Origin of the sequence: Acidovorax sp. 69, assembly GCF_002797445.1 — a bacterium.
Lineage (GTDB): Bacteria > Pseudomonadota > Gammaproteobacteria > Burkholderiales > Burkholderiaceae_C > Acidovorax.
Map to the genome: position 1 here is coordinate 1258101 of NZ_PGEP01000001.1, position 56638 is coordinate 1314738.

Consider the following 56638-nt stretch of genomic DNA (forward strand, 5'->3'; position numbering starts at 1 on the left):
TGTACCTCTCGAAGGTGGCCGGTATCGACGCGATGGTGATGGGCCACCAGCATGGCGTGTTCCCTGACACAGCGGCCACGCCCGGCTTCAACCTGCCCGGCGTGGACCACAAGGCGGGCACCGTCAACGGCGTGCCTGCGGTGATGGCCAGCTCGTGGGGCAAGGCCCTGGGCGTGGTGCAACTGGCGCTGCAGTGGGATGGCGCCAAGTGGGCCGTCAACAAGACCGCCAGCAAGAGCGAGTTGCGCAACATCCAGAGCAAGAATGCTGCGGGTGCCACGGTGACGGTGGATGCTGACGCCGCCATCGCCCCGCTGATCGACACCCAGCACCAGGCCGCCATTCAGTACGTGAAGACGCCGATTGGCAAGACCGACTTCCGCATGAGCACGCTGTTTGCCGACGTGGGCGACCCCGGCGCGATCCAGATCGTGAACCAGGCGCAGCAGGCCTATGTGGCGGCGTACCTCAAGGCCAGCCTGCCGCAGTATGCGCAGCTGCCCGTGCTGTCGGTGAGCGCACCGTTCAAGAGCGGCTTTCAGGGCGGGGCCGACTACACCGACGTGGCGGTGGGCCCGCTGGCCATCAACAACGCGGCCGACCTGTACCTGTACCCCAACACGGTGTACGCGGTGAAGGTGAACGGCGGCGACATCAAGAACTGGCTGGAGGCTGCGGCCAAGCGCTTCAACCAGATCGACCCAGCCAAGACCGGCGAGCAGCAGCTCATCAGCACCTTCCCGGGCTACAACTTCGACATTTTCACCACGGCCGATGTGCAGTACGAGATCGACGTGACCCAGCCTGTGGGCAGCCGCATCAAGAACCTGGCCTACCTGGGCAAGCCCATCGACGTGGCGCAGGAGTTTGTGATTGCCACCAACAACTACCGCGCCACCAGCGGCAAAAGCTTCATCGACAAGCTGGACGGCTCGGGCACCATCTGGGCCTCGCCCGACGCCAACCGCGACGTGGTGATCGACTACATCCGCAAGAACCCGGCGGTGACCCGCGCGGCCAATGGCGCCGCCAAGAGCTGGCGCTTTGCCAAGGCCACAGTGGCCGGGCCGGTGGTGTTCAGCTCGGGTGCCAGCGCGCTCAGCGTGGCGCAGGCGGCCGGGCTGGCCCATGTGTCGCTATTGGCAGCCGATGATGGGTCGGGCAAGGGTACGTCGAAATACGGCGTGGACTTGTCGAAATAAGCATCAGTCTCTCGCTGCGGGGAACGTGGCGGTGCGTGCCTTCGCCGCGCCGCCGCAGCATGTTCTGCTGATCGGTTTTGAATTGCTCTGTTTTTGATAGCTTTAGGCGCTTGTGGTTCAAGCGCTTGCGGCTATTTTTATGAATTTTTGCGCAAAACGGGTTGCAGCAGCACCACCAGCGCCCCGGCGCCCCCATCCATGGGGCGGGCCTGCACAAAGGCCAGCACCTCGTTCTTTTGCACCAGCCAGCGCTGCACCCGGCCCTTGAGCACGGGGCTTTTGCCGGGCGAGCCCAGCCCCTTGCCATGCACCACACGCACGCAGCGTATGCCTATTTTGTGGGCGTGGCGGATGAAGTCGCCCAGCGCCTCGCGCGCCTCGTCCACGCGCAGGCCGTGCAGGTCGAGTTGGCGCTGGATGCTCCAGTGGCCGGACCGAAGGCGGCGCGTCACCTCCACGCCAATGCCGGGGCGGCGAAAGCTCAGTTGGTCATCGGTGTCGAGCAAGGTGCTCACATCGAAATCGTCGCTGATGGATTCGAGCAGCACCCGCTCTTCGTCCAGCCAGTGCTGCACCGGCAGCGGAGGTGGCTTGTGGCGGCGCAGGCGCGCCACGTTGGGGTTGCGCAGCGGGGTGACGGGGCCCACGCTGCGGCTGAAGAGGTGGCGCTCGGCCTCGGCCCGGGCTGTGGCCTCGCGGCGGGCTTTGGCCTCGGCCTCCTGGCGTTCCTGGTCCTCGCGCAGGCGGCGTGCCACGGTGGCCAGGTCCTGCAGCTGGGTGATGCGTTCCCCCGCCCGGCGCGGGGCAGGTGGCGCGCGGCGCCGGGGCTGTGGCGGCTTTTCTCCGGCGGCAGCAGGGGCGTGGGCATGGCGAATGGGTCGCATCGCGGCCTTGGCCGCTGTCTTTTTGTCGGCCATTCCAGCACGCCGGGCCGACCTGGGTTCGGTAGGCGCCGCAGGGTCAGCGCCAGGCTCGGTGGCGGCGATGGGGCCTTCTTTGTCGCGCGCAGCGCGTGCTAGCGCGGCCTGCAGCGCCGTTGCGGGGGGGGGGGGAGGGGGTGCGGGTGTCGGGGCAGTCACACCAGTCCCCTTTCTGCCATCGATAGCGCCTGGCCGGGCGCCACGATGACATGGTCGAGCACACGCACATCCACCAGCGCCAAGGTGGTTTTGAGGGTCTGCGTCAGCGCTTCGTCGGCACGGCTTGGCTCTACGCTGCCGCTGGGGTGGTTGTGGGCCAGCACCACCGCCGCTGCCTGGTGGTGCAGCGCACGTAGCACCACCTCGCGCGGGTACACGCTGGTCTGCGTGAGCGTGCCGCGAAACAGCTCCTCCATGGCCAGCAGGCGGTTTTGCGCATCGAGGAACAGCACGGCAAACACCTCGTGCCCCTTGGCCGCCAGGTGCAGCTGCAGGTAGTGCTGGACGGCACCGGGTGAGTCGAACACCTCGCGTTCGCGCAGCTGCTGGGCCAGGGCCCGGCGCGCGAGTTCGAGCACGGCCACCAGTTCGGCGCGTTTGGCGGGGCCCAGTCCCTTGATGCGGGTCAGGTCGGCCGCGCTGGTGTGCAGCAGCCCGGCAATGCCGCCGAAGCCGCCACTCACTTTGCCGCTGGTGGCATCCAGGCTGGGAGGGTCGAGCAGCTCTTGCGCCATCTGCAGCACGCCTTTGCCCACGATGCCGGTGCGCAGCAAGATGGCCAGCAGCTCGGCGTCGGCCAGGGCAGCGGGGCCACGCGCCAGCAGCTTCTCGCGGGGCTGGGCATCGGCAGGCAGATTTTTGATGGCCATGGCGCTTGGGAAACGAAGGTGGAGGGTGGGGCAGAGGGCTGGGAATCGACCCCCAAGCGAACGCCGCTGATAGGGCTTTGCCTGGTTTTCTACAATGCAGGCCAGTTTATCGGGACTTTCATGACCACTATCGACACTTCCCTTCCCACCGTTCAGCCCGGCTCCTTCCTCACGCTGCACTACCGCCTGGCTGGCCCAGCGGGGGATGTGATCAACACTTTCACAGACAAACCCGCCACCCTGTCGCTGGGCACGGGCGAGTTGTCGCCCGCCATGGAGCAGCGCCTGCTGGGCCTGCCCGAGGGCACGCGCACCACGTTCGAGCTGCCAGCGGGCGAGGCTTTTGGTGAGCGCAATGCCGACATGCAGCAGTGGGTGGCGCGCAAGCTGATGAACGAGCTGGGCGACCCCGACGAAAAATACAACGTGGGCGATGTGGTGCAGTTCCCTACACCCGATGGGCAAGGCAGCTATGCCGGCGCCGTGATGCAGGTGCGCGACGATGGTGCGATGCTGTTTGACTTCAACCACCCGTTGGCTGGCCAGCCGGTGACGTTTGAAGTGCAGCTCATCGGAATTCTGTGATGCAGGCGCCCCAGGAAATCCTGCTGGCCGAGCCGCGCGGCTTTTGTGCAGGCGTGGACCGTGCGATCGAGATCGTCGAGCGCGCCATTCAAAAGTTCGGTGCTCCCATCTATGTGCGCCACGAGATCGTGCACAACACCTATGTGGTGAACGACCTCAAGGCCAAGGGCGCGATCTTTATCGAAGAGCTGTCGGACGTGCCACCCGGCGCCACGCTGGTGTTCAGCGCCCACGGCGTGAGCAAGGCCGTGCAGCAAGAGGCCGTGGCGCGCGGCTTCAGCATTTTTGACGCTACCTGCCCGCTGGTGACCAAGGTGCACGTCGAAGTCGCCAAGCTCGCCAAAGAAGGCTACGAGTTCATCATGATTGGCCACAAGGGCCACCCCGAGGTGGAAGGCACCATGGGCCAGCTGGACCACGGCATCCACCTGGTGGAAGACGTGGCCGACGTGGCCCATGTGCAGCCCGCGCAGACCGCCAAACTGGCCGTGGTCACGCAGACCACGTTGAGCGTGGACGATGCCGCCGAAATCTCGGCCGCCGTGCGTGCGCGCTTCCCGAGCGTGCGGGAGCCCAAGCAGCAGGACATCTGCTACGCCACCCAGAACCGGCAGGACGCCGTCAAGGTGCTGAGCCCGCAGGTGGACGTGGTGATTGTGGTGGGCAGCCCCACCAGTTCCAACAGCAACCGCCTGCGCGAGCTGGCCGCCAAGCTGGGCACCACGGCCTACATGGTCGACAGTGCGGACGAGCTGAAGGGCGAATGGTTTGATGGCACCGCCCGCGTGGGCCTGACGGCGGGTGCCTCGGCCCCGGAAATCCTGGTGCAGCAGGTCATCGACCGCATCAAGGCGCTGGGTGCGGTGTCGGTGCGCACCATGGCGGGCATTGAGGAAACCATCAAGTTCCCGCTGCCCAAGGGGCTCAAGATGGACGCGTCCACGGGCCTGGAAATCCGCCAGCGCATGCCCGAGACCGGTCCGGCCGCGCATTGACGGCGGGGGAAAGGTGCCAGGGCATTGAAGCGTAGGGGGGTGAATGCTCCTGAATAAATAGCTGCTAGCGCTTATTCATCAAGCGCTTGAGGCTGTTTTTACTTGAATATCTGGTGGTGGCTTCTTCATAGCGGCATGGCTGGCCCGCTCCAGAGATCCAGCGGTGGGTCTGCCGCCACCGCACGCAGGATGTCGGTGCGCGAGATAAACCCCGACAACACCCCTGCGTCATCGGTGACCGGCAGGCCGGGCAGGCCAGTGTCCAGCAGCACTGCCGCTACACGGCGCAGTTCGGTGTCGGGCGCCACGGTGGGCACGGGGCTCACCATCACCTCGGCCACCGGGCGGCGCGCCAGATCGATGGCCTGTTTGACGGCGCCGGGCTCGGGCAGCAGGTCCAGCGGTGCCATGTCGGCCCGCAGCAGCAGCCCGATCACACGGCCCAGCGCATCCACCACCGGGGCCTGCGCCACCTTGTGCTCGGCCAGCGTTTGCCAGGCATCGTTGACGCGCGCATCCGGCGGCACACTGAGGGCGCCGGGTGTCATCACATCGCTGACCTTGGTGAGGGGCTGGCGGGCCACTTGGGGGCCGTGCCCGGTCTGGGCATAGGCGCTCACGGCATCCTGCATGCGCAGGTTGACGGCAGCGGGCGCTGGCGCGGTGTGGGCTGCGATGGGGTGGGGTGGGGCGTTGAAGACAGGCGTGGGCTCGCCGGACACATCCATCGCCCGGGTGTGTAGCGCCTGGGGCCGCTGCACGCGCCGCACTGGCGAGATCTGCGACAGGTTCTCCGGGCCACCCCGGTACATCTGCCCCGACGGGCCGAACACAAAGAACATGCTTTTCCTCCTGCTGGCAGGCCTGCGAAGGGCGTTCGCGTGGGGCTGCGCTGTCCATGTTATCGGCAGTTGCCCCGTGTGCATGTAGCCGCCGTTGTATCGGTGTGTTGTGGGCTGCCCCTACACTGCCTTCCTTTTGTCACACCCTGTCCTACGGAGCCCCTGCATGATCGATCGCGCCGCCATTGCCGCCGCCCGCCGCCAACTGGCCACCCAGCCCGACTTTCTGCGCGCCACGCCCCTGATGCGTGCGTCTGGCCGATCCCTGGGGGTGGACTGCGGCGAGGTCTGGCTCAAGCTGGAGCACTTGCAGGTGGGCGGCAGCTTCAAGGCGCGCGGCATGCTCTACCGCCTGCTGGCCAACCCGGTGCCCGACAGCGGCGTGATCATCGCCTCGGGCGGCAACGCCGGCATTGCTGTGGCAGCCGCCGCCAAGGCGCTGGGTGTGCGCTGCGAGGTGTTTGTGCCCGAGGTCTCTCCCGAGGCGAAACGCGCCCGGCTGCGCGCTTTGGGCGCTGAGGTGGTGGTCACGGGCGCGGCCTATTCCGAAGCGTTTGACGCCTGCGTGGCGCGCCAGCAAGCCACCGGCGCATTGCAGGCCCATGCCTACGACCAGCCCGAGGTGGTGGCCGGTGCAGGCACCCTGGCGCTGGAGCTGGAAGAGCAAGCAGGCCGCCTCCCCGACACGGTGCTGGTCAGCGTGGGCGGCGGCGGCCTCATCGGCGGCGTGGCGGCATGGGTCGAGAGCCGCGCCCATGTGGTGGCCCTGGAGCCCGAGCGCGCGCCCACGCTGCATGCTGCGCGGGCGGCGGGCCAGCCGGTGGATGTGGCGGTGGGTGGCGTGGCCGCCGATTCCCTGGGTGCCAAGCGCATCGGCGCTATTGGCTGGGAGGTGAGCCAGCGCCATGTGCACGATGCCTTGCTGCTGCCCGATGACGCCATCCGCGCCGCCCAGTTGTGGCTGTGGAAAGAGCTGAAACTGGCCGTGGAACCCGCTGCCGCCCTGGGCCTGGCAGCGCTGCAAACCGGTGCGTACCGCCCCCAGCCGCAGGAGACCGTGGGCCTGATCCTGTGTGGTGCCAATTTCGACCCGGCCAGCCTCGGTTGACTCAGAAGTAGCGTAAGCCACTGACGCAGCCCATGCCATTGCACCTGTAGAGCTGGCTTGGCCGGGCCGCCGGTTGCTTCCCTTTGGGTTGGGGGGCGCGAAGCGATTCCGTGGGACTGTGATATCCGCATCAGGGCGTGGGCTCAATACAGTGCACGCTGACATCCACTAGCTCAGCAGTCCCAGACTGCTCGTGCCTTGCGCTTGGAATCGTAACCCTGGAACTTCAGAGAGTGTTACGCTTGGTAGCATTCTCTTGGCCTCCCCCTACTCGGATAGCTTTTCTAATGCCGCAATTTTGTTTGATAGGGGGCACGCATTTGCGATCAGCGCTGGTGCTGGCTGTCTCCAGTGTGCTGTTCTGGGGCAGCGCTGCTGCAACGAGTCTGGCCGCCTCTTCAGTGCGCGCACCTGAACGCAACGAAGTCGCGTTGATCGACGTCGCACTGCCCGATAGCCGGAGCCTCGAAGCCGGTATAGCGCTCGGTGTCAAGGTGGTGCGGTTTGATAGCCGCAGAGACGGTCTGGCGGACATTGCGCATTGGGCTGCTGGCCAGAAGGAACTGGACGCGATCCATGTCCTTTCTCACGGATCGGCTGGCGTGGTGAATCTGGGCACGGTCCCGTTGACGCGGTCTTCGCTGGAACTGGATCAGACCCGTTCCCAGCTGGCAGCCTTAGGGGGCGCCTTGAAGAAGGGTGGGGATCTGCTCTTCTACGGCTGCGAGGTGGCCGACGGCGTTGGGCTTGGCGTGCTGCAGGCGATCGCTGACGCCACCGGCGCAGATGTGGCCGCTTCGACGGACCTGACAGGCGCCGCGAGTCGAGGCGGCAACTGGGTTCTTGAGAGACACATTGGCCACATCGAAGCCCAATCCCCGCTGAGTGCCAGGGCCATTGCCGACTACGACGGCCTGCTCATTTCCGGTAACGGCACGGCCGACGGCGACTACGATTTTGGCGGCACCCTGAGCGTCGCCCAGAGCGGCGCCAACGCCGGCTTCAAGAAGCTCAACGACAAACTGCTGGTCAGCAGCTTCCTGATCAAGGACGGCACCCAGCTGTATGCCAACGACGGCAATGCCAATTCCGACGGTTCCGTCATTACCGCCGTGTTCAAGGCCGAAGGCACGACAGTGGCCAAGACCTTCACCTTCAATGACTTCTCGATGAGTGTCACAGACCCCGGGGGCGCGCATGTGCGCTATTTTGACCAGCTCGAAGTCCTGCTCAAGGATAGTGCCGGCAATGCCATAGGGTCGGTCTACAAGATCGCCAACGGCGCGACGCCGACCATGGGCACGGGGATTACCAAGCTGAGCACGCTGCTCAATGGCGGCAACGAGTGGTCGGTCAACGGCGTCGCTTCGGTGACGGTCACGGCCAGCCTGGTGCTGAACGCCACGCCCGGCAAGCAAGGCGGCTACGGCACTGAAATCAACTTCATGTCCATGAAGATGAGCAACATCACTGCGGTAGCGAGCAACGTCGCCCCCACCTTTGTTGGAGCCTCCACAGCGCTGAGCGTGGGGCAGAACAGCGGCGACGTCGACGTCAGGAGCTTGCTGCACGCGAGCGACAGCGATACCGGCCAGACCCTGACTTGGGCGCAGTTTTCCGCGCCAGGGCATGGCACGCTGAGCTTTAGCGGCACCACCGGTTCCTCGGGCAGCACCGACCTCACCCCGGGCGGCACCATTGCTTATGCTCCGACGGCAGGCTACGCTGGCACCGACTCGTTCACGGTGCAGGTCAGCGATGGCACGTCCAACGCCATTCGCACCATCACCGTCAATATTACGCCGACCACGCCCGGCGCGCCCGACCTGGCGGCAGGCAGCGATAAGGGCAGCAGTTCGACTGACAACCACACCAATGAGAGCAGCCTGACTTTCTCTGGCACCAGCGCTGCTGGCGACTCCACGAGTTCCGTGCGGGTATTCCTGGATGTCAACAATAACGGCGTATACGACGGCGGCGACGCTGCGGCGGCAGTCACTGTCAGCAACGGCGCCTGGACCGTCACCGGCTTGTCCACCAGCGGCTTGGCCGACGGCGCCTACAACGTGTATGCGATCACCACCTCGGCCATCGGATCCGTCAGCAGCGCCCGTAGTTCCGGCCTGACCATCACCATCGACAAGACCGCTCCAGGCGCGCCGATCAACCAGATCGTGCTGGGCGCCAGCTCCGACAGCGGCAGCTCCAACGTCGACAACATCACCAGCGTCACCAATCCGGTCATGCGCGTGAACCTTGCGGGCACCAATGCTGTGGCCAGCGATACGGTTGAACTGCTGCTGGGCGGCGCGTCGCTAGGCACACCTGTGGCCGCTGTGTTCACTGGCACCGACATCGCCAATGGGTTTATCGATCTGGCTGTTACCAGCGGTGCGCTGGGCGCTGATGGCAATAAGACCTTCACCGCCAGGATCACAGACGTGGCCGGCAATGTGGGCGCAGCTGGTGGGAGCCGCATCATCGTGCTCGACACCACCGCTCCGGCTACACCAGCCACACCCGTCCTTGATTCGGCGAGCGACAGCGGCAGCTCGAATTCGGACCGCATTACCAGCAATGCCACCCCCGTCATCAATGGCACGGCGGAAAACGGCAGCGTCGTTACCCTGTACGACAGCAACGGCACCACCGTGTTGGGTTCGGCGGTAGCCACTGGTGGCGCCTGGAGCATCACCACCAGCGCCCTTGCCAATGGCATCCACAACCTGAGCGTCAAGGCGAGCGATGTGGCAGGTAACGTCAGTGCTGCATCCGGGTTGCTGCCTGTCACCATCGACACGCGGCCATTGGTCTTTACCAGCGCCACTGCAGGCGATGGGCAGGTCACTCTCGTGTGGAGCAGCACGGCGGCCAGCGTCATTGGCGTATACACCGTGACAGGCACGCCAGCGGGCACCTGCACTACCAGCACCACATCCTGCGTCGTATCAGGCCTGACCAACGGCACGACCTATCAGTTCACGGGGACAGTCAGTGGCGGTGGTGGTATCGCCTCTGCCCCGATCAGCGCAACACCGGTACGCACCGAGTACACCGGTCCGGTGCCGGGCGTCCCCGGCAATGCTGCGGTCGCGATCACTGGTGGCGGCACCCACTGCACGTTGACGTCAGCGGGTTTCAATGCGGTGGTACCACCCAACGCTCCGGTAGACGCTGCCCAGCCGGTTGGCGTCTTTCGTTTCACCGCCGTGGGCTGCCCGGGCGATACGCTCTCTATCAGCCTGACCTATCCCCAGCCCTTGCCTGCGGGTGTGCGTTTCCTCAAATTTGGCCCACCTGCAGCGGGCCAGCCAGCATCATGGTTTGAGCTCCAGGCGGCCGACTATTCGCTGAGCAATGGTGGCCGTACGGTGACCTATAGCGTCACCGACAACCAGGCTGGAGATTCGAACACGGCAGCTGGTGTCATTGACGATCCATTTGCGCCCATGGTTTTCCTGGCGGCGGCAGGCGTGACCGGTGTGCCGGCGCTTTCGCAGTGGGGCCTGATGCTGATGATTCTGGTGGTGGGATTGATGGGGTGGCGCATGCATCGCTTGGGTTGATGGGCTGTAGCGAATAGCAGCCTGAAGTTAAGCGTGCCCCCTGGGGGTGTCTATTGATTCGGATCGCTTTCCTTCGCTGCGGGCGTTGGAATTGCCCCATTGAAGCAATACGCATCGCTTGTGAGCTTTTACGCGGCAGCGATATCGGTTTGGCTCGTCCAGACATACCAGCCTAACGAAGTTGCTCGTGGGTTCTCTCTGTTCACCAGTTGGCAAGCGCCTTAACGCCGTAGGCTGGGCGGCCAGAGAGATGCACGAGGGCTCGCAATCACTGGGGCGTCTCTTTTGGTCGTAAGGCGCAAAGTGGCTCGGGGGGCTTCGACACCCGGCTCAACGGGGCGTCTAAAATCGCGCCATGCTTGACATCCTTCTCCTCCGCAAAGACCTCGACACCGCCCTCGCGCGCCTGGAAACCCGTAAAAAGCCCCAGGCTTTCCTGAACGTGGAAGCATTCCAGGCCCTGGAGTCCGAGCGCAAGACGCTGCAGACCCGCACTGAAGAGCTGCAGGCCCAGCGCAATCAGCTGTCCAAACAGGTCGGCATGTTGATGAGCCGGGGCGACAAGGACGGCGCTGAAGCCATCAAGTCCCAGGTGGCGGCTGGCAAGGCAGAGCTGGAGCAATCCGCTGCGCGCCTGGAGCAGATCCAGGCCGAACTGCTGGCCATGCTGGTGGCCGTGCCCAACCTTCCGCACGAATCTGTGCCTGTGGGCAGCGACGAGTCGGGCAACGTGGAAGTGCGCCGCTGGGGCACGCCCGCCACCTTCGCTTTCGAGGTGAAGGACCACGTGGATTTGGGAACTCCGCTGGGCCTTGATTTCGACATGGGCGCCAAGCTCTCGGGCTCGCGTTTTACCGTGATGAAGGGGCAGATCGCACGCCTGCACCGCGCGCTCGCCCAGTTCATGCTGGACGTGCAAACCACCGAGCACGGCTACACCGAGTGCTATGTGCCCTACGCCGTGAACGCCGATTCGCTCAAAGGCACGGGCCAGTTGCCCAAATTTGAAGGCGATTTGTTTGCCGCAAAGAAGGGTGGCCAAGATGGCGAGCCCGTGCCCGACAACACTGCGCTGTACCTCATTCCCACCAGCGAGGTGCCCCTGACCAACTTTGTGCGCGATGTGGTCACGCCGGAGGCCGACCTGCCCATCAAGCTGACGGCCCACACGCCGTGCTTCCGCTCTGAAGCGGGCAGCGGCGGGCGCGACATTCGGGGCCTGATTCGCCAGCACCAGTTCGACAAGGTCGAGATGGTGCAGATCGTCCACCCCGACAAAAGCTACGAAGCGCTGGAAGAAATGACCGGCCACGCAGAAGCCGTGCTGCGAAAGCTGGGCCTGCCCTACCGTGTGATGAGCCTGTGCACGGGCGACATGGGTTTTGGTGCCGCCAAGACCTACGACCTGGAAGTGTGGCTGCCCGCGCAGAACACCTACCGCGAGATCAGCTCGGTGAGCAACTGCGAAGCCTTCCAGGCCCGCCGCCTGCAGGCCCGCTTCAAGAATGCCCAGGGCAAAAATGAGCTGCTGCACACCCTGAACGGCTCCGGCCTGGCCGTAGGCCGCACGCTGGTGGCAGTGCTGGAGAACAACCAACAGGCGGATGGCAGCGTCACGGTGCCTGAAGTTCTGCGCCCCTACCTGGGCGGTATGGCGGTGTTGACCCCCTGAAAACCTTGCTATACTCGCAGGCTTCGACACACAGGAGAGGTGGCAGAGTGGTCGAATGTACCTGACTCGAAATCAGGCGTAGTAGCAATACTACCGTGGGTTCGAATCCCACCCTCTCCGCCAGTATGCACAAAGGTTTGTTGCTATTAATTTAGCAGCAAACCTTTTTTGCTTTATGAGTCATGTAGCCACCATGTAGCCAGCGGTACAGGGTTATGTGGCATGTATCCCGCTCTGCATCAACCAATGCACTTCGGCAATTTGCCGCGCCGGGGCCATTCGGGGTTTGCTCGGGTTCAACGCCCCGCTGCTTGAGGCTGTTCGTATTTCGTATGGGCAGTCAGCCCTAGCAGCGCCTCGACTTGACCTGCAGCGCGCATGACCTGGTACAGGTCGATCTGATCGAGAGTCGTGTCATCTTGTACATGCGCGGACAAGTAACTTTCAGACTTGCTGAGCACTCCGTTACGGGCGCAGACGATGTAGGAGACCGATTCCGCCTCCAGTTCTTTCTGTGAATGCTGGAGGGGTGGGCGCTCAGGCACGTTCAGGTATCGGTCTTTCCCCAAATGCCCCAGAAACAGGTGGCCCAGTTCGTGCGCCACCGTGGCGAACTGCACGTTGTGTTCATGGTTGCGGTTGACGGTCATCTGGTAACTGCTGGGCGAATCAACCTCCTTCGCGCGCACCGTCACCCTGATGGAGCCCGCATTGCCATCGCCTGCATCCACTTCATGCCATGCGATGTGCTTTTTGACCATTTTCTTGGCGTAGCTTTTCAGGGCGGCGGCGTCCATGGCACCGTGGGCGGCAAATGCGGCAACACCATCGGGGAGTGGGTCGCCCTCCGTATCGGCCACGTCATACACCAACGCCACTGGTCCAAACGGCCACAGTATGAGTAGTGGCCGTGCCCCGTCCTTCACGATGCGGTTGAACCGCTCAAACCAGTCCATGCGCGATGCTGCGTACAGCAGTCCGGGCTTTTGAACCTGCAAAAGCATGGCGTTGAACGGCGCAAAGTTGCGCAGCCGAATCACAAAATGGAGCAGCGCACGGAAGTCTTTTCCAGTGCGGTACAGCTTTGAATCAGACAGCAACTGATCCAGCAGTGTCCTGGCTGCTTCGGTCTCCAAAAGATCCATTTGCTCCACGACTTCTCCATTGCGATTGCGAAGTGGGAAATACCGATGGCCCGCATCACCTGTACCAGGAAGGCAAACTTGAGTCCTGATCGTCTTAAGGAATACGCTTGCCTGTCTCATCCAGGTGAATGGTTTCTCGTCCGTAGTTAAAGCGCGGCGCATCCATATCTGGCGGCCCAAGCAACAATCGCCCGCCGCACTCATGTTGAAACCCCCTGCAAACCCCGTCGTCATCAAAATTGAAAGGCAGGGTGTGTACGCTACTGCAGGTCAAGCATCGGCATTCCGTCCCGCGAGTCTGGGCCAGCCGGATCTGCCCGCGCAGTTCGTTTGCTCGCGTTTGTAGAGCGCAGGCGCGCTGCCCAAAGATTCTTGATACCCAGCGCTTGGTCCTATAGCCAGTTGTGGAAAAGGTAGCATTCAGCGCATCCAGTTCCGTCTGCAGTGACTCAATCTCAGGTTGGGCGCCCTCCACGTCACGGGGATTGCGACAGTCGCTGCACCATCTCATCTCGCGGTGGCCATTGACCGTGGTTCCATCCGCAAAGTGATATGCCAGCGTGATGCGCCGGAACACCAAAAACCCGCGATAGTCGCAGTCGGTGCAACTGAGGGGGCCGTCGGGCATCGACATAGTTTTGCCTTTTCAAATTAATCGATCTAAAAGTAGGGCGTGTCTATATCTTCCCGAGCTTCCGCGTCGCTCGACGTAGCGCCACACTGCCAACTACTAGATTTCGCCCGAAATTTGATTGCTAACACTCTGCTGCCAAATATGCCGATACACCAGCTGCGCTATGTCCGCCTTGTCATCCGGCGAGTAAGGAGGCTCGGGTAGCGTTTGATAGATATGGTCCAAAACGAACGTTTCCACCTCGGCCTGGGTCTGCTCTTTTTCTGTCCAGCGGTCCAGTGGGGTAATGACCGCTAGCACGCCTGCCAACAGATCCTTGCTGGCCTGCTTGATTCGTTCCCGTTCAGTCTTGGACAGACCTTCCCGGTGCACTAGATCGAACAACGCCAATTGGTCCTCGCTGAGCCCTTCCGCTATCGCCCGACTTTGCTCCGCAGTCAAGTCGCTGACAAGGGCTGTCAGCTTGGCAAAAGTGTCTTCCACTGTGGCCCGGTCTTTGTCCTGGTTGTAGGCGGAGATGATGTTCTGGTAGACCTTCTCGTAGTTCATTCGCAGCGGGTTGCGAGCCAGCATCTGCGCCAGTTTTTCTTCAACGATCTGCCGGATATCCTCAATCACCGTGGCCTTGCGCTTCACCTTTTTGGCAAACTCGTCACGGAGCTTTTCCATGTTGATCTGCGACAGGTCCACAGTCAGCCCACTTGCCTGGTCGCTACCCACTCCTTGGGCTGCAATGGCCGTGTTGACGATGCGGTGCAGTACCTTGAGCAATTCGCTTACATCGGCAGTGTCGCGGCGTTCATTCAGTTTCTTGTAGATGGCTTCAAGGTTGTCGTGGCGTTCTGCGTATATCAGCGCCGAGGGCTCCACCAGCAAAGCCTTGAAGCGGCCGAACACCACGCGACACAAAATTTCGTAACGTCGCTTGGCCTCATCGCTGGTGTAGACAGAATCCACCGCATCGGCCAATAACTGGATGCGACCAAACCCTTTGCTGCCCAGCAGGGTGCTGGCATCAAAGCCCAGCCCAAGCAAATGCGCTTCAGTTACAGTAATGGCATCGGCTAGGGCTGCGACCCGTTCCTCAATCGGAGCCACGATCTCGGCGGGTCCCCCATCGTCGCCAAGGGCATACTGCGCCAACGCTTCGCGCAGGCTTTTGAGCATGCCGTTGTAGTCCACGATCAGGCCAAAGTCTTTGCCGGGGTACACCCGGTTGGCGCGGGCGATGGCCTGCATCAGCGTGTGCGCCCGCATGGGCTTATCGATATAGAGCGTGGACAAACACTCCACGTCAAAGCCAGTGAGCCACATGGCACACACCACCGCAATACGGAACGGGTGCTTCGGGTTTTTGAACGCGGTTTCCACATCCACGCGCTGACCGTCGGCAGTCTCAAACCCCAGCTTCATCACCGAGCGGTGGGGAATGATGTCAAAGTCCCATCGCTTGAAGTCCGCCACCTCGTTTTGGGCTTCACTGATGATCAACTCAATGATGGTGTCATCCATCCACGCAGCCTTGGCCAAGAGTCGGTCGCGCTGGGCATGTAGCACCTGGCGTGCTTCGTTGTCTGCAGTGGAGGCAATCGTTGCCAACTTGGCTTGTGCCCCTGCGCGCACTGCAGCGGCCTTGGCCTTCCACAGTGGCTCGATCAGCTTGAGCATGCGGGCGCAGGTGATCTTGTCAATGCACACCATCATGGCCTTGCCTGCTTCCCATCGGGTGCTGCAATGCTCAACAAAGTCGGTGGCTATCCGTTTGAGCCGGTCATCCGCTGTGATGACTTCGTAATCCTTGCCCAACAGCTTTTCGAGCAAGGCGGTTTGATCCGGGTCCAAGTCAGATGCATCCACAGCCGCCGCAATCTTTTCGTTCAAATCAAGCTTGGCCAGGCCCAGTTTCTCGCCCCGGTTCTCGTAAACCAGCTTTACTGTGGCGCCATCTTCTTCGCTGCGCTTGAAGTCGTAGCGCGACACATAGTCGCCAAAAATCCGTTTCGTCAGCTGGTCGTGCTTGAACAGTGGCGTGCCGGTGAACCCAATGAAGGCCGCGTTGGGCAACGCCATGCGCATGGTGCGGGCCAGCTTGCCAGACTGGGTACGGTGCGCTTCGTCGGACACCACAATGATGTCGTCGCGCGCACTGTAGGGCTCATCGGGCGCCACGTCTTGGTTGAACTTGTGGATCAGGCTGAATACATAGCGGTGGTTTTCAGACAACAGGCGCTGCAGTTCGCGGCCAGAACTGGCCCGTGGGGTCTGCTCGTCCGCCACGCCACACCCGATGAAGGTCTTGTATATCTGGCTGTCCAAGTCATCCCGGTCGGTCATCAGCACAAAGGTGAAATTGCCCGGCACGGTTCGCCGCACCTTCTCGGCAAAGAACGCCATGGAATACGACTTGCCGCTCCCCTGGGTGTGCCAAACGACGCCCAGACGGCCAAGGTCGGGGTGGGCGCGCTCAATAATTTGCAAGTATTTGGGAGACGGCGCCTCGGCAGCGATGGGGTACGCGCTCTGTGGCTCGTTGGCGGCCTGGTCCGATTCGGCGTAGGGCAGCTCAATCGTGCGGTAAGTCAGGCGCTTAGCCGTAGGGAACTCGCGTTTCAATGCCTCCTGGTGCACCACAGAAGCCACCGCCTGGTTCACCCCCAGCAACTGGTGGTTGCGCGCCACCACCTTGCGCACGGCACCCGCCTTGCTGGCGTCAAACAGAATGAAGTTTTCCAGGATGTCGAGCAGGCGGTCCTTGGCCAGCATGCCATTCAGCAGCACCTCTGCGGCCACATTGCCCACATCGCTTTCGTGCAGGCGCTTCCATTCGCCAAAATGCTCCCAGGTGCTGGTGATGGAGCCAAAGCGGGCGTTGTGCCCGTTGCTGACAATCAGGAAGGCGTTGTGGTGGAAGGCATGGGCCACCACGTTCTCGTCCATGTAGTCGCGTAGGTTGCCGTCAAAGCCAGCGCGGATGTTTTTGTACACCGCCTTCAACTCGATGAACACCAGCGGCAAACCATTCACAAAACACACCAGGTCGGCCCGGCGGTTGTAATTGGGGGTGCGCAGGCCAGTGAGCTTGAGTTCGCGCACCACCAGAAAACGGTTGTTGGCAGTGTTGCGAAAGTCCACCACCGCCGCCTGCGCATGGCTCAGCTGGCCCTGGGCGTTGCGGAAGCTTACCGGCACACCATCGCGGATCAGTGCGTGAAAAGCCCGGTTGTGCTGCAACAGCGAACGTGAAAAGTCGTGGTGGGTGAGCTTGGTGATGGCCTCTTCAATCGCTGGCGGCGGAAGCTGGGGGTTGAGCAGGCACAGTGCAGCGCGCAGGTCGCGCACCAACACCGCCTCGCGCTCATTGGCGCGCCCCAAGGTGCCCGTGGGGCCAAAGGTTTCCTGGTTCCAGGCATACACGCTGTCCCAGCCCAGCATCTTCTCCAGTTGCTCCGCAAAAGTGGCCTGCACCAGGCGGTCTTCGCTGTTGATGTCGGTGTAGGCCATCCCTTGTCCTCCCCAATGTCGTTTGTTATTCGAGCTGTTCGGCTGCCAACGCTTCGGCGGGTGTCATTGACCGCAACTTGACGTTTAGCGCCATGGCAATAGCTTTGGAGCGCTGATGAATAAACCGGTCGTAGTCGTCCGCATTGACTCCATAGCGTTCTGCATCCTGGATCAGGTGCGTTTTCAGGGTGTCGGCCAGCGCTAGATTGGTCTTGGCAAACTTCTCTGTGTACTCGCTAGGCGCCTTTTTGCCGATACGGTGCTTGTTGGAATAGCCGTCAATCAGCGTGATGTTGGCGATAAGGTTGGGCTGCTTGTCTTTGTCAAAACTGGCCAGGTACGCTTTAGGAAAAAAGTGGTGGTAATTGCGGCTGGTTGCAATCTTGAGGTTGCTGTTGTCAAGAATCACCACGCCATTGGTATCAAACGACTTCGGTTGCTGATAGGCCAACAGGCACAAGATGGCCTTGCAATAACCATTGCCAGCCGAGAACCAAGTTTCGGCAATTTTCTGGGGTGTTACTGAAAGCTCACTGCTGGAGTAGTTGGGTGCAGTGCCTTTGACAATGGTGTCCATCTTGTTGAAGTCTTCGCTCAACTTCGACTCGGTGCCCGAGTTGTAGCGCTCCGTCAGCCCAGCCCAGTAGTAAAACTGCTCCAACAGTTGCACCTGTTCAATGCTCGGTTTCTTGTTGGCGCTGGCGTGGAAGAAGTACACCAGTGGCACCACCAGCGCTGGGTATGGAACCAGTTGCGACACCGGCACCCGCAGTTCCGACCGAATGAAGTCAATGGCCATGAAAAGTGACGCCTTCATGGGCTCCCACTTCTCAATAAACGCCTCGCGCCGAATCTTTAGGATGTCTTTGCTGCGCACCGCGCGCAGGGTAATGGCCGCGACGCACTGCATGATGATGGACTCAGGCAGCGTCTCGAACTTGGCAGACACCAGGCACTGTTTGTCGTCATCCGAGCCGTCACGCAGCAGTTCGTACTTTTCAGCCAAATCAAATTTCTTGGCCTCGTCATAGGTCTTGGCCACCATGATCTCGAACACCGTCAGCGACTTTCCGCCGGTGTTGATGCGAGAGAACACCTCGCACGCCACCTCAATCGGGTAATCCTTGATCGTGATCGTGGAAAAGTCGTAGTTGGTCAGCTTGTTCTTGTACGTCTCAATCAGCTTGAGAGTGTCGCGGTTGGGGAACTCATCCAGCAAATCGGTCACCTGGCTGGTCAGCACGCGGTGCACCGAAACATAACGCTTGCCCTTCTGCTGCTCGGTCACCACGATCTGCTCGTCGTTCTCCGGGTCATGGTCCAGATTGATGAAGATGTCGCGGTAATCCACTTCCTTGCCATCCTTGGTGATCCGAATGCCTTTGCGGATGGCATAGAGCGAGGTAATGCGCTGCTGCCCATCCAGGATGTACTGCACGTAGTCGCCCTTGTCGGTATCTGGCAGCTTGTGGTTGCCGACCTCCTTATAGCTGCGCAGTTCCTCCTTGGTCTTCCAGAAAATGAAAGTACCAATCGGGAAGCCCTTGAGGATGGAGTCAATCAGCTTGGCCGATTGCTCCTTCTCCCACACAAACTCGCGCTGGAACATCGGCAGCTTGATCTGCCCGCTGTCGATTTCCACGAAAAGCGCTTCGTACTTTTTGTTGTGGTTGTCGGGCTGAAGCAGTACCGGCTTGTCGGAGGCGGTGGCAGGCGCTGTGGTGGTGCTGTCGTTCATTTTTGGGCTGGTGGTGGTTCTACACGGAAAGCTCGCCGCTCATCAGGCGTGGCAGCAACAGGTCGCGGGCGGTCCGAAGTTTTTGATTGACCTCTTCGAGTTTGTCCAACTGCGCATGAATTGACTCAATCGTTTCATGGAAAGAGCGCAAAAGTGTGACCGGCGGATGGAGTAACGGCCGACTGTAAGCAAAGTCTCGGTTCAGGCCTGGAACAGCCACGTCGGTGCTGATGAAGTGCATATTCTTCAGCGCGTAGAAAAGGTACAGGCTACTGCTTTCAGGACTCACGAAATAAACAGTGTCGATGGGAAAAAAGCTCTTGCTTGACCAGTACACGCTACCAACATTGCCCTTACGGCCCAGAATGATTGCGGGGCCTTGGACCAGGGGCGTTTCATGGGTTCCGACGATGCCGCTCGAACCATAAACCGGATAGTCGCCTTCAACGCGTATTTCAGCCTTCAACGCTTTGCCGTAGTTCAATGTGATTGAGTCACCCAGCGTCTTGCGCTCCCACCCCTGCGGCACGCCATCCACGACGGGGGTGTGTTCATAGCCTGGGAAGCGCAGGCGTACGAACCATTCTCGGTAGAGCAGCCGGGCAGACTCTTCGAGCAGGGCCATGCGGCGGCAGTTGTTTTCAATCAGGTCGTCGTAGGTGGAGAGGATGTCGACAATGCGAAGTTGCAGGTCATGCGACGGCGCCTTGACCTTGATCTCGTGGAGAACATTGCGGTCAACCCCTGGTACTGCTGCTTTTTCGCTTTGATAGCCCTTCAGCACATTGCGCAATAAGTAGGCCGAAAACCTTGGATCATTGCCTTTGAAGTCGATCACATACAAGGCCGTGTTTAACGGCCAGTAGTCTTCTTCAAGGTAGAACACTTCACCAATGGTTCCGTATCGCCCCGTGACGACCCCCGGCGCCATCGCCTTTGCCTCTTTGTGGCGACCAGTGATTCCCGATGACGAGACAACGGGCACATCACCCTCCTGGCGCGAATGTTCAGGCAAGTCGTGGCCACGTTTCAGGGTCAATACGTCGCCCAGACGGCAGGTACGCCAACTCATTGCGTAAATACCTCTATGCCAAGGTTTTTGAGTGAAAAATGGCTGTATGCCTTGCGTAGCATGCGCAAGAAGCTACCAAAAACATAGTAATCAGCAATCCTCATACCCCCAACTCCTCAAAGTTGGTCTGTATCTTCGCCGCCAAGTCCACCGCCTCGCGGTTCAAGTCCGCCAGCTCCAGGTGGATGTCGCGCAAGGTTTGCTCGAAGTCGAAGTCTTCATCCACCTCGGCGGGTGCCACGCCGACAAAGCGGCCCGGGGTCAGGCTCCAGTCGGCGGCTTCGATGTCGGCACGGGTGACGACCTTGCACAGGCCGGGCACATCCGCCAATTTGGCCTGGGGAAAACGGTCTTGCAGCCACACGATCTGGCGGTGCAGGTAGGCGCACTCCTTGAGCTGTTCGACCCCTGACTTTCGTTGTTCGTCGAGCTGCTTGATCAGCTTGTTGACGGAGCGGCGGTCGTAGAACTCGGCAGCCTCCTCTTGGGTGGCCAGCTCTTGCACCAGCTGTGAGGCGCGGGCAGCCAGTTTGTAGAGCAGGTCAATCTGCTTGACCAGGCCCCGAAGGGAGTCGGCCAGGGGGTCGAAGGCTTTACGGGCGGCGTGCTGGGCCTTGTTGTTTTGCGGGGGCTTGGCAATGTGCTTGCAGTACGCGGCCAGCTCAGTGACCGAAGTTGTGCGATCAGTAGCGTAAGCACTGACAGCACCACTCCATTCCGCCAAAGCGTCGGCAAGCCCTTGGCGTTTTTCCAGCGGCAGGGCTTCGATGTTCTCCACGCTGTCCATGAATGCCGCAAGAGGGGCGCGGCTGTCTGTTAGTGCGGTCTCAAACGCGGAGAGCGCGGCATCCACGGCGCCAGCCTCGGTGCCCAGGCGGGTGATGTAGCTTTGCACCAGCTCTAAAAACCGCTCTTGCTGGCCTCGGTATAGCCAGACGATGGCGGCTAGGTTGACCTGCTGTTCGGGCGAGAAGTCGTAAATCTTGCGGGTGACTTTGCGGTACACATTACGCGCGTCCAGCATCAGCACTTGGTCTTTGCGCTCGGCAGGCTTTGAGCGGTCAAAGTGCCACAACTCGCAAGGCACGGTGCGGGTGTAGAAGAAGTTGGAGCGGATGGCGATCATCACGTCCACATCACCCGTTTCCACCAGTTTGCGGCGCACTTCTTTTTCGCCATGCCCGGCGCTGCTGGCCTGGGACGACATGACAAAGCCTGCCCGACCCTTGGGCGACAGGTAGCTGTGAAAGTACGAGATCCACAGGTAGTTGCCGTTGGAAACGTGCTTGTCTTTGTTAACACCAGGCAGGCCAAAAGGCAGGCGGCGGTCAGTCTTCACGGCTTCGGCATCCACCTTGTCCACATTGAACGGCGGGTTGGCCATCATGAAATCGACATTGCCCCACAGCGGGCGGCCATCTTGCAGGCGGTGAGCGTCTACGTAGAAGGTGTTGGCTTCCTGAATGTCGCCCTCCAGACCATGCACGGCCAGGTTCATCTTGGCCAGTCGAATGGTGGTGGGGGTCTTTTCCTGGCCATAGAAGGTGACCCGCTTCATGGTATCCAGGCCTTCGTGCTCGATGAAGTGGCTGCTCTGCACAAACATGCCACCCGAGCCACAGGCCAAATCCGCCACCACGCCGTGGTCTGGCTCGATCACGCTCACCAACAATTGCACCAAGGAGGGAGGGGTAAAAAACTCGCCATTGTCTTGTGCGCCCTGCATGGCGAACTTCATCAGGAAGTATTCGTAGATACGGCCAAACACGTCGCCCGTGGCGGTGCGCAGAGCTTCACTGTCAAAGCAGCGCAGCAGGTTTTCAAGCAACTTGTTGTCGAAGCGGTCGTAGTCTTTGGGCAGGCTGCCCTGCAGCGGGGGAAAGTCGGCCTCGATGGCGTTCATGGCGGCCACCAGGGCAGCGCCCAGGCTGGCGCCAGACGGCAGGTTCAGCAGAGTGTCATACCGGGCGGCATCGGGCAACATGAGGGCCCGGCGTTTGATGAAGTCAGCCTTGCCCAAAGGGCGCTTGGGCATGGTGCCTGCGGCCTGGGCGGCTTCAATGGCGTGCAGCGCGGCCTGGTAGCGGTTGGTGGCGTGGCGCAGAAAGATCACGCCCAGCACCGGCATCGAGTACTCGGTGGCGGTTAGGTTGGAATTGGCGCGGAGTTGGTCGGCGGCTTCCCACAGGCTGGCTTCGGTCTGGGTGATGTTGTGGAATGCGTTGGCGGTCATGCTTCAATTTTGTTGTGAGCCGGTGATATTCCATCCGGTCTGCATATTGATTATGTGGGCACCTCGCCTTGAGGTTGGGCGTTGCGGTCCCTCGTACGTTTCAAAAGTGCCCTCAGCGGCGCATGCATGTGTGAGTACGCTGGATTGTTGAGGACATGCACCAGCCGGACCGCACGTTCTGCGTCGGTCAACTGGCGGCTTGCTCCATATTGGCAATACGAGATTGGATGGACGCCATGCTCGCCCCTTTTATCGGCCGCGTTCAGGATCGTCATGAACCACTGGAAATGCACTGGGGCGCCGACCCACTAGCGTTAACACGGCGGCGTACATTTCTTTTGAGAACATCGGAAACTTGCCTGCATAAGCGTGCAGCTCCTCGTCGGTCATGGAATCAAGGTCTACATGGGCTGTCGCCTTTTCCATCTTGGCCACCCGATTTTCAAGTTTCGTCATAGGTCGCCTCGATGTGCTGCAAGCGATCTAGAAACTGCGCCTCGGTCCCGTTGTCTTGGCGTTGCAGTATTTCGCCATCCCAGAGTCTGGCACTGACGGTGCCGCGCGAAGGCGAAACGAATGTGACCGTGATGCGCGGCGGTTCCACCGGGCGCGTGGCGACCTCCAACACTTCGATGCGCCGCTCAAGACTTGCCATGCTTTTTCTCCAATACCTCAATGCGCGCCACCAGCTCGGTGCTCTCGACGATTTTTGCCACGCCACCGAGCGCAGCGATGATCTGTGCGGCTTGACCCGGTGCAATGTCGCCAAGAGCGGTGGCCTGAACCACGGCATGCGCCTGCTGCGCCAGGTTTCCCTTGGGCATGTCCAGCGGGGTCGGCAATTCCATAGGCCGCAGGCTCGGCAGCACGCGGTCCAGCAAGATGCGGATGGCCTGCGGGTCGCCCGCCAGTGCCTGCGTGCGCAGCACATCGATGATCTGATCCAGGTCTTGCGCCAACTTATCACGCAACTCGGCCACCTTGCCGCGCCCGGCGGGGCGGCCAGGAGAGGCCCGATTGCCTTTAGCAAAGCGACCGGACGGGCCACGTTCCGCCGTTTTCTTCCCGTCTTTATTCGGTGGGGTCATGTTGTGCTTTCTGTTGAGGCGTTTGCGTCCCAGCGTCAATCGATGCTTGGCTGACCCGTGCCGTGTCATCCAAATCCAGAGATGCGCTGCGGAACCGGAGGGCCGTCGCGGCGCTGGTGTCGGGGTCAAGGTCAACCACCCAGTCCAGCAAACGGCCCGTGGTGTGGTGCGCCGATTGGAGTAGCTCAATCAGGGCGGGCTTGTGCTGCCGGATGCCCGCACGAAGCTCATCGTTCAGGCGATTGGCAGGCGTCGCCGTCAGCTTGTGGCCGTCGGTTTCCAGGGTCAGGCCAGCGTGGTGCAGCGCCAGGTAGAGGGCGAAGACGGGCATCAGAATTCCTCGCTTTCAGAAACGGCCTGCGAACTATGCGAAGTAAGCGAAGAATCAAGGCTGGCAAGGGTTTCAGGTGTTTTTGAGGCATCGCTAACTATGCGAACTTGGCGAACTAACGCCGGGTAGGGGTGGCTTTGTTCGCTTACTTCGCTTTGTTCGTGAAGTCCAACATCTGCCGCAAACCCGCGTGGTTGCTTGTTGTTCGCATAGTTCACTTTGTTCGCAGCCAATTCGTAGAACTTGGTCGGTCGGCCTGCGCCGCTGCGATTCTCCTGTACGGTAACGAGTGGCGGGTTGCAGGACAACAGCTCGTCGAGCGCCGCATCAATGCGGTTTTTGTTCACATGGCCCTTGAAACAATCCACCGTGATCTGCTTGCGCGTCACGCGCTGGTGCGCGGTCAGAAAGTCCACGATCTTTTGGGCCGTTTCGTTTGTCTCGGCAACTTCCACTTCGTCGGCTGCGCTGCCAAAAACGAACTTGATGGAGTCCACGCTGTAGCGCACCCAGGCCAGCGCCGCATTGATGTGACGCACCTCCACCATGGTGGTCAGGTCGCACAGGGCGAACAGCATGGCCAGGCGCAGCAGCATGGGGGCACGGCGCTCAATCAATGCTGTGATGCGTTCGCCTGCAGAGTTGTCGTTCAGCTCGCTGTGATACAGCACCTCGTAGCGCTTGCGGGCGTCTGGCGACAACTCCACGCGCATCTTGTCCTTGTCGGCCCAGCGCTCGGCCCGGCAGAACTGCAACACCTCCAGCACGCGCGCTGCAAGGGCGTCCACATCCTCCTGGCGCGCGGCGCGGGGGAAGGCCAGCATCTTGGTGCGTTCAGCCCAAAACATCAAAAAGCGGTTGGCAAAGCCGTTCGTGAGTTCCCTTGATGCCATGAGGCCCAGCAACTCAGAAGGCGTTACAGCACCCACCAGTGCGATATGCGGGTCAGTCGCCCAAAGGCGGCTGCTCTTGGTCGCTGGTTTCATGCTCACGCCGTCCCAGCAGTCGCGCAGCGCCGTCGACAACGTATTCCCTTCGCGTTTGCCTTGGTGCAGGATGTTGGCGAACTCGCTTTCGATCACCAGAAGGCGCTTGTCGAGGATGGCCTCCACTTCGGTTTTGCCCTCGGTGTAGCCATCGTGGATCAGGTACACCAGGCCCTCACGGGATGACAGGCCACCACGGTGCACTTGTGGCGTGGCGTCCTTGCTCAAGGCCTTGAGGGAGTGTTCGATCCGGCCGATCAGCGATACCGCATCACCCTTGCGGCCACGGCCCGAGCGGCCAATATGCAGCATGAACATGCGTGCGTGGTGCCAGGTGTTGCCGATGGGCATGTACGGCCCACGTCCCACGGAGCATCCCATGAAGGCGATAAAGTTTGCGGCGATAGCGTAGGGGTTGGCTTCGGTGGTGTCGCTGCCTGCGCGGGCCACGTCGCCCACCAGGCCATAAAGGCAAGCGGGATCAGGTCGGGGCGCGTTGCGGTGGTTGTCGAGGCCGTCGTCGTCTGCCGCGTCGGCCAGGATGTTGAAGTCGCTGTTCATTACTTACCCTCCAGCCACACGTCGGCCCAGTCGGCGCCGGGGCGCGATGGTGTCAACGTCTTGTTGTTGATTCCGGCCTTGTTGGCACGTTGCGCCAGCGCGGCGGCAGCTTGTTGGCCTGCGGGATCGTTGTCTGCAAAGATCACCAGGCGGTCGATGCCACGGGGCCAGTGAAAGCCGCTGAGGGCATTGGCACAGTAGGCGGCGACCACGGGCAGGCCCGAGCCCAATGACGCGGCCGCGGCGGTTTCGATACCCTCTGCGATGCCCAGTACGCCACCACGAGGAGCGGCCAAGGGAATGCAGGCGCCAGCCAATGACGCTGATGCTGCCGTCAACTTCTTGGGCGTTGGAACGTCTGCCTTCTTGCCCCCAGCCAGATAGGTACGGTGGATGGCGAGCAGATTTCCGTCGCGCACGATGGGCGCCAGCATGGCCGGGAAGCGTCCCAACTCCTGCAGGACCCCGTCATCGTCGGTGTGCCAGTACGCCAAGCCGGAGTGCTGACGGATGCAGGATGGGATAGCCCAGTCGCCCAGGCCGCGCTGCGCTAGGTAATTTCGAACCGAAGCACCAGCGGGGGCGGATGCCTTCCATAAGCGGGCATTGCGCTCGGCGTTCTTGTTCCACTGGATCCGTTCGTCCGCTTCGCGCTCGCGGGCGGCCTGTGCAATGTGCTGGCGCATCGCAGCCAGCTCAGCGGGAGACTGGTGCTGGGGTTGGTGGGCGCTCCAGCGGCTGCTGGTGTTTTGGCGGTAGTCGCCAAAGACGCCCCCCAAACCATCGGAGAACAGTTTGGCCCAACCTGATTTTTTCGGACCAAAACGGCAGAAGCGACCCGGCTCTAGGTGTTGAGGTGCGTGGCCCAGGCTTGCCTGGATCGCCCCAATAAACTCGACTGTGGAGTTGAGCGCGTTCATGTGCGGGGCTCCTTACGAAACCAGCGAGAAGGTGCTCCGCACCAGATCCGTAGCAGGAGGTGGTTGATAGCGTCGACCATTACGCTACCCCTAGCACACGGCGCAGTTCCGACACTGGCCAGGCCAGGCGGCCGTTGATGCGGAGGGGACGGATTGGTCCATCCTCGCGGCAGGCCCAAATGCGAAGCGTCTGTTGTGCTCGGTTCAGGTGTCCTGCAGCCTCGGGTGTCGGGAGTGCTGAGCGCGTTTCCAGCGCCAGCGGTGTGAGTTGAATAGTCTTTGCTGCCATGTGTGAACCCATTGGGTTGGTGAAACATGGTTCTGGACTATTCGGGCGCAACCCCCTTTGCGGTCAATGGCGCAACCCCCTTTGCGGGGCCAAAAGCCTTATTTCATGCGGGTTTCAAAGCGGTAGGCGCAACCCAAAGCGCAACCCCTCGCCTCTATTTGAGGCGCTGCGTGAAGGCGCTGTAGCCCTGCGGCTTGTGCTTTTCGCTCGGCAGTTTCCGTCGAATCAATTGCGTTGAAACGCCGAAACGTTCGGCGGTCTTTTTGGTGCCGTGCTTGTCCCGAAAAGCCTTCATCTCAGCCAATTTTTCATCTGTCCAGACCTTGACATTGCCCGGCGCAATGCTGGCGCGATCAGTCGCCATGGGCGCGGTGTTAACTTGGTGAGGCTTTAACAAATCTCTTACGATGGCTTTGCGCCATTTGTCCTGCGCGTCGTTGTGAGCGGATTCGGCTTCGCGTGCTTTTTGGCGATACGGGTTCACTGCGGCTAAGTACGCCAAGCGCCGTTTTTCCTGGACTTCTCCCGGCTGGCTTTTGTCTGTCCAGTCGTTCGCGGCCTCGGCCGCAGTTTCGGCGGTGTCCAATTCCTCGTTTGCTCTAGCGAGCGAAAGCCAAATTTCGGGGTCAGGGCTGGGGGCACGCAGTTGCGCACTGTGGAGTTCACTGAAAGCTGACGTGATGGACTCACGCAGCTTAGCGTCCAGCTGTCCGCTCAAAAGCAACGGTACGACCTCAGCATTGAGCACGCCAGTGCCATCCGAGAATCGCTCGCCAAGATGCCAGCCCCAGCCACCCAGCATAAAGGCTGCAAGCTGCCGCGCCGTGAAGGGGAACGGAAGGGCAGGCGTTGCGAGTGGGTCCGGGCTCTCAAAGCCTTCTTCTAGGTCGCAAACAGGAGTCCAGTTCAAGGCGTCTACTACATCGTTCTTGCGTAGCCAAACGCCGTCATCTCGGATGTCGTAGTTCCCGCGCACCGTGCTATCGGGCACATGCCATTTCCCGGTCTTTGTCAGCACTACATCGAGAGTATCGAGCAGTCCCTCGAAAACAGCGCGCGTGTACTGAGGTTCCTGGGCCGTCATTGTTCGTCCTCCTGAATACTCTCCCGATAGTCCAGAGCCTCAGATGGCCAGCGGGAGGAACTGGCTTTCGGCCGGAAGGTGGGGCGAAGCTATTGGGCTTGCGCGCTGTCTTGTCGCGTCACGGCCAAATGCAGGCCAGCAGCCCCGAGTACGGCCAAAAGGGTTTTGATGGTGGGGTTTCCCTTGGGGCCCAGCGCACGGTAAAGGCTCTCGCGGGGCATCCCTGCGCGCTCTGCGACTGCCGCCATTCCTTGGGCCTCGGCGACATGGCGCAGCGCGGCCAGCAGTGCGACTTGGCCTCCCGGCTCTTCGGCCTCATCCAACGCAGCGGCCAGGTACTCGTTGGCAAATTCGGGGTCTGCGTTGAGCATCTCCACAACAGCTGCATCATGCGAGCGGCTTGCGGGTGTTTTGGCTGTGTTCATGTCGTTTTCCTTCGCTGTTGCCAGTCGTGCCAGTTCGCAAGTGCGGTGGCAATGTCGGCTTGCTGGGTGCGCTTGTCACCACCGGCTAGCAGCAGCACAAGGCGCTTTCCGGCCTGGGCGTAATACACGCGGTAGCCCGGTCCCCAGTCAATGCGTAACTCCCACACACCCTCGGCAATGGGCTTGCAGTCTCCAAAGTTTCCAGCGGCCATGCGATTTACTCGCACCAGCACACGCGCCCGCGCTTGTCGGTCTGCCAAACCTCCCAACCATTGCGAGTAAGGATCTTGCCCGTTGGGGTTCAGATAGGTTTGAACTTCAAACATGGAGCTTGTGAATTATACGTTACAAAACTGCACGCAGCTTGCTCGGCTCGCTGGCGCTGTCGAACGTCACTCCGGCTTGTTCCAGAATCCATGCCTCGATACGCTCATGGTGCATGCGCAGCAGGTCCAGGGGGCGCACGGTGTAGTGCTTCTCTGCCGTAGCGCTCGGCTTGTGGCCCATGATTTGAGCCACCACACCAGCAGGTATTTCCAGCCATTCGGTCAAGCTCTTGAAACTGCGGCGAAGGCCATGAATAGTTAGGTCGTCGATTCCCGCCACTGCGCAAGCGTCGTGGTGTGGATTGCGGGGTATGACGATGCACCCACCAGCGGCCGTAGTGCTGGAAAAAACAAACCCATTGCGGCGAGGTAGTGCGGCCAACAGGCTCCACACGTAAGGCGTCAAAGGGATGACGCGGGTGCCCTCTACCTTGTCTCGAATGGTCAGTCCGCGCCACTTTGTATTGATGTCATCCCACCGCAGGCCGAGCACTTCGCCAGCCCGCGCACCGGTCAGCAGCAGGGTTTGCAGATAGGCGGCAATCACTGGGTTTTGTTGCTGGCGCACGGCGGCAAACCATGTAGGCAGTTGCTCTTTCAATAGCGCGTCCTGCTTCACCCCGGCTTTACCCAAACTCTCGCGGGCCTTATTTGTCTTGGCGGGGTTGGCGCTGGAGAGCACCGTCGCATATACCGGCTGCTCTGCGCACCACCTCAGAAAGGCTTTCAGGCAGCGCCATGCAAGCCGGGCTGCTGCAGGGCGGGTCTGCGCCTCGCGTTCGGCCCATGCTTCAATAACAGGCGCTTTCAGGTGGCGCAGCGGCATGGCCATGAGCGGGTGCAGTATTCCTGGGGCGGTCACGCCACCGGCGGCCCGGTTGGATGCCACTCCGCCAGGCTTCACCAACAAAAGATGTTCCTTGTAGTGACGTTCTCCCCAGCGCGGTTGGCGGGCTTCGAGGTAGACAGCCCACACCTCACCCACGGTCACGGCCTTGGCAGCGGCGGCGGCTTTCTCTGCGGCCTTTTCTGCCTGTTTCTGGCGTTCAATCTCTCGCGGGTCTTGCCCGTTGTCCAGCACCACAGCAAGGCGACGGGCTTCGGTTCTGGCCTGTTCAATGCTCCACAGTTTCACATCGCCAATCGTGCGGCGGATGGTTTGGCGGTTCAGCTTGGCCTCGTACACAAAAGACTTGGCGCCCGCAGCGGTCACACGCACGCGCAGGCCGGGCGCTTCGCTGTCGCGCATGAATGCCTGTTGCTTGCCATCAGGGCAAGCCAAACGCTCGATTGCGCCAGCGGTCAGGTTGATGCGCTCAGCAAGATCTGGCGCATCGGTCTTCTTGGGGCGTGCCATGCTGATTGCTCCGGTCGGTTTGGCTACATGGCGATTCCATGTAGCCACCATGTAGCCAAAAATCCCCAATTTTGAGGAATATCAATCAACACTAATACTGTTTGCGCATCCAGTTAAATTCCGTAAGTTGTTGATTTGTATTGATTCTAGCAGTGGCAATCAACACTGTGAAACATAAATTTTGCCTGACTCGAAATCAGGCGTAGTAGCAATACTACCGTGGGTTCGAATCCCACCCTCTCCGCCAGTACATGACCCCAAGTGATTGATTCACTTGGGGTTTTTTGTTTTTTGCCCTGTGCGGTATGCCATCTGGTATGCCATGGCGCATTGTTTATTCTTACATCTGTTTGGGCATTGTTGGAGCCCATAGAACGTCTAAGACCTAGCTGCATTCACCATTGCCCAGCACGCCATGTTGTGGGCTCCCCGTCGCGACTCAAGTAATGATGCCGGCCGACTCGGTGTGAGCGCTTTTCGGAATCGACGCCATAGGGCTGCAATCAGTGCCGAACAGTTGCTACCGGCATTAACTCCACTCCGGTCCTTTTCACCAGCTCCTGATAGCTGATCGGCCGATCCACCATCTCCCCCTCGCGGTTCTCCTGCCAATGCGCCCAGGCTCTTTGGGTGCTCGCGTCGTACACCAGCTTGTACAGATAGGTCGGTACCTTCACCCCATTGGCGCCAATGCGCGGCCCCGCATCCGTGAACACGGGTCCCGTGATCACAAACACATCCCCCTTGGCCCGCTTCGCATAGTGCCGCGCGTCCTGCTCGATCTTGTTCCAGGCGCCCCCGTTGTGCTGAGCGTTCTGCGGAACCATGTTCGCCAGACTGAAGCTCTGGGCCATGGAAGTGGGCGTGGCCATATCTCCAGCAGGCGCCATGTGGCCTCGGGAGTAACCTGAGTTCTTGTAGTCCTCCAACTCCGCCCGCTCGCCACTTGGGAGCCGCGCGTCCGCGAAGAACCGTTTGGCCCGTTTCTCGTTGGCTCCTTCGAGCAACTGTCGATTCAGCCGCTGGGCTACGAACACCGGCGTCTTGGTGGTTCCGGAATGCAGTACCGCAAACGATTCATAACAAAGCTCGCGCAGCTGCGGCCGGGGCGTGATGGCGGGGGGCGTGCCGTTCGCAAAGAACTGCGGGCACCCTGCAAACGAAGTGGGCTCTGGCGTGAGCAGCGCTGCACTGTCGAACTGCGGAAACCGTGCCCAGGAGAGATTGGGGAGAGCAACACTGGCAAGAGGCAGGGCCAGCACAGCTGCTAGGTGCACACGGGCTGGCCAAGAGAACAAACGATTCACAGAAAGAGCATTCGGGTCGAACAAAACGGAGCCTGATTGGAGCACCGTTCGTCTCTCACCTCGGGCCTGAATGCTCGGATCCCGCAGGGTTTTACAGCTGCTTGCATAGATGGGCCACCAACAGACAGTCCTCCCCAAAGGGAGCCCGATCTGGCTGGCCGCCCCTGCAGTTCAGTTAACACGCCCCATAGCAGCACCCACACTGCGCGAAGTGCAACCCCCTGGGGAGTCCCGCCACTACTTCAATCCAACTCAAGCGGTTCGTCTACCATGTTCCATGGCGCTGAATTCGCCAAAGGGCGAGGGATTTTTCATGCGTTACGCTGACTCGACAGGTAACGCTACCTGCTGTGCCGGATCCTTCGCTCGATTCACAAACAGGTCCAGCGCCGGCACCTTGATGAGTTCCTCCGCCTGCTCAATGGCGCCGCGCAGCCAGGTATCCCAGTCCCCCTTTTCCAGCGGCACCACAGTGCGCTTGTCCTGCATGTCGGGCGCGCGCTTGGGGTCAGGCCGGTGCATGAGGTTGAGCACTGGCACGTCGTCGCAGTTCTGCGTGATCATGGTGTAGCTGAGCACCATCTCGCCCGTGGCCGGGTCGGTCCACTCACTCCACAGGCCCGCCAAGCCCCAGGGCTCGCCATCGGCGCGCTCAAACTGCCAAGGGATGTGCTTGCCAGTGCCCCAGTAGGGCTCGACGTACAGCTGGGCGGGGATGATGCAGCGCTGCCCCTTGCGCCAAGGACCGCCGTAGGTCCATGACTTGGCCATCCCTTCGCGCCGGGCGTTGACGGTGCTCAGGCGTTTGCCGTCCTTGCCGGTGGGGATGTGCGTCTTGGAGTGTGGCGGGATCATGCCCCACTGTCCCACCACGAGTTCTCGCCCAGCTTCGCCCTTGGCCCGCAGGAACGGTCCCCGGTACAGCGGGCTCATCTTGTCCCGCCACTCTTCCTCGGGCACGTCGCCGAAGTGCAGCACCAGCTGCTCACGGCTTGGGACCTCGTAGTAGGTACACATGGCAACATTCTGGCAGCAGGGAGCTATACTGTAAATATGTACAGTCTTTGGAATTCCCCGCTCCCTGTGCCGTACGACACGGCGGCGCAGTCGCTGGCCTTGCCCCTGTGCGGGGTGAGCGTGCGTGCGGGGTTTCCATCGCCTGCCGATGACTTTGTGGTGGAGCGGCTGGACATCATGAAGCTCTTGGTGAAGCATCCCCAGGCTACCTACTTCTGGCGCGTGCGGGGCGACTCGATGCGGGACGCTGGAATTGAGGACGGCAGCATCATCGCGGTGGACCGGGCGATCAAGCCCAAGCACAACAGCATCGTCGTGGCCATTGTGGACGGCGAATGCACCGTGAAGTATCTGCACCAGCGCGCCGGCCGCATCAAGCTGCGTGCGGCCAACCCCACCTATCCCGACATCATCCCCCGCGACAGCCAGACCATTGAGGTGTGGGGTGTGGTGAGTGGGTGCGTGAAGTTGTTTCTCACCTGATCTGATGGACGGAGGCCAGCATGTACGCGCTGGTGGATGGCAACAATTTTTACGTGAGCTGCGAGCGGGTGTTCCGTCCCAGCCTGAACAGCCGCCCGGTGGTGGTGCTGAGCAACAACGACGGCTGCGCCATCGCTCGCAGCAATGAGGCCAAGGCCCTAGGCATCAAGATGGGGGCGCCGTGGTTCCAGATACGGCACATGGAAGAGACCCACGGCCTGGTGGCCTTGAGCGCCAACTTCACCCTGTACGGCGACATGAGCAACCGGATGATGAGCCTGGCGGCGGGCCTGGGCCCCTCGCAGGAGATCTACAGCATCGATGAGTCGTTCATCGGCCTGCAGGGCATGCGGGGCGACCTGACCACCCGCAGCCACGCCATCCGTGCGCGCATCCACCAATGGGCGGGCATCCCCTGCGGTATCGGCATTGGTCACACTAAGACGTTGGCGAAGCTGGCCAACCACATCGCCAAGACGGCCGAGCGCAAACCGGGGAGCTATCCCGCCGAGCTGGCCCAGGTGTGCAACCTGACCGCACTTCCTGCCCAGGACCTGGACGACGTGCTGGCCAGCACGCTGGTGGAAGAAGTCTGGGGTGTGGGCCGCAAGATCGGCGCGCAGCTGCATCAGTGTGGAGTGCATACCGTCCTGGACCTGGCCCGGCTGGACCCGGCCATGGTACGCAGGCGCTGGAGCGTGGTGCTGGAGCGCACAGTGCGCGAGCTGCAGGGAATGCAGTGCATCGAGCTGGATGACGCGCCCGAGCCCAAGAGAGAGATTGCCTGCACGCGCTCGTTCGGCCAGGCGGTGACCGAGCTGCCGCCGCTGGTGGAGGCTGTGAGCGAGTTCGCCAGCCGTGCGGCCGAGAAGCTGCGCAAGCAAGGCAGTCTGGCCAGCCAGCTGCTGGTGTTCTGCCACACCTCCCCCTTCCGCCCCGGCCCGCGCTTCAACAAGTCGGTGGTGGTGCCCCTGCGCCGGCCTACGGCCGACACCGGCAAGCTGGTGTGGGCGGCAGCTGCCGGCATGCGCCGCATGTATGAGCCTGGCTACAAGATGGCCAAGGCCGGGGTGATGTTGCTGGACCTGATGCCCGGAAACGTGCTGCAGGGCGAGCTGGATCTGGAGGATGAAGACCACCGGGATCGCACGCAGCTGATGGTGGCGCTGGATGCTCTCAACCAGCGGTATGGCAAGGGCACCGTGCATTCGGGTGCCACGGGCGGCAGCAACAAGGGCAAGGACTGGGGGATGAAGCAGGAGAGGCGCACGCCGCAGTACACGACGCGGTGGGAGGATGTGCCGGTAGCGAGGGCCTAAGAGTGGGGGAGCTCCCACGCTCGAGGTCGACTCTGCAGCGGTTGCGGCCGTTCGACGGTGAGGGCCGAGCTTGCGGTCCTCGCTCCAAGGCGGTCATTGAGCCGCGCTGACCTGCAGATACGCGAATGACTGGAAGGGGCGGACAACCTCGACATGGAGCGCAAGACGCCCGGCAGCTTCCGTGATCTCTCCTCGGCTACTTTAAATTTAAGTTCCACTCGTTTCAGGAGACCCACTGGTACTACCGCCGTAATAGAAAAGCTTGTTTTCCGTCGGGTGAGTCTCGCGCTTGACAACACCGACCTTTTCTAAGCGCTCGCCGAATTTGGCAACCTTCTGCACGTAGCAGCCAACATCATCGGCAATCTGTCTGGCAAAAACTTGGTCTTCGCGAGCTGCTGAACGTATGGAACCGATGATCTTGGTCTCTTCTTCGGTGTACTGGAGTCTCGAATCAGCCGATTGTTGGCTGACCAGATCAGCTCTATCTCTCGGACAAAACATCAGCTGTGTCCCTGCAACTATGAGTTCGCTTTCCGCATATATCGTGCCGCATTGTGGACACCGGAATGTCGCTTCTGCGGTCACTCCGAAGTACTTCTCAAATCGGGTAAGCGCATCGTCATACGCAAAGCGCTGCTGCCTTATCACGTTCTTGTCAGTCGTAAATCCGAGGTTGTTCTCCTCGCACACTCCAAAATCGAAGCAGTACAAGTTCCGCGATGACCGCTCCTTTTTCGTTGTGCGTCCTTTCGTCAACAAATGGACTAGAAAGAACATGTTCAACATCGATAGCATTTGCTCGTTCCGAACCAAGATCAGAAAGTGACTTGCCGCCACGTCAGGCACCTTTGTTTTTTCTGCCTGCGCACGCGTAAGCAACGCGTTCCACATGTCTTCGTGAAACGACGGTATCGCGACGCCATCTCTCGCTGCGCCTAGAAGTTGGTTCAGGTACGCGGTCGAGGCGTAGCGGATTCCAAAACTGATGTCGGATTTACGAATCTTGCGCGCACTACCTTGTCGCGATCGACTCCAACTCTGCTTCAGCACAATGCCAAGAGTTCGCGGGACCCCCATCGCAGACTTGCTCAGGAGGGCGTACGTCTCTCCGGGTTCCTCAAAGATCTCATCGGGTGGAGGACAGGAGTAGGCAGAAAGACGAGAGCGAACAATCTTTTCAGAGTAATCCGCCAATCCCTCCATTGCATCATTAAGTGAATGGGATCGTTCGACAAATGCGTCGAGGTCTAGTGAAAGCTCAAACAAGTCACGCTGCAAAATGATGGCACTTCCCAGGGCGTACTTGTCGGTGATGGCGCTCAGCTTGATAAACACGCCAGCGTGAGAGCCCAACAGCTTCTTCAAGAGAGTAGAAAATCGGCGCTGCAAGTCCGTCGAGAGCGCGGAGAACTCATCTATGAATAAGTACGTCGCAGATATCCCGGCCTTCTCTCGTAAATCGCCAAGAATGCGAAGAATGTCGGCAACAGTGAGTCGATAGCTGGTTCGCGTGGTGTACGAGCGCTCGCTTGCACGCGACTCTGTACGCCCCTCATTCAGCTTTGCTGCGATTGATGGATCACCCTCGCTGAATGTTGCTCCGAGCTCAGCGCCCTTTGTCTGCGTCGACCCAGACGACTCCTTAAAGTCGACCGCGGAGGAACGATCAATCACTCGCGGTAGGCCTTCGCGCAACAGTCGTGCAATGCCATCAAGGACACCCCTTACTTCGGCGACTTGGTTGCTCTCGGCTGCCTTGAACAATTTGGAGAAGTATCCTGGCTCTTGAGCCAAAGCAGGCCAGAAACGAGTAAGTTGCTCCGTAATAGCGTCGCAGACATCACTGACAAAAGCATGCTCAAACGCTACAAAATCTGTATCAGCGACATCCTCGATGTATTGGCACTTACTCAGATCCACATAGATGCCTAGCGTCCTTTGTTTGGGAGCGATGTGTTCTGGATGATCGTTCCGCCAGGATTGCATACATCCTACGAATGCTCGGTAAAAGAGCGTCGTCTTGCCAGTTCCACGTCGGCCGACGATCAGTTGGTCGGTGTCGGACAACACCTCTGGGATGAGGCCAAAGTAATCGACGTAGTACTTTGCGAGAAGACCCAGCCGCTCTGTATCGTTCAGCGATATGTAGTCGGTGCGGAGCATGGAGTTGAATGCTTCCGTTATCTTGGCGTCGGCGTAGTGAATCATCTGGATTTAAAGTCAGCGGTCAATTCAACGGAAGCATCACAGCGGAGTGCCTCAGCAAGCAGTGAGCAATTCTCGTTCAATTTCCAACTCCGTTGTTCGGGGCGAGCGCGCATGAGCTGGATCTGTACCGGTGCTATCCGCTCCACGACGGTAGTGCGCCTCAGTGAGGCGTCATCGCGTGACGCAAACGAGCTTTAACACCGTGAGTAGACAAAGGCATTTAAATGCTGCTTTCCTGTAGCGCTCGGCCGCATAGGGAGAGGATCACGCTTCGCAGCGGGCGGGCCGCCGTTCGCCAGTCGCGGCCGCCGACCTGGAGCCAACCGTCCTTCGAAGAGAGCTTTTGAAGCAACAGTGGGTCCTCGCGGCAGACTTCGGCCAATGTCGGGTATTGGCAACCGCCATCGATGGGCGGCCCCAGCCGCACCGGCAGCAACCAGCCTGAAGTAGCCGTATAGGCCATTTGCTCAGCTGCACTCATTCGTATCATCCCGTCCAAACAAATCACGTCACTGGGTGTCCTTGCTTTATGGATGCGACTAGCCCGAGTGCCGCACGCAAGCCGCGTTCACATCTGCTTGGACCAAAAAAGGATCCCCCACAAAAAGGGGACCAGGCCACAGCCCAGTCCCCTTTCACAGTCGTGGCCAACGCCACAGTCGCCAGGCTTCACCCCAGCCTGCACAACTCCATGTTCACCTTGACGAGCTCTGATTCGTGAACCCACCCGAGGGTCGAGTCCGGACCGAACTCCGTGTCATTGACCCCCTTCAACTGCACCCACTCCTGAAACCGTCCCACCACCCGCAAGGTGAATCCCTTCATCAGGATCATCTTGGGCTTGGTGTCCTCGTACGGCACAGCCGTGTCAAATACCCGTGTGCCCACAAACACTGTGCGGTTCTTCACCTCCTTGCTCAGCGGCCGCACGCAGGCTGACGTCTGTGGTTGCGGTGACTGCGCCCATGCGCCTTGCGTCAGTGCCGCGCACAACAGGCTGCCAGCCCACAAAAGGGCAGGGCGGACGCTCCGCTTTGGTCCCTCTGGCTGTGCTACCAGCCCAAGACCTTGATCCTGGTTATTCTTCGCTGTCTTCATTGCCTAAATCCTTTCCGCGCCATATCAGCGTCCGTGTTTCTGCACACACTCGACCAAAGCCTTCACAAAATCTGCCTGCAGCGTCTGCAGCGGAATCCCCCCTCGGCTCTCCGCAAACTCATCCAGGTTCTTGAGGTCGTAGCGCTCGCCCATCTTGTCCACCGCGCACTGACAGGTTTTCTTGCTGCTACCCCCATCGGTACAGCCCTTGACCATCATCCTTTCGGTCTTGGAGCCAGAACACCCGGCCAAAGCCAGTGCAGCACCCAAGGTGACAGCTGTGATTGCACTCCTGGGCCCACGGGTCCAGCTTGATAGACCCACTACCTCTGCTCTAGTCATCCCTGATCGCATATCTCCTCCTTGTGTAAAAAAGCGCGCATCCAGCCTCCCAGTTGCGCTCATTGCACTGCCTACCCGCTCAAATCACCTCACCGCTTGCCACTGTTGGCCATCCCAATCAGCAGCCACAGCACGATCACTCCCAGACCGAACCAGAAGCCCAGCGTGTCGAAGAACAGGTAGACCATCAAACACCCCAGAATCAGTTGGGCTAGAAACGCCATGGCGCTTGCTCCTTCCCTGCCTCAACTGGCCATCACGAACGCCACCATGGCCACGATCAGCAAGCCCCCGATGAACTTGCCCAGACCCGGCAAGACCACCACCGGCCACACCAGCCCCTGACCCAGGTGGTAGGCAAAACTCCGGTAGGGCTCATCCCCCCAGTTGTTCGCATAGACCGCATACAGCAGCCCGATCAAGAAATACCCCACCAACACCCAACGACCCCAAGCAACCCGCTTCATGGCAATTCCTCCTAAAGTTGAAGCACTAAAAAATCCCTGTTCTCACATGGAGGAGCTTCATAAGTGAAGCAAACTCCGTAGATGCAAAGAAGGCAAAACCGCATCCTCCTGCGGTGTCTGCCAAACCCACGCCCCCGACCCATCTGCCCGACCCAGGCAACGTGCGCGAAGTCCTCGCGTACTGGATTCGGCTACTGCGTGTAGAAAAAGGCTGGTCCCAAGAGCGTCTGGCTCACGAGTGCGAACTCGACCGCACCTATGTCTCGGCGGTTGAGCGCTGCCGCTGGAACATCGCCCTGGCCAACATCGAGCGCCTGGCGCAGGCCCTGGGGGTAGAGCCCTGGACACTGCTCAAACCTCCAGAGCAAGCGATCAAGCCCGCGCGCAAAACCGCCAGAAAGACTCCCGCCAAAGCGTGAGCCTGCGGTCGAGAGGGAAGGGACCAGCCCCTTCATTGCGAAGTCACCGGCTTACCGTCCCGCGTGAGCGCCCCCTGCTGGTAGACAAACTCCACCAGCTTCTGAGCCGCCTTGCGCTGCTCTTCCTCTGGCTCGAACGGCCCTGCAAACCCCAGCATCCGGATGGACAGCCTGGGCGCCTGGTTCCGCTTCTCCTCGACCACCGCAAACACCCGGTCCGAGCAGGACCCAAACTTCGGCGACACCTGTACCCCCTGGGCGGATACCGCCAGCACCTGGAACAGGGCAGGGCAGGCGGTCCCCGATCCGCTTTGCAGCAACAGCACATCTTCTCCACCCACCGGGGCGTGGCGCACGATGCCCACAGAGTCCTCCTGGGCTGGTAGAACGGGTTGCCCGTTCAAAACAACCGAAGAATCCCCTTCCTGTACAGCCACCACCCCAAACCTGGTCTTGACCTGCATCTCTGGCTCTTCGAGTGCCGACTCCACCCGGGCAGGGCCCGCATCGATCATTCCCAACCAGGCGGACGGCGACACTCTGAACCCCAGCTCGGTGAGAACCTTCGTGGCCGGTGCCTGACTGTCCAGCGGCCTGGCGCGTACCCCCTCCACCAGACACGGCATATCCCGCACACACTTCGACAACAGCCGCTGTCCCAGAGGACCCTTCGGATCGAACACAAACGCCACGAGATCCCCCGTCTCCGGACTGACCTCGAACACCGCCCCCTGCTCACCCCGGCGATCCAGCACCCCTGCGATCTCCAGAAACCCGGAAACCGTCTGCACCGGCAACTCCGGCGCCTCGGCCTCCTTGCGTTGGCAACCGGCCAGCACGCCGACCACACCCAACGCCACCAACGAACCCGCCACCAGGCTGCGCGTAAGCTGCACCCTTCTTCCCATGGATTGCATAAAACTCCCTCTCTGTTAGTAAATGATATGTGATGCAAATGCATCAATTGAACGCCAACCAAAGACCATCGGTTGACCGATTGCTGAACGGGCAGGGATGGGGAAGTGGCTGCGAGATCTTTGCCGCAGCTCAGCCGCTACCGTGTGAGATGTTCCATATGGAGCGAGAACATCCCTGCCCGTGACCAGCTTCCCCCGTGGACCTGCACAAATTCCGTTGCCTTGGTACGATCCCAAGCGCACGCAATGAAGACCCCCAACAAGAACAGATCCCCTGAGTGAAGAACCTGAGCGCCTCCATCTCGACGAACCCGTCCACCGCCAGGAACTGCTGCGGCTACTGTGGTGCCACCAGCTACCACCGCGTGCTCGCACGCGATGACGCCGGAGTCATGCGCTACACCGAAGCCCTGCGTTGCACCGGTTGCGGCCGGGAATACGCCAACCTGCAGGTTTGGCGCCAGGGCGACACCCAAGAATCCACGACTCCCCCCGTTGCAACTGCCAACTGAGCATTCCTGGGCTCCGGTTCGCGTAGAGTGCTTCCTGTGCCTAAAGGGTCCTCCTTGGACCCAATCACAACACTCCAGCACTCCAGCACTCACTCCCAACGCACCCCCATGTCCAGCTACGCCGAACTCCTCGCCCAGAAAAAACTCCTCGACGAACAAATCGCCAACGTCAGGAAGGCCGAGTCCGAGCAGGCCCTCCAAACCGTCCTGCAACTCGTTCAGGAATTCGGCTTCACGGCCCAGCAAGTCTTCCCCTGGAAGCCCCAGCCCAAGAAGGTCGCCGCCAAGTACCGGGATCCTGCTACCGGTGCCACCTGGTCCGGCCGGGGCAAGCCGCCCCAGTGGATTGCGGGCAAGGACCGCACGCCCTTTGCGATTGCCTGAGCGGCCCTGAATTAGAGCCTGCCAGTGCGGATGCACTGGCTGAGCTCCCCCGGATCACTGGGAGCACTGGCCCTTGCCGGGTGACAGTACGATCGCCGAGAGGACGATCCCGCAGTCCAGGTTGCCCTCCAACGTACGCGCCGACCACACTGCACGAAACTCCGACACCCGCATGGCTGCCTCATGGTGTGGGTTGCCCCCAGGGACCAGACGCTGGTTGTGCCCCAACCCCCAGCCAGGATGCACCTGGGCATCCAGGACGAGGAGTCCGGACGCGTTCGTGCACACTGCGTTGCCTGATCCGTCCCCCACCGGCCTCCAAGGCCCTTCCACACCGACCACGAGCATCCATTGAGGAGGAGGGCAGGGCCGGCGAGGAGCTCCTTGCATCTCCCTGGCAATCGACTGCCAGAGCAGCAGTGCCAGACCTCCACCGTGAAGGGCCGCGTGGCACAGCGCCAGCAAGTCCGAATGTGCCTGTTCCCAGACGAGCTGAGCCTGGAACCCCGGCAAGAGCCGCTGCGCATGGCGTAGTACCCCAGCTGCACTGGTCACTGGGGGCACGGCAACGCGCTCTCCAGTGAGCAAGGCCACCGCCTGCTGCAGCACCACTGCCCCCGTGCGATGGGGTGGTGCTCGATGCCTCACCAAAATCCCCGGCAACACTTTGGCGCCTGGTTCTGAATCCGGCTCACTGCGATAGCAAGGCACCGTCTCCATTACGAGGCCCACGACATAGCGCCGAACCAGCCCTTCAGGCACTCGCATGGGAAACCCCTGGATCACCCGTTGCGGTTGCACGTACCCCCAGTGCTTCCTGCTTGCGATGCAGTTTGCCGCGCAGGGAGATGGGCGCAGGCGCTAGCGCTGCTCCACTATCTCCATCCGCACTCGCGTCTGGATAGAACTCCTCGACGACCCCCGCGCCTTCCTCCTCCGACTCCTCGAACTCCCCGAGCGCCAAACCCTGCCGCGCTGCTTCATCCAGCGCCGCCTGATCCAGCCCCAGCGCAGCCTGCTGCTCCCGCTCCTGCCGTGCCAACGCCACGACCTGGGCCAAGCTGCTTCCCGCTCTCAGCGTCAGATCCACGTAGTAGATCGGCGTGCGGTGTGACAGCGTCGTGGACTTGCCCCGCAGTCGAAGCTCCAAGGGCAATCCCGCCAGCAATCCACCCGACACCGCAAACAGATACCGCAGCCGGGCCGACAGCGTCCGGATGCTGTTGAACCCCGTTGTCCGGAACAAAAAGCTGCCCAGTTCATCGCCACTCATGCCCTCCATACCCGTTTCGGTATTCCCCGCCGCCTCCACCCGCACATGCAGCCGCCCATACGGCTTGCAGTTCCCATCCTGTGCCAAAGCACACACCGCAGGCGAAGGGCAGGGCAGGGACTGCATCCCTGACAGGGTCACCCGCTTGCAGCTCTCCCCATCCCCCACACACAGAGGCCTACCAGTCGCCCGGTCAAACATGGTGTAGTTCGCCCGCAGACTCAGATCCGGGTCATCGAACAGCAACCGCACCGGAATGCTGCGCAGCTTGGCCCCCGGCTCCTTGCGCAACTGGGCATCCACCGGATGCAGCACCCATCCCTCCTTGTTCTGTACCTGGCTGGTCAGCGTGAACTCATCGTCCTTCTCTGGCAGGCGACGCCCGTTCTTCTCCACCACCCGCCCAATCGCAATGCGCCCGATCACGGGCGGTGACAAAGCCAAACCTTTGAGCATGTGAATCTCCTTGTTGAATGTGATGAATGCACCCCCCAAACAGAACGGGCCCCACCGTTGCCGATGAAGCCCGTCCTGGGTAATGCATGGAATAAAAATGAACCCGCCTCACGTTTGCACCAGGAACCTCCTGCTCCCAGGCTTAGGTACCGTGTAGGCCTGCACGATCTCCGGCAACTCCTTGGTCAGCCGCGCTGTGTCCAGCGTGCTGCCATCCTTGCTGCGCTTGAAACTCACTTCCCCGCCATCGAACACCGCCCGCGAGGCATCACCCATGCGCTGCTGGATGGATTGCTTGAGCTGCGCCTCCAGCGCCGACTGGGTGGCCAGCACCTGGCGCACTGCAAGCAGATCCGAGAACACTGCACCCATGGCCAGGTCTTCGCGCAGATCCAGCGTGATTCCGGTATCCCGGGGATACAGCGCCCGCAAAGCCCGGTCTGCCGAATCCGACCCATCGGCCGGAGGCGCCTGACCCCGCTCCACATAGCCCCAGAACTCCCGTTCCAGGGTGATGAGCTGGGCAATCAACTCCTCATCCCGCTCGATCCGGAAAATCTGCAGCTCCTGCCCCCCGAGCAGCACCGCGACATCCGCAGCTTGCTTGCCCGTGACAGCCAACTGGTGCTGCACCTGCAACTGCACATACTCCGGCACCCCATCCCGCCAGAGCCAGGCCCCCTGAATCCCTGCGGTCTTGCATTCCAGCAACTGGACATCGGGTGCCCCCAGCACTTCCCGGTCGATGTTGGCCAGCATCCAGGGGTGCTCGGGATGCTGCAGCACCGCATTGATACGCCGTACCCGGTTGCCTGTACGGCGGGTGTAGTGCGCTGCCACGATGGGCTCCAGGAGAGATCCCCAGTACATAGGACTCTGATCGTCCGCACCCCCATCGCCTGGTGGGGCCACAGGCGCACGACCGGTCTTCTCCATCCACAGCTCCAGCTGCGACTGGTAGGGATTGAGCCCGACGGCAGCCGCAGCATCCGAACTGCCAATGCCTCCCTTGCGCACCTGCAACCACTGATCGCGATCCAGGTCCTGGGTCTTGACCAGCCGAAGGGCAGGGCGGGGTTTGGTGGAGGAAACCCCCACCGGTGAAACAACAGGTTGAACCATGCTGACTCCTTGAATGTAAAAGTAACGAACACCCCCATAGCCCCCAAAAAAAAGACCCCGGTCCACTGAAGGAACCGGGGTCTATGCCGTGAAGGGCGATGACGGTGAATGGATGAAATAAAGCTGTACGAACTGCAAAGGCTGCAAACCTTGTCACGAAGCCAACTGCAATGCCTGTTCCAGCGCCCGCTGCTTGAGAGTGGCACCCTGGCCAAACCAGGCACTGTCCAGGCGATACTCCTGACTGCGTGCCCGGCGCTCGTGGTCCACGAACTCGGTGACGGCGCACAGCAGGCCCCAGGCCGTGCCCTTGGCGGCTGCCAATTCGGCACCTCGGCCCTGGCCCTCGTACATGGCCTGCACTTTCTTGAGCGCACGCTCATTGGTCAGACCTGCAGACGCATCCGCATGACCATCGGTCTGGCACAGCACTTTGAGGAAGTAGTTCATGGACTCATGGCTCTTGACCTTGCGCTCGGACAGGGTCTTCATCCTGTACATGAAACCGTCCCATTGCGAGACGGCAATCCCCAACTGCTTCTTGACCGCCTGTGCATTAAAGCTGGTGCTGTGGGGCACCTTGATTGCACTCGATGTTCCGGACAGGGCAATCGAGAGGGTGTTGTTGCAGACCACCCGCACCGTTGTCGGTGTGGCCGTGGTGGCCAGCGTCCCGTCGCAGGACGTGGCCAACAGCAGATAGCCATTGACCACATCGTTGCCCTTCAAAGCAGAAGACTTGCCCGTGCGGGCCAAAGCCCAGAACTTGCGCCCGGCCTTGAGGACCCCGGCGGTCTCCAGTTCATAGCCAGAGACTTCCGTCAGATCCCGGTAGAACTCCAGCACCTGCTTGGGCTGCACGACCTGGTAGCGGGCACTGACCACTGACAGTGGGGCCTTGGTGTCACTTCGGTACAGCACCTTCTGGTCGGGGAACTCCATGGGCTCGCCATAGAGGTCTGAGACAGAAGACGCGGTGCCAGAACCGGAACCAGCAACGGACTCCGTAGCCATGTAGCGCACGGGGGTCTCGCGGATGGTCCAGTCCATGCCCGCTTCACGGGCCCAGACATCGATGGGTTGTTTGGCGGGCAGTTGCTGACCCAGGTTGTGCCAAGGGGTCTCACCGACATAGGCCATGGTTTGAACGAGATGTGCCATTGAAATACTCCTTGAAGAAATGGAAAAAAGAACGAGAAAGCGAAAGAACGAACGAAAGAATGACCAGACGAAATCCACCCACCCACGGCTGCGCCACTGCGGACTCCGAAGAGCACACAGCAAAGAGGAGTTGTCGGGCAGGGGAGTGAGAGAGGACGAGAGAAAGGACGCGCGGGGCCGAGGAGTCAGCAGGACGAGTACCGCCCATGCACCTCAGTCACGTGGAGGGCGAAAGGTATGTCCGCACTCTAGACAGCGGTAGTTGGCGAGGCAGTTCTGATCGACGGCTTCACCGATCTTGCTGCCGACTTCGCAACCGATGGCGCCGCCTACCAAGCCACCGAGGGCGGCACCGGCGAGACCACCCAGGACTGACCCTGCAGGACCGGCGAATGCGCCGAAAGTAGCGCCCAGTCGGGCGCCGCGCAGCGCACTCGCTGCGCCGCTGGCAGCGCCTGCGAGTGCGCCGACAGCGCAGCCGGTGTTGCGACCTAGATCGCGGGACTCCAATCGTGGGGATTGGCATTGGGGACAGGTGAGCATGGAAATCTCCTTGAAAGAACATGCGGGTGAAAGAACCAGAGAACCGAGACAGAAAGACAAACCGGCAGCACCAAAGCAAAAGCCCCGGGTGCGTGAACACACGGGGCTGAGGGGGCGCCAGATCGCAGAACCGAGAGGCAAAAAGGTAGAGAACTCCGACCAGGACGGCATAAGGCCCGGCAGCTCGCAATGAGCTTGCCGGGCTTTATGGGCGTTGAACCGCTGCCAAGGGGCAGACGTTGGTCAGGTCACAGGGGTGATATGTGACTGAAGAAATTTAGGATCGAAGGAGAAGCGCTCTCCTCAGGGTCACGTGGTGGCCTTGAAGGACATTGCCAACGGGTCTCAAGTCACAGTGGGCTGCTCCTGAACGTTTGATGACGGTCCTTCCGTGGTACATACGCATTGCCGCACAGAGCGCACGATAGAGATGGTCTGCAGGGACCGTTCCTTGTCGCGGATGGCAAAGCAATTGCGGCCGTACTTGCCCTGGATCACGCTGATCTGTGCGTCAGATGCGGGAAGCTGAGGGGTTTGCTGTGCGCTGTGAATCAGGCGCCTGATCTCGTGCCGATCGGGATCTGAGAGTGATTGGCCCGGCTGATGGCGGTGCAGGATCTCTCGGTAGAAGAGGCTGGCTTTGTTGATGCTGGGAAAGTCTTGGCCGTCGATGTGGACGGGGATTCTTGATGGCATGGGAACTCCACGGGTCGCGGGGACCGTTGTTGTTGAAGAACAAGTGGAGTGGCCCCGGTCTACTGTGAACCACTCACAGTATTGGGGCTAACATGCTGAGAGAAGTGATCGGATTGCATTGAGCGCGTTGTTCTTAACGGTCGCTCGTAATTCCTTCACTGATTCTTAAGAATTCGACGAATAGCACCAGAACCCTAGAAATGAAAAGTAGCTTTACAGTAGACGCAGCGGAAAAGATGTCGGCAGTAACTGTCGAAGATGCTGCAAGTTTTCTTGACGTTGACCTGTCAAAATTCATCGATGAAGCTATCCGCTTCGATATTTGGATCTACATCGAAGTGCCTATTGGTGCGCCACTGGCGGCAACCTATCTCAATTCCTCAAGGCGTGCGTTAGATGCGTTCAAGCACGATGACTTTGGTGCTCTGGCGACCGAAGATGGTAACTTCTCTGGGTACACTTTGAATTATTACGGCGCTGCTTTTCAGTTGCGTGTCGGATCTGAAGTCCTGAGGGCAATAAAGCAATCCGGAGTGTCATGGCAACAGCGTTTTTGGGATTTCAGGCGCTCTGCTTCTGCTCCTGAGTTTCATTCAGCTTTCACGGGCGTTGAGGATGAGGCTCGATGGAGAGATCCTACTTATGAAGCCACTGCTTGCTTCATTACCCCGATCATTCATCAAGGGGATAAATATTCGCTCGATTTTTATGTCATAAAAAAATCGCATCTTCTAATTTCCGGTCCCGATCTGGCGAGGTGGATGGGGTATGCTGGTTACGATTCAACCGGCCGGTATCCTCGCTTCCCCAGAGATCGCCATAATTTCTTGACAAAGAGCGGGAGTAAATCACCAACGTCTCAACAACAGGAAGAAGCGAACCGACAGGTTTCATTTGATGAGCCATGGGCGCAGCAGGTTATCCAACTTGTCGATGAACTGCTTAATTTGCTTTATCAAAAGAAAACTGCTTCGATATCGCACTTTACAGTGGATCGTGGGGCTGGCCTTCGAGAGTTGGTCAAGGTTTACTGCGGTTTTATGGTCCGTTATCCGAAAGGGCCAAGAACTTTCGAACGTTTTGACGATTATTTATTCAAGGAGAGATGCTTCTCTGCAATGGAGTTTTCCGAAAATTACAAGAAAAAGTTATTTCATGTGTTGATTGCAAAAAGTGTATTTGCCCAAGGGAATAGAAAAAGGCTCGGGACCCATCTGTCTCGCACGAAGATATTGAAGGAGCTTGAGGACTTGCAGGTGAGTAAAGGTCTGCTTATCATTATTTCCGTGGCTGCCGAATATATTGGTCAAGACTCCCTTGTTAGTGCCTCGGTGCTAGATAAGAGCTTTATAGATCTCGGCATCTCAGCGAACAACATGCCGGTCATTAAAAGGATACTTGCGCTTCATGATGCGACAACCGGGCCTAAACCGACCAAAGCAGGTAAGCAATTCTTTGTTCCATAGGTGAAGGGTCGAAAAGTGCAAGTCGATTTAGCTCGGCTTCGCGCACCAATCGCGCTCAATGTTCTAGGTTGGGGGCAGAGCGTGGTTTCGGGAGTAGAAGAGGTAGTGCGCACTGACTCAACCTACCGCTTTTTTGAGTGTGTCTCTTGGGCTTTCGGCTATCACCGACTCGGACTCGGAGTCGTGCTCAAACGGCACCCGCTTCAGTCGATTGTTGGCTTCTCCTCCAGCAAAGTCCTCTCCGGGTACGTTGATCCTTGTTCCCAAGCAAGAGTTGGGGAGTGGCGCTCCGAGAGGCGCTTCTCTCCGTTCGTTGTGTAAGGCGCCAACGTCCTGTCGCGACAGGTGGCGACAAGGTTCGGTGATGGGAGCATCAATTGCGCCCCGGGCGCTCTCACACGCAGAGCGCTCCTGTGTCTTCTCCTGAGACACGTCTAAATCTTTTCGCTGGCGCCTCTCATCATTGGCGCGTTCGCAAACACAGTGCAGTCGGCGCTTTTGGTTGCAGTGCGATAGCCATAGCGACAAAGGGTTGCTCTATGACCTTCGCTCGGGCTAGCGATCCGTGTCATTCACTGGCATTTCTCACACACCACTGCAATCGATGCACTCCCATCAAGTGCCCAGTGCAGGCACCTCTATTGACTGCCTCTAGGGCCATTGTGAGCGCGCTTTGACCGCGCTGCCTCCTGTCGTAGGTGGTCAAAACAGCTGTTTTAAAGCTATTCAGCAATAGGCTTCTGCACGCGCAAATTGCGCCCAAAAAGAGGCCCTGAATTCGAAATCGTAAAGCTGTGCCACAAAAAATTGCCCCATTTTTCTGCGTTATTATAAAAAGTGAGTGACAACTTCTATTGTTTTCGTGTGAGAAAGCAATAGAACCCAAGAAATCAAAAAAGGAAAGTTCAGTCTTCCCAACACGGAAGACACCATGAACCACTCTCCTGCTTTTGAAGGCACGCTGATCAACCGCAAGACGGTCCAGGAACTGACGCACAAGTGCCCCGCGTCCATTCACAACGCGCTCAACGCAAAAGGCCCGTACTTCGACCCTGACTTCCCACGCCCGATCAAGTTGGGAATGGGCAGGGGCAACTACTGGATCGAGGAGGAAGTCCGGGTCTGGCTGGCAAAGCAGGTGGCTTTGTCACGACAGCCAGTCAGAAAAGGAGGTGCCCACAACTAGTGCCCTTCTTTTTCTATTCAACAAGCGGGGGGCCAAAGCCCTCCATCGATAGACCCACACAGAGACTTCAAATGTTTTTTATTCCGCCCAAGTCCCCGCACACGAACTCATACCCTTTCGGTGCATTTGCTAATCAGGAACTGAACGAGATCTTTTACGACGTCAAGGACATGACCCAAGCGCCAGCGCCGCTTATCGGCAGCGCAATGATCGCCATCATGGCGTCAGTGACGCAAGCCCAGGTCGACGTGGAAGGACTGACCGGTGAGGCAACACCCTGTAGCCTGATCGTGGCAGTTGTTGCGGACAAAGGAGAGCGCAAGACCACAGTCACGAAGATCTTGATGAAGAAGATCGAGGAGGCCAACCATGAAGCCTAAAAGCCCGGAACAAGCAGCTTGGGATGCCGAATGCAAGCGCCTCCTGAAAAAGATCACTCGGACCCCTTGTGACGAAGAGGCCAAACGGCTTCAGGAGCAGTACCGACTACATGTCGGATTGCGCCCCAAGCCATTTCTGCCAGGTCTTCGCGAATTTGGCGATACGACCACAGCCGCCTTTTTGGAGGGGCTTGCATCATCCGGTGGTACCGCTATCGTCATCGCCGACGAAGGGGGAACAGTTACCGGCGGTCAAACGCTCGCGCATCTTGCCTGGTGGAATAAGGCATGGGATGGAACCACCTTAAACCATGATCGATTGAGTAGCGGGTCCATCGTTGTCGAAAACCCAAGAGTCGTGGTCTTTCTCGCGATTCAACCGGAGCCGTTCCGGCGCTTCTTTGAGAAGAATCACTACATGGCACGCGAATCGGGATTTTCTTGCAGAGGCTTGTGGGCTTATGTGGAGAGCACGCAAGGATACCGAGGAGTGGGGGGCATAGTGCCAACAGGCCTTACTCGGCAATCAAGCAGTTTCAGCGCCTTAGACATGAGGGCGAAACCCGCAGCAATGAGATTCTTCGGGACCCTCAGGCGACTCGACAGCTTCTTCGACTGACAGCCGGGGCCACTTGCCTACGGCAACAGTTTGCCGCTGAAATGGAGTTGAGCCTGCGTCCAGACGGTGCTTATGCGGATGTCCGTGATCAGGCTTCGAAGGCAGTCGAGATAGCAACCCGAATGGCTGGTGTCATGCATTGCTTCTTTCAGGTCGATGGTGACATCGACGAGCGCACGATGCATGACGCAATCGCTCTCATGCGTTGGCACTTGGAGGAGTACAAGCGGCTGTTCGGTGAACCGAACCAGTACTCGCATGCGTTTGAGGACGCCATGAAGCTACAGGAATTTCTGGTGGATCAAATCAACGCGCAGGGCTGGTTTCGGGTGAGCAGTTTTCCAAGGAGTCAACTCCGTACCTATGGCCCGAATCGCTCGCGCTTGCCAAAGCGCTTCGACGCAGCAGTCGACTATTTGGTGCGACAAGGTGCCTTGACTGAGGAGCGCGTTAAGGGCGGCGCCCGCATCCAATTGGTGCGGGAGTACTTCAGACCCTTAGTCCATTCATTTTCCATGGCGCAGTACGAACCTCCGGTGAGCAGTTTGCCGAATGGCCTTGGATTCCAGCAACCGGGCCAGCTTGGGCAACGCATTGGGTATTGGCCGTCGATTTAGGTGTCAGTGAGACCTTGCCGCGGAACGGTGGCAGTAAGCCCCATGGCCAAAGCACGGTCGATTTGTGAGTAGGCCCCCCTGCTAACCCGCTAGTTCAGCGGGTTAGCAGGACCCCCCCTCAAAAAATCGTCGCAAAAAGGCTCACGCCCGCTCCGCAGAGACACCCTTCAACGGAAAAACAGTTTACGAAAGAAGATCAGTATGGAAGTTACAGCAAATATGCCAAAGCCAGTTGTGGGGGCCGCTCCGGCTCTCCCGTCGGTGTTAGATCGGTACTTTGCAGCCGCCGAAGAGAAGCGTCTTGTGGACGAAAAGCTATCCACTCTGCGCCAAGCGTTGGTCTCGGAAGGACTCCAACATATCGCACAGTGTATTGAACGGTACCAGCTCACTGCAGAGGATTTGAAAGAGGTGATGCCGCCCCAGGCCCCCTCGAATTCATTTCAGAAGGTTGGGTCAACTACCCGCCGCAGTTACCGGGATCCGACAACTGGAAGGGTTTGGAACGGCCATGGGAAGCGCCCCAGTTGGTTGCTTGAGCACGGCCCAGATGCGTGCCTCATCACTTGAGATGAGTGCATAGAACTCAGGACAAGCCAACGCCATGCCCGTAGAAGGGGATTGCGTTGGAGTGCCATCTGTCACTGCTCGTCTTTGATTTCGAATGGTTCGCAAGGTCGCATTGATGCTGCGACTTCTCTAGAAGCGACCCAGACGACGTTGAGCTCGTACTGCTGAAAGGCCATCCACTGCTTGGTGCGGATCTCTACCAGTTCCGGCATGTTGCCCATGGGTGAGATCCGCTTCGAGTAGTTGCTGATAACACTATCGTTTTGAAGGTCCACTCTTTCGAATCCGTTCTCAGTCAAGTGCGGCGGCATGGAATCGCTGGCAATCGCCCGTGGGGCCGAATAGTCGGAATTGTGCGAGCCCCGAGGCTCCCAAGGAGAGAAGTCTCCAGGTGAGTAATCCTTTTTGTAGCCAAAAAGCGATGGCAACTCCAAGTAGTCTCTCATCGCAACCTGCCATGCCAATAGATCACCTGGGTGGCAAAGAGCGCGTAGTGGGAAAAGCCCTTCTCTGATCAGATAGCTTGCTTCCTCCGGAATTAGTTTGCTGCTGTAAGTGGGCTCTAGTTCTGAGTCTGGAAGGAAAGGTATATCAACAATAGAGCCAGGGGTAAAACGCTGGTTGTTTTCTCTCCAATGTCTTAAGTCGAGTGCGAGAAAGCTAATGGGCTTCTCTCCATCGCTTTCTATGCAGTCTATCGGTGACCTTCGATAGAAAACCTGATAGAGAAGATTGAGTAATCGGTATCCATTAAGAGCGACTGCCGGGTTGTGTTCAGTGCGCTCTGAACTCTTCTCTTGCAGGAAGAGAAAAGGAGGCAATGGCACTCCATCGAAAAGTACCTTTTGGAGAACGTCAATCGCCTCAGCATAGGACCACTTCTTTGATCCGATGTCGTGGGAGAGGCGTAGTGACTTTTCGTGTACCCATGCCAGCACTTCCACTAGTCGTGGTGAGGAGTTTTTGAAAGGCTTGGCAATTGAGTCGCTGTTGTCGAGTTGGCGAAAGAACATGACTGGGTTTAATTGAATGATTGGCTGAGCACTATCTCAGCCTTCTGTGATTCGTTTAACAGCTCTGAGCATCTCGACAAGCAGTCTTGAAGGTACGTAAAGCGGGCTTCGAACGGATGTAACTCAGATGCGATTTGTATGAGTTAGATTAAATTTTTTCGCCTAAAGCGTCGGGATATGCTAGGGATTTTTATTGGGTAGATAGTTTTTATAGGTGGAGTATATGTTATGTGGTATCTGTGTTATCTATTGACTGCTCTATAAGGTCAGTCTCTCAGTGCTGAGATACCTCTCATAGGGCTATCGTTCGATATCGGCTAAGTCTCTAATCTCTCTTCTGTGCAGTGAGTGTAGTTGACTTGGAAATGGCAAATCAATATTCATTCGAATGAATGAGCAATGGAGTAAATGAAATGTTTGTAGACCTATTGGATTCACATGTTGGCGGTGTGAGCGAGACATCAGATTGCCTGGTCGCTGTAGACAAGGGATCGCTTGTATGGATGACGCAATTGCAATCGGCATTGCAATCCACTTGCCCGATTGGAAGAGGTAAGAAAAAGCTCCCTATGGCTCCTCATGCTCGTGTGCGAAGAGCCCAGAAGCTAGCAGCTCTTCTGGAGGGTATGGCTCTCTCTGAGGTGATTGAGCGGGTTCGACTCGGAAAGAGCGATCCGCACATCGCATGCCTGGACCGTGCACTGCCGTCGATTCTGAAGGACAAAAGCATGACTGAGCATTTGTCGAGTGGTGCGGCACTGACTCTGGCAATGGAGATCCTTGACGTGCTAATGGTTGTGTATGGGAGCTGGTTCGGCAGATCAAAAATTGACAACGCGCGACGGGAGCGGGAGCGTGCCTGTGGGGCATTGGTCAAACGAATGCTCGCGTTCAAAAGAAGATACCCCAAGCTCATGGTGATCAGACTCGATGTGGGCTACGGTAAGCAATACGCAGCACAAGTCGATCCAAGTCACGAAATCCTAGACCACTGGAGTGATCTGTTGGACGCCATCAAGGAGGGTTTTGAAACGAGCTTTCTTGGCTATGCCGCCAAGATTGAGTACGGGGTACGAAAGGGCCCGCACATGCATCTGATGCTGCTCTTTAATGGATCGAAAGTTCGCCAGGATGTGACGATCGCTCGACTCATCGGTGAGCTGTGGAAGAACAAAGTGACGAAGGGTGCGGGGCTGTACCACAACAGCAATGAGCCAAACTACAAGGCCCGTTTCACTCACTGTGGTGTTGGCGTTTTTAGCGGTCTTGATGATGCGACGATTGCCGGTTTCCAACGAGTTGCTGACTACTTGGCCAAACGAGATCTTCTCATTAGGGTGGCCATGCCGCATGTGTTTCGAGTGCTTAGGACAGGACTCGTGTTGCCTCCTGCGCGTGTTTAGATGGAGGTGATAGAGACGCGCCGCTTTGCGGGTGATGGACTGCAGTGCAGCGGTTGCGGTCGCTCGTCCAGCCACCATGGAAGTCCGCTGACGAACTCTCATCGGACGTTCGGAGCGGTGGGCCATTTTTTTGGATGGAGATGGAGAACACCAATACGTTGGCTCCTGACACGTGTTGCGCCTTGAAGCCAGTTCAAGCAGGTTCGCGAGCTTCGCAGTCGACTCGGAAAGACGTTAAGTGCCTCTCAGCATGCAGCTCGCCAAGCATGATCGAATCGGCATAGCCTTGTCTGCCTGAGCGAGTGCCGCTCTCGATCTTGATGCCCGGTTGATCTTTGCGAATGAGCTTGACCTTCTCATCGTGGAAAGGTTCATAGTCAAACAGTGAATCAACCAAAGGAGGCTCACATGGTCCATTTCAATGTTCCTGATATGACATGCGGCGGTTGCGCGAAGCGCATTCGTCGGGCAATCGCTCAGGCTCAAATGCCAGCGGGCGTCGAAGTAGAAATCGATGTGGCCGCGCGGCAGGTCCGCGTTCCTGGGCAAGCCGAAGACGACACTGTGGAGCTTGTCCGCTCCGCAATTGAGCGTGCTGGATACAAAGCAGACGCGGCGGTGAGTCCTGCATCTCGCCGAACAACCGGTGGCTGCTGCTGTGCGTCTCGGCCCGTAACCCCTGTTGATGTGGATCAAGACGGTGCAAGGCAGACGTCGTCATGCTGCAGTTGAACTACCAAGGAGACCATCATGCGTCTGAACATCGTCGCTGGGCTGTTGACAACCCTATTCGTGGCAGGCTGTGCCGTCGCGCAATCGCCAAAACCTGAGGACGAACACGCAGGCCACCACCCCGGAGATGCACAGAGCGGCGGCGTCACAACCCAGTCTGCCCCGGCAGCCACTGCCGCGTCTGCACCGGACGCCTTTGATCGTCAGATGAAGGCGATGCAGGAAATGCACAAAAAAATGCAGGCGGCCAAGACTCCCGCCGAACGCTCAGCGCTGATGGAGGAGCACATGAAGCTCATGCAGTCAGGCATGGCCACGATGGGCGCGGCTAGTTCTGGTGGCATGGGGATGGGAATGATGCAGCAAGGGGCGCAGACCAAACCTGCCATGCCTGCAGCCTCCGGAAACTCGGGTATGGGAGGCATGATGGGCATGCACGCTCAAATGGAGCGCCGTATGGCCATGATGGAGCAGATGATGCAAATGATGGTGGACCGCCAAGCAGCCATGCCATCCAAGTAGTCTCACCGCGAACGTTCTTTGCGGGGGAAGCTATCACTATTCCAAACGCTGGTGAGCTGCGCGAGGCTTGGTGACTCAGTCACTAACCACTGTGCAGTTGCGCCCGAGCGCCTTTGCCCTGTAAACAGCTTCATCAGAGCGTTTTAGCAGCCGGGCGAGGAAATCCGCTCCGGTTTGGTGTACTGCACATGCCAGCCCGACACTGACCGTTACTGGCCCCGCCAATGAGCGAACCCGTCTGGCGCATTTGTGCACCCGCTCCGCGATTCGGGCAGCGGCTTCTGCGTCCGCATCAGGTAACCAGAGGACGAATTCTTCCCCGCCGTATCGCGCCACCAGGTCCGAACCACGGGCGCCTGCCTGTAACTGGCGAGCAAAGTTCACCAGCACCCGGTCGCCCTCGGGATGGCCATGCGCATCGTTGATCCGTTTGAAGTAGTCCACGTCCACCATCAACAACGACACGGAACTCTGTCGAGAGGCCGTCCGTTGCCACTCTTGCACGGTCAATTCCAGCGCACGGCGGTTTTTAAGACCTGTAAGCGGATCAGAGAGACTCAGTTCCGAAAGCTGGCGATTCTGCAATTCAACCTGTTCATTGCTGGCGGCCAAGCGCTGGGCAAGACCCTGGGCCTCTGCACGGGCCTTGATCAACTCGCCTTCGAAACGGCTGCGTTCGCGGGCCACAAAAAAGGCCCATACGATGTGGTCGCCCGTCTCCAGGCGCTTGCTGACCGCATTGACCATGACAGGAACAGTCTCGCCGCCAACACCGCGCAGGTGGAGGAATACTTCGCGCGCACTCTTGGCGTGATGCAGCGTGGGAAACAGGTGGGTCTGGCTGAAAATTCGAGAAGCTGGTGTCAACAGTTCATCCATGGAGTGGCCGAGCCAAAACGCCTCCGTGCCCCCGATCAGGACAAGGAACTCCCTGTTCATCCGCACGATGTGCCCCACCGGGTCCGTGATCATCATCGCGCAAGGGATGTCATCAACCGCCAGCATGTTCCGCCCTCTCGGTTTCGCTCACGCTAAGGAGAGATATCGCTGCATGGCGGCCGTCACCAAGTGAGGATGACTCATGTGGGCGCAGTGTCCGGTCACGTCCAGCACTTCCAGCGTGCTGTCCCTGAGCTTCTTGTGCATGTATTCCCCCACCGAATGGGGCGCCAACGCATCGTTGCCATGCTGCAAGATCAGACTCGGCCGGGTCACGCGCGACAGCTCCTCTCTGGTATCCGCAAAGAAGGTTGCCTGCGCAAAGATACGAGCCATCGTAGGATCGGTTGAGCAGAAACTCTCGGACAGCTCTCCGCCCAGACTGTCTGCCTGCGGCGCTCCCGCCACAATGGGTGCGAGGTAGCTGGACCAGCCCATGAAGTTCTGGTCCATGAGGTCCAATAGGCCCTCCAAATCCTGGCGCTCGAACCCTCCAAGGTAGTCCGGAGCGTGATTGATGTAGCAAGGCGACGGGCCGACCAGAATCAGGCGATCAAAAAGCATAGGTCGCTCGATGGAGGCCAGCAGGCCGATGCTGGCGCTGACCGAATGTCCAACAAAATGCACTCCGCGCTCGATGCCCAATGCGTCGCATACATCCAGCAGATCTTGCACGTAGCCTTTCAGACTTGCGTACTTCACGGGGTCAAAGGCGGCCAAGTCTGATTGGCCGCAGCCGACGTAGTCGAACAAGACCTGGTGGCACTTACCTTCAAAGGCCGGAGTGATGTGTCGCCACATATGCTGGCTACACCCAAAGCCGTGCGCATAGACGAGCACGGGGACGTCCGGGCGAATTGCATCGATCACATGCACGTTGTTGCGCTTACGAATTTCCACTGTTGTTCTTTCCGGGCGGTCAGTCCGCAGATTTTGCACGCCTGACGCTTGCACCGTGCGCAAAATAGCATGCAAGCGTGCGCGATTGGGAGTGAGAAACAACTGGTTTATCGCTAGCACCAGCTTGCGCAACGCAGCGTTCAGCCTCCAGATGCCTCTGTTTTCACTCTCCTTGGCTTACGCATCAGCACATAGGCCGCAGGAATCACGAACAAGGACAGCAGCGGCGCCGTCACCATACCGCCCAGCATGGGTGCCGCGATGCGGCTCATGACCTCCGAGCCTGTCCCGCTGCTCCACACGATGGGCACCAGGCCCGCCAGGATGACAGCCACGGTCATTGCCTTGGGTCGCACGCGCAGCACGGCACCTTCCCGAATCGCGTCCAGCAGCTCTTCCAGTGTGGGCTGCCTGCCGTCTGGACATCTCTCTGCGAGTGCCTGCTTGAGGTAGATGAGCATGACCACCCCGAACTCTGCCGCGACCCCCGCCAGGGCGATGAAGCCCACACCGGTGGCGATGGACAGGTTGTAGTTCATCAGGTAGAGGAACCAGATGCCCCCGGTCAACGCGAATGGCAACGTCGCCATGATCAGTCCCGCCTCACCCATGCGCGAGAAGGTCAAGTACAAAAGCACGAAGATGATCAGCAAGGTGGCAGGCACCACTACTTTCAGGCGGGCATTAGCCCGCTCCAGGTACTCGAACTGGCCTGAGTACGTGATGCTGACCCCGGGCTCCAGCTTGATCTGTCGGCTCACGGCATCGCGCAGCTCATTGGCCACGGAAGCCAGATCGCGCCCCCGCACATCGACATATACCCAGCCCGATGGGCGGGCGTTCTCGCTTTTGAGCATGGGTGGCCCATCGGTGATGGCGATGCTGGCCACCGTACCCAGCGTGATCTGCTGCCCCATGGGGGTGGAGATGGGCAATTGGGCCAAGCGTTCGGGCGAGTCTCTCCACTCACGCGGATAGCGCAGGTTGATCGGGAAGCGGGCCAAGCCCTCGACCGTTTCCGAGATGTTTTCACCGCCAATGGCCCCGGAGACTACGGCCTGGATTTCGCTCACGTTCAGTCCGTAGCGCCCTGCGGCTGTGCGGTCGATGCGGAC

At 59.6% G+C, this 56638-nt stretch carries 53 protein-coding genes, 1 tRNA gene and 2 pseudogenes (2 of these 56 only partly in view); 21 read left to right on the forward strand and 35 right to left on the reverse strand.

Annotated features, from left to right (window positions below):
* Positions 1–1202 carry the 3' portion of a bifunctional 2',3'-cyclic-nucleotide 2'-phosphodiesterase/3'-nucleotidase gene (locus CLU85_RS05825; RefSeq protein ID WP_232727919.1) on the forward strand. It extends 796 nt beyond the left edge of the window, so only the last 1202 of its 1998 coding nucleotides appear in the window; its start codon lies beyond the left edge, outside the window; its stop codon occupies positions 1200–1202.
* Between the two features lie 137 nt (positions 1203–1339).
* Here the strand turns inward: CLU85_RS05825 and CLU85_RS05830 are convergent, their stop codons facing one another.
* Both CLU85_RS05830 and radC read right to left on the reverse strand, forming a co-directional pair.
* A complete protein-coding gene (locus CLU85_RS05830; protein ID WP_232727920.1) occupies positions 1340–2119 on the reverse strand; it encodes a Smr/MutS family protein in 780 nt (259 codons plus the stop codon).
* 158 nt (positions 2120–2277) lie between these two features.
* Entirely contained in the window at positions 2278–2991 is a 714-nt protein-coding gene (gene radC, locus CLU85_RS05835; RefSeq protein WP_100409464.1) for a DNA repair protein RadC, read from the reverse strand.
* 120 nt (positions 2992–3111) lie between these two features.
* On the opposite strand from radC, the gene CLU85_RS05840 reads away from it, so the two are divergent.
* Positions 3112–3576 (forward strand): peptidylprolyl isomerase, encoded by a 465-nt coding sequence (locus CLU85_RS05840; RefSeq protein WP_100409465.1) that lies wholly within the window; start codon positions 3112–3114, stop codon positions 3574–3576.
* Positions 3576–4571 carry a 4-hydroxy-3-methylbut-2-enyl diphosphate reductase gene (gene ispH / locus CLU85_RS05845; RefSeq protein ID WP_100409466.1) on the forward strand — a complete coding sequence of 332 codons (996 nt, stop codon included), beginning with the start codon at positions 3576–3578 and terminating at the stop codon, positions 4569–4571. Before CLU85_RS05840 ends, ispH begins: the two co-directional genes overlap by 1 nt.
* 125 nt (positions 4572–4696) lie before the next feature.
* Here the strand turns inward: ispH and CLU85_RS05850 are convergent, their stop codons facing one another.
* Positions 4697–5413 carry an HPP family protein gene (locus CLU85_RS05850; RefSeq protein WP_100409467.1) on the reverse strand — a complete coding sequence of 239 codons (717 nt, stop codon included), beginning with the start codon at positions 5411–5413 and terminating at the stop codon, positions 4697–4699.
* Positions 5414–5579: 166 nt separating this feature from the next.
* Between CLU85_RS05850 and CLU85_RS05855 the strand changes: the two genes are divergently transcribed.
* The 4 genes from CLU85_RS05855 (at position 5580) to CLU85_RS05870 (ending at position 11882) form a co-directional block, all read left to right on the forward strand.
* A complete protein-coding gene (locus CLU85_RS05855; RefSeq protein WP_100409468.1) occupies positions 5580–6521 on the forward strand; it encodes a threonine/serine dehydratase in 942 nt (313 codons plus the stop codon).
* A 335-nt stretch (positions 6522–6856) separates the two neighbouring features.
* Positions 6857–10087 carry a DUF4347 domain-containing protein gene (locus tag CLU85_RS05860; protein WP_198509142.1) on the forward strand — a complete coding sequence of 1077 codons (3231 nt, stop codon included), beginning with the start codon at positions 6857–6859 and terminating at the stop codon, positions 10085–10087.
* A gap of 355 nt (positions 10088–10442) precedes the next feature.
* A complete protein-coding gene (serS, locus tag CLU85_RS05865) occupies positions 10443–11759 on the forward strand; it encodes a serine--tRNA ligase (protein ID WP_100409470.1) in 1317 nt (438 codons plus the stop codon).
* Between the two features lie 33 nt (positions 11760–11792).
* Positions 11793–11882 (forward strand) — tRNA-Ser (locus CLU85_RS05870).
* A gap of 173 nt (positions 11883–12055) precedes the next feature.
* Here CLU85_RS05870 and CLU85_RS05875 read toward each other — a convergent pair.
* The 18 genes from CLU85_RS05875 to CLU85_RS05965 form a co-directional block, all read right to left on the reverse strand.
* Complete coding sequence (locus CLU85_RS05875) at positions 12056–13024, reverse strand: ImmA/IrrE family metallo-endopeptidase (protein ID WP_198509143.1); 969 nt, start codon at positions 13022–13024, stop codon at positions 12056–12058.
* Positions 12999–13538, reverse strand: a complete 540-nt coding sequence (locus CLU85_RS23095; RefSeq protein ID WP_100409472.1) for a hypothetical protein — start codon at positions 13536–13538, stop codon at positions 12999–13001. The genes CLU85_RS05875 and CLU85_RS23095 overlap by 26 nt, the downstream gene beginning before the upstream one ends.
* 96 nt (positions 13539–13634) lie before the next feature.
* Positions 13635–17039, reverse strand: coding sequence for a type I restriction endonuclease subunit R (locus CLU85_RS05885; protein WP_100409473.1), 3405 nt, complete (start codon positions 17037–17039; stop codon positions 13635–13637).
* Positions 17040–17064: 25 nt separating this feature from the next.
* Positions 17065–18777, reverse strand: coding sequence for a DUF262 domain-containing protein (locus tag CLU85_RS05890; RefSeq protein ID WP_100409474.1), 1713 nt, complete (start codon positions 18775–18777; stop codon positions 17065–17067).
* 19 nt (positions 18778–18796) lie between these two features.
* Positions 18797–19849, reverse strand: a complete 1053-nt coding sequence (locus tag CLU85_RS05895) for a restriction endonuclease subunit S (RefSeq protein ID WP_100409475.1) — start codon at positions 19847–19849, stop codon at positions 18797–18799.
* A 100-nt stretch (positions 19850–19949) separates the two neighbouring features.
* Positions 19950–22082: an N-6 DNA methylase gene (locus tag CLU85_RS05900; RefSeq protein WP_100409476.1), complete on the reverse strand. Its 2133-nt coding sequence runs from the start codon at positions 22080–22082 to the stop codon at positions 19950–19952.
* Between the two features lie 249 nt (positions 22083–22331).
* Entirely contained in the window at positions 22332–22538 is a 207-nt protein-coding gene (locus CLU85_RS05905; RefSeq protein ID WP_157803916.1) for a hypothetical protein, read from the reverse strand.
* Positions 22525–22737 (reverse strand): hypothetical protein, encoded by a 213-nt coding sequence (locus CLU85_RS05910; protein ID WP_100409478.1) that lies wholly within the window; start codon positions 22735–22737, stop codon positions 22525–22527. The genes CLU85_RS05905 and CLU85_RS05910 overlap by 14 nt, the downstream gene beginning before the upstream one ends.
* Positions 22724–23170, reverse strand: coding sequence for a hypothetical protein (locus CLU85_RS05915; protein ID WP_157803917.1), 447 nt, complete (start codon positions 23168–23170; stop codon positions 22724–22726). The genes CLU85_RS05910 and CLU85_RS05915 overlap by 14 nt, the downstream gene beginning before the upstream one ends.
* On the reverse strand, positions 23154–23501 hold the full coding sequence (locus CLU85_RS05920; protein ID WP_100409480.1) for a hypothetical protein: 348 nt from the start codon (positions 23499–23501) through the stop codon (positions 23154–23156). The genes CLU85_RS05915 and CLU85_RS05920 overlap by 17 nt, the downstream gene beginning before the upstream one ends.
* Positions 23501–25048, reverse strand: a complete 1548-nt coding sequence (locus CLU85_RS05925; protein ID WP_232727740.1) for a DUF3987 domain-containing protein — start codon at positions 25046–25048, stop codon at positions 23501–23503. The genes CLU85_RS05920 and CLU85_RS05925 overlap by 1 nt, the downstream gene beginning before the upstream one ends.
* Complete coding sequence (locus tag CLU85_RS05930; RefSeq protein WP_100409481.1) at positions 25048–25968, reverse strand: toprim domain-containing protein; 921 nt, start codon at positions 25966–25968, stop codon at positions 25048–25050. Before CLU85_RS05930 ends, CLU85_RS05925 begins: the two co-directional genes overlap by 1 nt.
* 443 nt (positions 25969–26411) lie before the next feature.
* Entirely contained in the window at positions 26412–27341 is a 930-nt protein-coding gene (locus CLU85_RS05940) for a hypothetical protein (RefSeq protein WP_100409482.1), read from the reverse strand.
* Between the two features lie 89 nt (positions 27342–27430).
* The gene (locus tag CLU85_RS05945) at positions 27431–27766 is read right to left on the reverse strand and encodes an addiction module antidote protein (protein ID WP_100409483.1); all 336 of its coding nucleotides are present in this window, start codon (positions 27764–27766) and stop codon (positions 27431–27433) included.
* Positions 27763–28092, reverse strand: coding sequence for a type II toxin-antitoxin system RelE/ParE family toxin (locus CLU85_RS05950; protein ID WP_100409484.1), 330 nt, complete (start codon positions 28090–28092; stop codon positions 27763–27765). Before CLU85_RS05950 ends, CLU85_RS05945 begins: the two co-directional genes overlap by 4 nt.
* Positions 28093–28111: 19 nt before the next feature.
* Positions 28112–29449, reverse strand: a complete 1338-nt coding sequence (locus tag CLU85_RS05955; RefSeq protein ID WP_100409485.1) for an integrase family protein — start codon at positions 29447–29449, stop codon at positions 28112–28114.
* A gap of 503 nt (positions 29450–29952) precedes the next feature.
* The gene (locus CLU85_RS05960; protein ID WP_232727741.1) at positions 29953–30780 is read right to left on the reverse strand and encodes a DNA/RNA non-specific endonuclease; all 828 of its coding nucleotides are present in this window, start codon (positions 30778–30780) and stop codon (positions 29953–29955) included.
* A gap of 294 nt (positions 30781–31074) precedes the next feature.
* On the reverse strand, positions 31075–31773 hold the full coding sequence (locus CLU85_RS05965; protein WP_100409487.1) for an SOS response-associated peptidase: 699 nt from the start codon (positions 31771–31773) through the stop codon (positions 31075–31077).
* Positions 31774–31809: 36 nt separating this feature from the next.
* Here CLU85_RS05965 and CLU85_RS05970 point away from each other — a divergent pair, with 36 nt between their 5' ends.
* Together CLU85_RS05970 and CLU85_RS05975 are read left to right on the forward strand one after the other, a co-directional pair.
* Positions 31810–32256 (forward strand): LexA family transcriptional regulator, encoded by a 447-nt coding sequence (locus CLU85_RS05970; RefSeq protein ID WP_100409488.1) that lies wholly within the window; start codon positions 31810–31812, stop codon positions 32254–32256.
* A 20-nt stretch (positions 32257–32276) separates the two neighbouring features.
* Positions 32277–33575 (forward strand): Y-family DNA polymerase, encoded by a 1299-nt coding sequence (locus tag CLU85_RS05975; RefSeq protein WP_100409489.1) that lies wholly within the window; start codon positions 32277–32279, stop codon positions 33573–33575.
* Between the two features lie 207 nt (positions 33576–33782).
* Here CLU85_RS05975 and CLU85_RS05980 read toward each other — a convergent pair whose 3' ends face one another.
* The 5 genes from CLU85_RS05980 to CLU85_RS06000 form a co-directional block, all read right to left on the reverse strand.
* Positions 33783–35741, reverse strand: coding sequence for a hypothetical protein (locus CLU85_RS05980; RefSeq protein ID WP_157803918.1), 1959 nt, complete (start codon positions 35739–35741; stop codon positions 33783–33785).
* A 714-nt stretch (positions 35742–36455) separates the two neighbouring features.
* Positions 36456–36695: a hypothetical protein gene (locus tag CLU85_RS22900; RefSeq protein WP_157803919.1), complete on the reverse strand. Its 240-nt coding sequence runs from the start codon at positions 36693–36695 to the stop codon at positions 36456–36458.
* Between the two features lie 213 nt (positions 36696–36908).
* Positions 36909–37154 (reverse strand): hypothetical protein, encoded by a 246-nt coding sequence (locus CLU85_RS05995; protein ID WP_156779127.1) that lies wholly within the window; start codon positions 37152–37154, stop codon positions 36909–36911.
* Between the two features lie 161 nt (positions 37155–37315).
* The gene (locus CLU85_RS23515; RefSeq protein ID WP_255409637.1) at positions 37316–37450 is read right to left on the reverse strand and encodes a hypothetical protein; all 135 of its coding nucleotides are present in this window, start codon (positions 37448–37450) and stop codon (positions 37316–37318) included.
* A 21-nt stretch (positions 37451–37471) separates the two neighbouring features.
* Positions 37472–37693: a hypothetical protein gene (locus tag CLU85_RS06000; RefSeq protein WP_100409493.1), complete on the reverse strand. Its 222-nt coding sequence runs from the start codon at positions 37691–37693 to the stop codon at positions 37472–37474.
* 113 nt (positions 37694–37806) lie between these two features.
* Between CLU85_RS06000 and CLU85_RS06005 the strand changes: the two genes are divergently transcribed.
* Complete coding sequence (locus tag CLU85_RS06005) at positions 37807–38112, forward strand: helix-turn-helix domain-containing protein (protein WP_100409494.1); 306 nt, start codon at positions 37807–37809, stop codon at positions 38110–38112.
* A gap of 32 nt (positions 38113–38144) precedes the next feature.
* On the opposite strand, the gene CLU85_RS06010 is transcribed toward CLU85_RS06005, so the two are convergent.
* Positions 38145–39029 carry a hypothetical protein gene (locus tag CLU85_RS06010; protein ID WP_157803920.1) on the reverse strand — a complete coding sequence of 295 codons (885 nt, stop codon included), beginning with the start codon at positions 39027–39029 and terminating at the stop codon, positions 38145–38147.
* 278 nt (positions 39030–39307) lie between these two features.
* Here CLU85_RS06010 and CLU85_RS06015 point away from each other — a divergent pair, with 278 nt between their 5' ends.
* From CLU85_RS06015 to CLU85_RS22905, 3 genes are all read left to right on the forward strand, one after another.
* Entirely contained in the window at positions 39308–39541 is a 234-nt protein-coding gene (locus tag CLU85_RS06015; protein ID WP_100409496.1) for a hypothetical protein, read from the forward strand.
* 108 nt (positions 39542–39649) lie between these two features.
* Positions 39650–39925 (forward strand): H-NS family nucleoid-associated regulatory protein, encoded by a 276-nt coding sequence (locus CLU85_RS06020; protein WP_100409497.1) that lies wholly within the window; start codon positions 39650–39652, stop codon positions 39923–39925.
* A 384-nt stretch (positions 39926–40309) separates the two neighbouring features.
* A complete protein-coding gene (locus CLU85_RS22905; protein WP_157803921.1) occupies positions 40310–40459 on the forward strand; it encodes a hypothetical protein in 150 nt (49 codons plus the stop codon).
* A 220-nt stretch (positions 40460–40679) separates the two neighbouring features.
* On the opposite strand, the gene CLU85_RS06030 is transcribed toward CLU85_RS22905, so the two are convergent.
* From CLU85_RS06030 to CLU85_RS06050, 4 genes are all read right to left on the reverse strand, one after another.
* Complete coding sequence (locus CLU85_RS06030) at positions 40680–41654, reverse strand: phage capsid protein (protein ID WP_100409499.1); 975 nt, start codon at positions 41652–41654, stop codon at positions 40680–40682.
* A gap of 108 nt (positions 41655–41762) precedes the next feature.
* Entirely contained in the window at positions 41763–42776 is a 1014-nt protein-coding gene (locus CLU85_RS06035) for a YqaJ viral recombinase family protein (protein ID WP_100409500.1), read from the reverse strand.
* A 153-nt stretch (positions 42777–42929) separates the two neighbouring features.
* Complete coding sequence (locus tag CLU85_RS06040; protein WP_100409501.1) at positions 42930–43937, reverse strand: DUF932 domain-containing protein; 1008 nt, start codon at positions 43935–43937, stop codon at positions 42930–42932.
* 888 nt (positions 43938–44825) lie between these two features.
* The gene (locus tag CLU85_RS06050) at positions 44826–45176 is read right to left on the reverse strand and encodes a hypothetical protein (RefSeq protein ID WP_100409503.1); all 351 of its coding nucleotides are present in this window, start codon (positions 45174–45176) and stop codon (positions 44826–44828) included.
* Positions 45177–45376: 200 nt separating this feature from the next.
* Between CLU85_RS06050 and CLU85_RS06055 the strand changes: the two genes are divergently transcribed.
* The 5 genes and pseudogenes from CLU85_RS06055 to CLU85_RS23595 all read left to right on the forward strand — a co-directional run bounded on the left by CLU85_RS06055 (position 45377) and on the right by CLU85_RS23595 (position 50014).
* On the forward strand, positions 45377–46642 hold the full coding sequence (locus tag CLU85_RS06055; RefSeq protein WP_157803922.1) for a hypothetical protein: 1266 nt from the start codon (positions 45377–45379) through the stop codon (positions 46640–46642).
* A 931-nt stretch (positions 46643–47573) separates the two neighbouring features.
* Complete coding sequence (locus tag CLU85_RS06060) at positions 47574–47828, forward strand: AlpA family transcriptional regulator (protein ID WP_100409505.1); 255 nt, start codon at positions 47574–47576, stop codon at positions 47826–47828.
* Positions 47829–48046: 218 nt separating this feature from the next.
* Positions 48047–48827 (forward strand): annotated as a pseudogene (locus CLU85_RS23520) (DUF3987 domain-containing protein).
* Positions 48785–49444, forward strand: coding sequence for a DUF3987 domain-containing protein (locus tag CLU85_RS23525; protein WP_255409685.1), 660 nt, complete (start codon positions 48785–48787; stop codon positions 49442–49444). Before CLU85_RS23520 ends, CLU85_RS23525 begins: the two are co-directional and overlap by 43 nt.
* Positions 49445–49663: 219 nt before the next feature.
* Positions 49664–50014: an H-NS histone family protein gene (locus CLU85_RS23595; protein ID WP_369858306.1), complete on the forward strand. Its 351-nt coding sequence runs from the start codon at positions 49664–49666 to the stop codon at positions 50012–50014.
* A 71-nt stretch (positions 50015–50085) separates the two neighbouring features.
* On the opposite strand, the gene CLU85_RS22910 is transcribed toward CLU85_RS23595, so the two are convergent.
* Positions 50086–51027: a hypothetical protein gene (locus CLU85_RS22910; protein ID WP_157803924.1), complete on the reverse strand. Its 942-nt coding sequence runs from the start codon at positions 51025–51027 to the stop codon at positions 50086–50088.
* A gap of 392 nt (positions 51028–51419) precedes the next feature.
* Here CLU85_RS22910 and CLU85_RS06090 point away from each other — a divergent pair, with 392 nt between their 5' ends.
* From CLU85_RS06090 to CLU85_RS06105, 3 genes are all read left to right on the forward strand, one after another.
* Positions 51420–52430: an inovirus-type Gp2 protein gene (locus tag CLU85_RS06090; RefSeq protein WP_100409510.1), complete on the forward strand. Its 1011-nt coding sequence runs from the start codon at positions 51420–51422 to the stop codon at positions 52428–52430.
* Between the two features lie 408 nt (positions 52431–52838).
* Positions 52839–53162 (forward strand): heavy-metal-associated domain-containing protein, encoded by a 324-nt coding sequence (locus CLU85_RS06100; RefSeq protein ID WP_083235238.1) that lies wholly within the window; start codon positions 52839–52841, stop codon positions 53160–53162.
* 18 nt (positions 53163–53180) lie between these two features.
* Complete coding sequence (locus CLU85_RS06105; protein ID WP_100409511.1) at positions 53181–53684, forward strand: hypothetical protein; 504 nt, start codon at positions 53181–53183, stop codon at positions 53682–53684.
* A gap of 75 nt (positions 53685–53759) precedes the next feature.
* Here CLU85_RS06105 and CLU85_RS06110 read toward each other — a convergent pair whose 3' ends face one another.
* From CLU85_RS06110 to CLU85_RS06120, 3 genes and pseudogenes are all read right to left on the reverse strand, one after another.
* Positions 53760–54689, reverse strand: a complete 930-nt coding sequence (locus tag CLU85_RS06110; protein WP_056419579.1) for a sensor domain-containing diguanylate cyclase — start codon at positions 54687–54689, stop codon at positions 53760–53762.
* A 21-nt stretch (positions 54690–54710) separates the two neighbouring features.
* Positions 54711–55655, reverse strand: coding sequence for an alpha/beta fold hydrolase (locus tag CLU85_RS06115; protein WP_231940667.1), 945 nt, complete (start codon positions 55653–55655; stop codon positions 54711–54713).
* Positions 55656–55663: 8 nt separating this feature from the next.
* A pseudogene (locus CLU85_RS06120) lies at positions 55664–56638 on the reverse strand (efflux RND transporter permease subunit) (it continues 2171 nt past the right edge of the window).

What these genes read in the sequence shown, in the direction of transcription:
- CLU85_RS05830 (WP_232727920.1), bottom strand. Translation starts at nt 2,119, where the DNA reads ATGGCCGACAAAAAGACAGCGGCCAAGGCCGCGATGCGACCCATTCGC.
- radC (WP_100409464.1), bottom strand. Translation starts at nt 2,991, where the DNA reads ATGGCCATCAAAAATCTGCCTGCCGATGCCCAGCCCCGCGAGAAGCTG.
- CLU85_RS05840 (WP_100409465.1), top strand. Translation starts at nt 3,112, where the DNA reads ATGACCACTATCGACACTTCCCTTCCCACCGTTCAGCCCGGCTCCTTC.
- ispH (WP_100409466.1), top strand. Translation starts at nt 3,576, where the DNA reads ATGCAGGCGCCCCAGGAAATCCTGCTGGCCGAGCCGCGCGGCTTTTGT.
- CLU85_RS05850 (WP_100409467.1), bottom strand. Translation starts at nt 5,413, where the DNA reads ATGTTCTTTGTGTTCGGCCCGTCGGGGCAGATGTACCGGGGTGGCCCG.
- CLU85_RS05855 (WP_100409468.1), top strand. Translation starts at nt 5,580, where the DNA reads ATGATCGATCGCGCCGCCATTGCCGCCGCCCGCCGCCAACTGGCCACC.
- serS (WP_100409470.1), top strand. Translation starts at nt 10,443, where the DNA reads ATGCTTGACATCCTTCTCCTCCGCAAAGACCTCGACACCGCCCTCGCG.
- CLU85_RS05875 (WP_198509143.1), bottom strand. Translation starts at nt 13,024, where the DNA reads ATGAGACAGGCAAGCGTATTCCTTAAGACGATCAGGACTCAAGTTTGC.
- CLU85_RS23095 (WP_100409472.1), bottom strand. Translation starts at nt 13,538, where the DNA reads ATGTCGATGCCCGACGGCCCCCTCAGTTGCACCGACTGCGACTATCGC.
- CLU85_RS05885 (WP_100409473.1), bottom strand. Translation starts at nt 17,039, where the DNA reads ATGGCCTACACCGACATCAACAGCGAAGACCGCCTGGTGCAGGCCACT.
- CLU85_RS05890 (WP_100409474.1), bottom strand. Translation starts at nt 18,777, where the DNA reads ATGAACGACAGCACCACCACAGCGCCTGCCACCGCCTCCGACAAGCCG.
- CLU85_RS05895 (WP_100409475.1), bottom strand. Translation starts at nt 19,849, where the DNA reads ATGAGTTGGCGTACCTGCCGTCTGGGCGACGTATTGACCCTGAAACGT.
- CLU85_RS05900 (WP_100409476.1), bottom strand. Translation starts at nt 22,082, where the DNA reads ATGACCGCCAACGCATTCCACAACATCACCCAGACCGAAGCCAGCCTG.
- CLU85_RS05905 (WP_157803916.1), bottom strand. Translation starts at nt 22,538, where the DNA reads ATGACGAAACTTGAAAATCGGGTGGCCAAGATGGAAAAGGCGACAGCC.
- CLU85_RS05910 (WP_100409478.1), bottom strand. Translation starts at nt 22,737, where the DNA reads ATGGCAAGTCTTGAGCGGCGCATCGAAGTGTTGGAGGTCGCCACGCGC.
- CLU85_RS05915 (WP_157803917.1), bottom strand. Translation starts at nt 23,170, where the DNA reads ATGACCCCACCGAATAAAGACGGGAAGAAAACGGCGGAACGTGGCCCG.
- CLU85_RS05920 (WP_100409480.1), bottom strand. Translation starts at nt 23,501, where the DNA reads ATGCCCGTCTTCGCCCTCTACCTGGCGCTGCACCACGCTGGCCTGACC.
- CLU85_RS05925 (WP_232727740.1), bottom strand. Translation starts at nt 25,048, where the DNA reads ATGAACAGCGACTTCAACATCCTGGCCGACGCGGCAGACGACGACGGC.
- CLU85_RS05930 (WP_100409481.1), bottom strand. Translation starts at nt 25,968, where the DNA reads ATGAACGCGCTCAACTCCACAGTCGAGTTTATTGGGGCGATCCAGGCA.
- CLU85_RS05940 (WP_100409482.1), bottom strand. Translation starts at nt 27,341, where the DNA reads ATGACGGCCCAGGAACCTCAGTACACGCGCGCTGTTTTCGAGGGACTG.
- CLU85_RS05945 (WP_100409483.1), bottom strand. Translation starts at nt 27,766, where the DNA reads ATGAACACAGCCAAAACACCCGCAAGCCGCTCGCATGATGCAGCTGTT.
- CLU85_RS05950 (WP_100409484.1), bottom strand. Translation starts at nt 28,092, where the DNA reads ATGTTTGAAGTTCAAACCTATCTGAACCCCAACGGGCAAGATCCTTAC.
- CLU85_RS05955 (WP_100409485.1), bottom strand. Translation starts at nt 29,449, where the DNA reads ATGGCACGCCCCAAGAAGACCGATGCGCCAGATCTTGCTGAGCGCATC.
- CLU85_RS05965 (WP_100409487.1), bottom strand. Translation starts at nt 31,773, where the DNA reads ATGTGTACCTACTACGAGGTCCCAAGCCGTGAGCAGCTGGTGCTGCAC.
- CLU85_RS05970 (WP_100409488.1), top strand. Translation starts at nt 31,810, where the DNA reads ATGTACAGTCTTTGGAATTCCCCGCTCCCTGTGCCGTACGACACGGCG.
- CLU85_RS05975 (WP_100409489.1), top strand. Translation starts at nt 32,277, where the DNA reads ATGTACGCGCTGGTGGATGGCAACAATTTTTACGTGAGCTGCGAGCGG.
- CLU85_RS05980 (WP_157803918.1), bottom strand. Translation starts at nt 35,741, where the DNA reads ATGCTCCGCACCGACTACATATCGCTGAACGATACAGAGCGGCTGGGT.
- CLU85_RS23515 (WP_255409637.1), bottom strand. Translation starts at nt 37,450, where the DNA reads ATGGCGTTTCTAGCCCAACTGATTCTGGGGTGTTTGATGGTCTACCTG.
- CLU85_RS06000 (WP_100409493.1), bottom strand. Translation starts at nt 37,693, where the DNA reads ATGAAGCGGGTTGCTTGGGGTCGTTGGGTGTTGGTGGGGTATTTCTTG.
- CLU85_RS06010 (WP_157803920.1), bottom strand. Translation starts at nt 39,029, where the DNA reads ATGCAATCCATGGGAAGAAGGGTGCAGCTTACGCGCAGCCTGGTGGCG.
- CLU85_RS06020 (WP_100409497.1), top strand. Translation starts at nt 39,650, where the DNA reads ATGTCCAGCTACGCCGAACTCCTCGCCCAGAAAAAACTCCTCGACGAA.
- CLU85_RS06030 (WP_100409499.1), bottom strand. Translation starts at nt 41,654, where the DNA reads ATGCTCAAAGGTTTGGCTTTGTCACCGCCCGTGATCGGGCGCATTGCG.
- CLU85_RS06035 (WP_100409500.1), bottom strand. Translation starts at nt 42,776, where the DNA reads ATGGTTCAACCTGTTGTTTCACCGGTGGGGGTTTCCTCCACCAAACCC.
- CLU85_RS06040 (WP_100409501.1), bottom strand. Translation starts at nt 43,937, where the DNA reads ATGGCACATCTCGTTCAAACCATGGCCTATGTCGGTGAGACCCCTTGG.
- CLU85_RS06050 (WP_100409503.1), bottom strand. Translation starts at nt 45,176, where the DNA reads ATGCCATCAAGAATCCCCGTCCACATCGACGGCCAAGACTTTCCCAGC.
- CLU85_RS06055 (WP_157803922.1), top strand. Translation starts at nt 45,377, where the DNA reads ATGAAAAGTAGCTTTACAGTAGACGCAGCGGAAAAGATGTCGGCAGTA.
- CLU85_RS06060 (WP_100409505.1), top strand. Translation starts at nt 47,574, where the DNA reads ATGAACCACTCTCCTGCTTTTGAAGGCACGCTGATCAACCGCAAGACG.
- CLU85_RS23595 (WP_369858306.1), top strand. Translation starts at nt 49,664, where the DNA reads ATGCCAAAGCCAGTTGTGGGGGCCGCTCCGGCTCTCCCGTCGGTGTTA.
- CLU85_RS22910 (WP_157803924.1), bottom strand. Translation starts at nt 51,027, where the DNA reads ATGTTCTTTCGCCAACTCGACAACAGCGACTCAATTGCCAAGCCTTTC.
- CLU85_RS06090 (WP_100409510.1), top strand. Translation starts at nt 51,420, where the DNA reads ATGAGCAATGGAGTAAATGAAATGTTTGTAGACCTATTGGATTCACAT.
- CLU85_RS06100 (WP_083235238.1), top strand. Translation starts at nt 52,839, where the DNA reads ATGGTCCATTTCAATGTTCCTGATATGACATGCGGCGGTTGCGCGAAG.
- CLU85_RS06105 (WP_100409511.1), top strand. Translation starts at nt 53,181, where the DNA reads ATGCGTCTGAACATCGTCGCTGGGCTGTTGACAACCCTATTCGTGGCA.
- CLU85_RS06110 (WP_056419579.1), bottom strand. Translation starts at nt 54,689, where the DNA reads ATGCTGGCGGTTGATGACATCCCTTGCGCGATGATGATCACGGACCCG.